At 43.1% G+C, this 57,671-nt stretch carries 51 protein-coding genes (2 of these 51 running past the window's edge); 27 read left to right on the forward strand and 24 right to left on the reverse strand.

Annotated features, from left to right (window positions below; genetic code table 11):
• From glgC to R7F07_RS05825, 4 genes are all read right to left on the reverse strand, one after another.
• Positions 1 to 60: the start of a glucose-1-phosphate adenylyltransferase gene (glgC, locus tag R7F07_RS05810; RefSeq protein ID WP_025767797.1), read on the reverse strand. 1,158 nt of this gene lie to the left of the window's left edge; the window shows 60 of its 1,218 coding nt (coding positions 1–60); the start codon lies at positions 58 to 60; its stop codon lies off the left edge, out of view.
• Positions 61 to 597: 537 nt separating this feature from the next.
• The gene (locus tag R7F07_RS05815; protein ID WP_171342928.1) at positions 598 to 2,346 is read right to left on the reverse strand and encodes a formate--tetrahydrofolate ligase; all 1,749 of its coding nucleotides are present in this window, start codon (positions 2,344 to 2,346) and stop codon (positions 598 to 600) included.
• Between the two features lie 235 nt (positions 2,347 to 2,581).
• Positions 2,582 to 3,886: an inosine/guanosine kinase gene (locus R7F07_RS05820; RefSeq protein ID WP_005376376.1), complete on the reverse strand. Its 1,305-nt coding sequence runs from the start codon at positions 3,884 to 3,886 to the stop codon at positions 2,582 to 2,584.
• Between the two features lie 233 nt (positions 3,887 to 4,119).
• Positions 4,120 to 4,590 carry a CreA family protein gene (locus R7F07_RS05825; protein ID WP_005397614.1) on the reverse strand — a complete coding sequence of 157 codons (471 nt, stop codon included), beginning with the start codon at positions 4,588 to 4,590 and terminating at the stop codon, positions 4,120 to 4,122.
• Between the two features lie 145 nt (positions 4,591 to 4,735).
• Here R7F07_RS05825 and R7F07_RS05830 point away from each other — a divergent pair, with 145 nt between their 5' ends.
• Both R7F07_RS05830 and R7F07_RS05835 read left to right on the forward strand, forming a co-directional pair.
• On the forward strand, positions 4,736 to 5,245 hold the full coding sequence (locus R7F07_RS05830; RefSeq protein WP_017634184.1) for a hypothetical protein: 510 nt from the start codon (positions 4,736 to 4,738) through the stop codon (positions 5,243 to 5,245).
• A gap of 195 nt (positions 5,246 to 5,440) precedes the next feature.
• The gene (locus R7F07_RS05835; RefSeq protein WP_017634183.1) at positions 5,441 to 6,109 is read left to right on the forward strand and encodes an HAD-IA family hydrolase; all 669 of its coding nucleotides are present in this window, start codon (positions 5,441 to 5,443) and stop codon (positions 6,107 to 6,109) included.
• 430 nt (positions 6,110 to 6,539) lie between these two features.
• Here R7F07_RS05835 and R7F07_RS05840 read toward each other — a convergent pair whose 3' ends face one another.
• Positions 6,540 to 7,970: a methyl-accepting chemotaxis protein gene (locus R7F07_RS05840; protein ID WP_005376380.1), complete on the reverse strand. Its 1,431-nt coding sequence runs from the start codon at positions 7,968 to 7,970 to the stop codon at positions 6,540 to 6,542.
• Positions 7,971 to 8,284: 314 nt separating this feature from the next.
• Between R7F07_RS05840 and R7F07_RS05845 the strand changes: the two genes are divergently transcribed.
• The 3 genes from R7F07_RS05845 to R7F07_RS05855 all read left to right on the forward strand — a co-directional run bounded on the left by R7F07_RS05845 (position 8,285) and on the right by R7F07_RS05855 (position 10,469).
• Positions 8,285 to 8,458, forward strand: a complete 174-nt coding sequence (locus tag R7F07_RS05845) for a hypothetical protein (protein ID WP_017820948.1) — start codon at positions 8,285 to 8,287, stop codon at positions 8,456 to 8,458.
• A gap of 81 nt (positions 8,459 to 8,539) precedes the next feature.
• Complete coding sequence (locus R7F07_RS05850; protein WP_053303599.1) at positions 8,540 to 9,142, forward strand: ACP phosphodiesterase; 603 nt, start codon at positions 8,540 to 8,542, stop codon at positions 9,140 to 9,142.
• 67 nt (positions 9,143 to 9,209) lie between these two features.
• Positions 9,210 to 10,469 (forward strand): DEAD/DEAH box helicase, encoded by a 1,260-nt coding sequence (locus R7F07_RS05855; RefSeq protein WP_005376383.1) that lies wholly within the window; start codon positions 9,210 to 9,212, stop codon positions 10,467 to 10,469.
• 27 nt (positions 10,470 to 10,496) lie between these two features.
• Here R7F07_RS05855 and R7F07_RS05860 read toward each other — a convergent pair whose 3' ends face one another.
• Together R7F07_RS05860 and R7F07_RS05865 are read right to left on the reverse strand one after the other, a co-directional pair.
• On the reverse strand, positions 10,497 to 11,285 hold the full coding sequence (locus R7F07_RS05860) for an EAL domain-containing protein (protein WP_017634180.1): 789 nt from the start codon (positions 11,283 to 11,285) through the stop codon (positions 10,497 to 10,499).
• Positions 11,286 to 11,472: 187 nt separating this feature from the next.
• Positions 11,473 to 12,105, reverse strand: a complete 633-nt coding sequence (locus tag R7F07_RS05865; protein ID WP_005376385.1) for a hypothetical protein — start codon at positions 12,103 to 12,105, stop codon at positions 11,473 to 11,475.
• A gap of 183 nt (positions 12,106 to 12,288) precedes the next feature.
• On the opposite strand from R7F07_RS05865, the gene R7F07_RS05870 reads away from it, so the two are divergent.
• From R7F07_RS05870 to R7F07_RS05880, 3 genes are all read left to right on the forward strand, one after another.
• Positions 12,289 to 12,531 carry a DUF2164 domain-containing protein gene (locus R7F07_RS05870; protein ID WP_042520836.1) on the forward strand — a complete coding sequence of 81 codons (243 nt, stop codon included), beginning with the start codon at positions 12,289 to 12,291 and terminating at the stop codon, positions 12,529 to 12,531.
• Positions 12,532 to 12,705: 174 nt separating this feature from the next.
• The gene (locus R7F07_RS05875) at positions 12,706 to 13,245 is read left to right on the forward strand and encodes a cytochrome b (protein WP_005390157.1); all 540 of its coding nucleotides are present in this window, start codon (positions 12,706 to 12,708) and stop codon (positions 13,243 to 13,245) included.
• Positions 13,242 to 13,811, forward strand: coding sequence for a YceI family protein (locus R7F07_RS05880; RefSeq protein ID WP_017634178.1), 570 nt, complete (start codon positions 13,242 to 13,244; stop codon positions 13,809 to 13,811). The genes R7F07_RS05875 and R7F07_RS05880 overlap by 4 nt, the downstream gene beginning before the upstream one ends.
• Positions 13,812 to 13,948: 137 nt before the next feature.
• Here R7F07_RS05880 and focA read toward each other — a convergent pair whose 3' ends face one another.
• Entirely contained in the window at positions 13,949 to 15,400 is a 1,452-nt protein-coding gene (gene focA, locus R7F07_RS05885; protein ID WP_171342929.1) for a formate transporter FocA, read from the reverse strand.
• A 301-nt stretch (positions 15,401 to 15,701) separates the two neighbouring features.
• Between focA and R7F07_RS05890 the strand changes: the two genes are divergently transcribed.
• Positions 15,702 to 16,607 carry a LysR substrate-binding domain-containing protein gene (locus R7F07_RS05890; protein ID WP_005376369.1) on the forward strand — a complete coding sequence of 302 codons (906 nt, stop codon included), beginning with the start codon at positions 15,702 to 15,704 and terminating at the stop codon, positions 16,605 to 16,607.
• Positions 16,608 to 16,834: 227 nt separating this feature from the next.
• Positions 16,835 to 17,317, forward strand: a complete 483-nt coding sequence (locus R7F07_RS05895; RefSeq protein ID WP_017634175.1) for a DUF1097 domain-containing protein — start codon at positions 16,835 to 16,837, stop codon at positions 17,315 to 17,317.
• Between the two features lie 153 nt (positions 17,318 to 17,470).
• Here R7F07_RS05895 and R7F07_RS05900 read toward each other — a convergent pair whose 3' ends face one another.
• Positions 17,471 to 19,105: an ATP-dependent endonuclease gene (locus R7F07_RS05900; RefSeq protein WP_171342930.1), complete on the reverse strand. Its 1,635-nt coding sequence runs from the start codon at positions 19,103 to 19,105 to the stop codon at positions 17,471 to 17,473.
• Positions 19,106 to 19,373: 268 nt separating this feature from the next.
• On the opposite strand from R7F07_RS05900, the gene R7F07_RS05905 reads away from it, so the two are divergent.
• From R7F07_RS05905 to R7F07_RS05915, 3 genes are all read left to right on the forward strand, one after another.
• On the forward strand, positions 19,374 to 21,116 hold the full coding sequence (locus tag R7F07_RS05905) for a bifunctional UDP-sugar hydrolase/5'-nucleotidase (RefSeq protein WP_318110463.1): 1,743 nt from the start codon (positions 19,374 to 19,376) through the stop codon (positions 21,114 to 21,116).
• A 622-nt stretch (positions 21,117 to 21,738) separates the two neighbouring features.
• On the forward strand, positions 21,739 to 22,758 hold the full coding sequence (locus R7F07_RS05910) for a TerC/Alx family metal homeostasis membrane protein (protein ID WP_062730983.1): 1,020 nt from the start codon (positions 21,739 to 21,741) through the stop codon (positions 22,756 to 22,758).
• Between the two features lie 279 nt (positions 22,759 to 23,037).
• Entirely contained in the window at positions 23,038 to 23,229 is a 192-nt protein-coding gene (locus R7F07_RS05915) for a hypothetical protein (RefSeq protein WP_005376351.1), read from the forward strand.
• A 126-nt stretch (positions 23,230 to 23,355) separates the two neighbouring features.
• On the opposite strand, the gene R7F07_RS05920 is transcribed toward R7F07_RS05915, so the two are convergent.
• The 4 genes from R7F07_RS05920 to R7F07_RS05935 form a co-directional block, all read right to left on the reverse strand.
• Positions 23,356 to 23,913 (reverse strand): PhnA domain-containing protein, encoded by a 558-nt coding sequence (locus tag R7F07_RS05920; RefSeq protein WP_005376350.1) that lies wholly within the window; start codon positions 23,911 to 23,913, stop codon positions 23,356 to 23,358.
• Positions 23,914 to 24,202: 289 nt separating this feature from the next.
• Positions 24,203 to 24,412 carry a YgdI/YgdR family lipoprotein gene (locus R7F07_RS05925; protein WP_005376349.1) on the reverse strand — a complete coding sequence of 70 codons (210 nt, stop codon included), beginning with the start codon at positions 24,410 to 24,412 and terminating at the stop codon, positions 24,203 to 24,205.
• 136 nt (positions 24,413 to 24,548) lie between these two features.
• Positions 24,549 to 26,957: a VolA/Pla-1 family phospholipase gene (locus R7F07_RS05930; RefSeq protein ID WP_171342932.1), complete on the reverse strand. Its 2,409-nt coding sequence runs from the start codon at positions 26,955 to 26,957 to the stop codon at positions 24,549 to 24,551.
• Positions 26,958 to 26,977: 20 nt separating this feature from the next.
• A complete protein-coding gene (locus R7F07_RS05935) occupies positions 26,978 to 28,222 on the reverse strand; it encodes an outer membrane protein transport protein (RefSeq protein WP_171342933.1) in 1,245 nt (414 codons plus the stop codon).
• Positions 28,223 to 28,644: 422 nt separating this feature from the next.
• On the opposite strand from R7F07_RS05935, the gene R7F07_RS05940 reads away from it, so the two are divergent.
• Entirely contained in the window at positions 28,645 to 29,673 is a 1,029-nt protein-coding gene (locus R7F07_RS05940) for a site-2 protease family protein (RefSeq protein WP_042520855.1), read from the forward strand.
• Between the two features lie 75 nt (positions 29,674 to 29,748).
• On the opposite strand, the gene R7F07_RS05945 is transcribed toward R7F07_RS05940, so the two are convergent.
• A complete protein-coding gene (locus tag R7F07_RS05945) occupies positions 29,749 to 30,537 on the reverse strand; it encodes a M48 family metallopeptidase (protein WP_149192557.1) in 789 nt (262 codons plus the stop codon).
• A gap of 201 nt (positions 30,538 to 30,738) precedes the next feature.
• Here R7F07_RS05945 and R7F07_RS05950 point away from each other — a divergent pair, with 201 nt between their 5' ends.
• The 5 genes from R7F07_RS05950 to cutA all read left to right on the forward strand — a co-directional run bounded on the left by R7F07_RS05950 (position 30,739) and on the right by cutA (position 33,784).
• On the forward strand, positions 30,739 to 31,173 hold the full coding sequence (locus tag R7F07_RS05950; protein ID WP_042520857.1) for a hotdog fold thioesterase: 435 nt from the start codon (positions 30,739 to 30,741) through the stop codon (positions 31,171 to 31,173).
• Positions 31,174 to 31,179: 6 nt separating this feature from the next.
• Entirely contained in the window at positions 31,180 to 31,413 is a 234-nt protein-coding gene (locus tag R7F07_RS05955; RefSeq protein ID WP_005386281.1) for a DUF3389 domain-containing protein, read from the forward strand.
• Between the two features lie 79 nt (positions 31,414 to 31,492).
• Positions 31,493 to 33,202 (forward strand): SgrR family transcriptional regulator, encoded by a 1,710-nt coding sequence (locus tag R7F07_RS05960; RefSeq protein ID WP_005386283.1) that lies wholly within the window; start codon positions 31,493 to 31,495, stop codon positions 33,200 to 33,202.
• Positions 33,186 to 33,437 carry a hypothetical protein gene (locus tag R7F07_RS05965; protein WP_017634167.1) on the forward strand — a complete coding sequence of 84 codons (252 nt, stop codon included), beginning with the start codon at positions 33,186 to 33,188 and terminating at the stop codon, positions 33,435 to 33,437. Before R7F07_RS05960 ends, R7F07_RS05965 begins: the two co-directional genes overlap by 17 nt.
• 14 nt (positions 33,438 to 33,451) lie before the next feature.
• Positions 33,452 to 33,784, forward strand: coding sequence for a divalent-cation tolerance protein CutA (gene cutA, locus R7F07_RS05970; protein WP_017634166.1), 333 nt, complete (start codon positions 33,452 to 33,454; stop codon positions 33,782 to 33,784).
• Here cutA and R7F07_RS05975 read toward each other — a convergent pair.
• A complete protein-coding gene (locus R7F07_RS05975) occupies positions 33,746 to 34,342 on the reverse strand; it encodes a DUF2238 domain-containing protein (RefSeq protein WP_005376330.1) in 597 nt (198 codons plus the stop codon). The genes cutA and R7F07_RS05975 overlap by 39 nt on opposite strands.
• Before the next feature lie 242 nt (positions 34,343 to 34,584).
• Between R7F07_RS05975 and R7F07_RS05980 the strand changes: the two genes are divergently transcribed.
• Positions 34,585 to 35,424 carry an isopenicillin N synthase family dioxygenase gene (locus R7F07_RS05980; RefSeq protein WP_005376329.1) on the forward strand — a complete coding sequence of 280 codons (840 nt, stop codon included), beginning with the start codon at positions 34,585 to 34,587 and terminating at the stop codon, positions 35,422 to 35,424.
• 128 nt (positions 35,425 to 35,552) lie between these two features.
• On the forward strand, positions 35,553 to 36,173 hold the full coding sequence (locus R7F07_RS05985) for a DNA-J related domain-containing protein (RefSeq protein ID WP_005376328.1): 621 nt from the start codon (positions 35,553 to 35,555) through the stop codon (positions 36,171 to 36,173).
• Positions 36,174 to 36,252: 79 nt separating this feature from the next.
• Here the strand turns inward: R7F07_RS05985 and R7F07_RS05990 are convergent, their stop codons facing one another.
• The 4 genes from R7F07_RS05990 to tesA all read right to left on the reverse strand — a co-directional run bounded on the left by R7F07_RS05990 (position 36,253) and on the right by tesA (position 41,958).
• The gene (locus R7F07_RS05990) at positions 36,253 to 37,908 is read right to left on the reverse strand and encodes an ABC-ATPase domain-containing protein (RefSeq protein ID WP_025767781.1); all 1,656 of its coding nucleotides are present in this window, start codon (positions 37,906 to 37,908) and stop codon (positions 36,253 to 36,255) included.
• 71 nt (positions 37,909 to 37,979) lie between these two features.
• Positions 37,980 to 39,893 (reverse strand): sensor domain-containing phosphodiesterase, encoded by a 1,914-nt coding sequence (locus tag R7F07_RS05995; RefSeq protein WP_017821934.1) that lies wholly within the window; start codon positions 39,891 to 39,893, stop codon positions 37,980 to 37,982.
• 180 nt (positions 39,894 to 40,073) lie between these two features.
• Complete coding sequence (gene fabV / locus R7F07_RS06000) at positions 40,074 to 41,273, reverse strand: enoyl-ACP reductase FabV (protein WP_171342934.1); 1,200 nt, start codon at positions 41,271 to 41,273, stop codon at positions 40,074 to 40,076.
• 82 nt (positions 41,274 to 41,355) lie between these two features.
• The gene (gene tesA / locus R7F07_RS06005; protein WP_171342935.1) at positions 41,356 to 41,958 is read right to left on the reverse strand and encodes a multifunctional acyl-CoA thioesterase I/protease I/lysophospholipase L1; all 603 of its coding nucleotides are present in this window, start codon (positions 41,956 to 41,958) and stop codon (positions 41,356 to 41,358) included.
• On the opposite strand from tesA, the gene R7F07_RS06010 reads away from it, so the two are divergent.
• The 3 genes from R7F07_RS06010 to R7F07_RS06020 all read left to right on the forward strand — a co-directional run bounded on the left by R7F07_RS06010 (position 41,957) and on the right by R7F07_RS06020 (position 46,897).
• A complete protein-coding gene (locus R7F07_RS06010) occupies positions 41,957 to 42,649 on the forward strand; it encodes an ABC transporter ATP-binding protein (RefSeq protein WP_005376323.1) in 693 nt (230 codons plus the stop codon). The genes tesA and R7F07_RS06010 overlap by 2 nt on opposite strands.
• Positions 42,649 to 45,105 (forward strand): ABC transporter permease, encoded by a 2,457-nt coding sequence (locus R7F07_RS06015; protein ID WP_171342936.1) that lies wholly within the window; start codon positions 42,649 to 42,651, stop codon positions 45,103 to 45,105. The genes R7F07_RS06010 and R7F07_RS06015 overlap by 1 nt, the downstream gene beginning before the upstream one ends.
• Positions 45,106 to 45,457: 352 nt before the next feature.
• Positions 45,458 to 46,897, forward strand: a complete 1,440-nt coding sequence (locus R7F07_RS06020) for an FAD-dependent oxidoreductase (protein ID WP_033907074.1) — start codon at positions 45,458 to 45,460, stop codon at positions 46,895 to 46,897.
• Positions 46,898 to 46,925: 28 nt separating this feature from the next.
• On the opposite strand, the gene R7F07_RS06025 is transcribed toward R7F07_RS06020, so the two are convergent.
• The 3 genes from R7F07_RS06025 to R7F07_RS06035 are packed head-to-tail and all read right to left on the reverse strand — an operon-like array spanning position 46,926 to position 49,296.
• Positions 46,926 to 47,861 (reverse strand): biotin-dependent carboxyltransferase family protein, encoded by a 936-nt coding sequence (locus tag R7F07_RS06025; protein ID WP_005376316.1) that lies wholly within the window; start codon positions 47,859 to 47,861, stop codon positions 46,926 to 46,928.
• A complete protein-coding gene (locus R7F07_RS06030; RefSeq protein WP_064354778.1) occupies positions 47,858 to 48,541 on the reverse strand; it encodes a 5-oxoprolinase subunit B family protein in 684 nt (227 codons plus the stop codon). Before R7F07_RS06030 ends, R7F07_RS06025 begins: the two co-directional genes overlap by 4 nt.
• Positions 48,541 to 49,296, reverse strand: coding sequence for a 5-oxoprolinase subunit PxpA (locus R7F07_RS06035; protein ID WP_005386314.1), 756 nt, complete (start codon positions 49,294 to 49,296; stop codon positions 48,541 to 48,543). The genes R7F07_RS06030 and R7F07_RS06035 overlap by 1 nt, the downstream gene beginning before the upstream one ends.
• Before the next feature lie 319 nt (positions 49,297 to 49,615).
• Here R7F07_RS06035 and R7F07_RS06040 point away from each other — a divergent pair, with 319 nt between their 5' ends.
• Positions 49,616 to 51,574 carry a diguanylate cyclase domain-containing protein gene (locus tag R7F07_RS06040; RefSeq protein WP_171342937.1) on the forward strand — a complete coding sequence of 653 codons (1,959 nt, stop codon included), beginning with the start codon at positions 49,616 to 49,618 and terminating at the stop codon, positions 51,572 to 51,574.
• Positions 51,575 to 51,628: 54 nt separating this feature from the next.
• Positions 51,629 to 52,645 (forward strand): UDP-glucose 4-epimerase GalE, encoded by a 1,017-nt coding sequence (gene galE / locus R7F07_RS06045; RefSeq protein ID WP_171342938.1) that lies wholly within the window; start codon positions 51,629 to 51,631, stop codon positions 52,643 to 52,645.
• 334 nt (positions 52,646 to 52,979) lie between these two features.
• Here galE and R7F07_RS06050 read toward each other — a convergent pair whose 3' ends face one another.
• Positions 52,980 to 55,118, reverse strand: a complete 2,139-nt coding sequence (locus R7F07_RS06050) for a TonB-dependent hemoglobin/transferrin/lactoferrin family receptor (protein WP_053303617.1) — start codon at positions 55,116 to 55,118, stop codon at positions 52,980 to 52,982.
• Between the two features lie 231 nt (positions 55,119 to 55,349).
• Between R7F07_RS06050 and R7F07_RS06055 the strand changes: the two genes are divergently transcribed.
• Positions 55,350 to 56,237: a LysR family transcriptional regulator gene (locus R7F07_RS06055; RefSeq protein WP_017634152.1), complete on the forward strand. Its 888-nt coding sequence runs from the start codon at positions 55,350 to 55,352 to the stop codon at positions 56,235 to 56,237.
• Positions 56,238 to 56,314: 77 nt separating this feature from the next.
• Here R7F07_RS06055 and R7F07_RS06060 read toward each other — a convergent pair whose 3' ends face one another.
• On the reverse strand, positions 56,315 to 57,671 hold the 3' portion of the coding sequence (locus tag R7F07_RS06060; RefSeq protein WP_171342939.1) for a bifunctional acetate--CoA ligase family protein/GNAT family N-acetyltransferase. Its footprint extends 1,277 nt past the window's final position; 1,357 of the gene's 2,634 nt are visible here — the last part of the coding sequence; its start codon lies off the right edge, out of view — the gene reads right to left on this strand; it ends in the stop codon at positions 56,315 to 56,317.

The following is a 57,671-nucleotide window of genomic DNA, read 5'->3' on the forward strand; positions in this document are numbered from 1 at the left end:
GAGTGGGCTGAGTCTAGACCCCATCCCTCCTGCTAAAATTACGGCGAGTGCGTCTTCCATAGTATTCCCTTTCCCTTTTCTGACATGCATCAAAACGGTGCTAACCTGAAGGAGGTGGTATGCAACGCAGAGGTTTTGAAAAGCATGTGCTAATGTGCTTATTAGTGAAAAGTCTACTACAAGAATCGAGCCATAGAATATCTCCTTAAAAATCAAGGAGGTTAAAATTTCACTGTAAGACAACTGCACCATATTAGTGAAGTGCTAAATAACCCGTGCATCAAATTGGCGCAAAATTGTAGAAAGGAGAAGTCAACAAGTATGGATTTACAATGTAAAGTGGCGACAAAACAAGAAGATAAATAGGGTTTTCTAGCTTAATAACTATGGCCAAACAAGGCTTAGGGTTAGCGTCTTAACTCTAAAGGTCTAAAACAGGCGCGTTGATGTAAGGCAGGAGAGCTTTGTATCAACGATTCAAGAGTAGAAGGCCTGAGACAACTCTTTTCACAGTTGTTGAGAGTGAGTGGATAGGTAAGTAGACCACTCACTCAATGAATATGCTCACTTCACTGATAGCGATACGTTATCACTGCACTAAGAGAGACCGACGATATTTCCTTCATCATCAAGATCTAAGTTCATAAATGCGGGTTTATCAGGTAAGCCTGGCATCGTCATCACGGTACCAGATAATGCATAAACGAATCCTGCACCCGCACACAAGCGCAGCTCGCGGATTGGGACGGTAAAACCAGTTGGTGCGCCTTTGACTGCGGAGTCTGTGGTTATCGATAGTGGTGTCTTCGCGATGCAAACCGCTAAGTTGTTAAAGCCTAATTGCTCAAAATGTTTGAGCTGTTCAGTCGCGATAGGAGTCATTTCTATATTGGTTGCTCCATAGCCCGCTTCACATACTGCCATGAGCTTTTCGAGTAATGATTGCTCTTTGTTGTATAACGGACAAAACTCTACAGGCGTGGTACACGCATCAATAACATGTTGAGCTAGTTCCGTTGCGCCTTGTCCGCCTTGCGAAAAAGCGGTGCTGATGGCTACTTTAACTTCGGGATTAAATTGGTGAATCAGATCTTCAAGAGCTTTAAGCTCTTTCACACAATCTTGTGGAAACTGGTTAATGGCAACGACAGCAGGTAAACCGTATTTATGAACGTTATTTATGTGCCATTTTAAATTTTCAAACCCAGCCTCCAATGCTGCTTGGTCCGGATTAAAGATGGAATCTGGAATAGCCATACCTGGCCGTAAATCGTAGTGTCCGGAATTCGCTTTGAGGCCGCGTAATGTTGCTACGATCACTACACAGTCTGGAGCTTTGTTAGCGGCAGCAGCTTTAATGTTACACGCTTTCTCAAATCCCATATCCGAACCAAAACCGGCTTCAGTTACCGTGTAACCTGACAGTTTTAGCGCAATATCGTCCGCGATAATGGATGAATTTCCATGGGCGATGTTTGCAAATGGACCTGCATGGATCAACGTAGGAACACCTTCTAGAGTTTGCATCAGTGTTGGTGCAATCGCCTCTTTTAGTGTTACTGCTATTGCTCCTGCAACTTGTAGATCTTCCGTAGTGACGGGGTTTCCGTTCAAATCGTACGCTACGACAATTTTCCCGATACGTTGACGTAAATCTTTTAAATCTTTGGCTAGTGCAATGATAGCCATTAACTCGGAAGCGGCTGAAATATCGAACCCTTCGTCACGCTCGAAACCATTGATGGTTTTTCCTGCATCATTGAGGCCAATTTTGACTTTACGTAGTGCACGATCATTATGGTCCATCACTCGTTTCCAAGTAATACTTGCCGTGTCGATTTTAAGTGCTCTTAACCCGGTGCGTGATTCAAAGGCATCATAACCCTCGCGTTGCTCATGGAACAAGCGAGCGTCAAGAGCGGCTGAAGCAAGGTTGTGCGCCGCTGTCACTGCGTGAATATCACCAGTAAGGTGTAAGTTTAACTCTTCCATTGGAGCTACTTGAGAATAACCGCCGCCCGCTGCGCCACCTTTAATACCGAAGACGGGTCCCATCGAAGGTTGCCTTATACATGCAATAACAGATTGATTAAGCTTTGCTAGACCTTGCGCCAAGCCTATCGTCGTAACGGTTTTTCCTTCGCCAAGAGGAGTCGGCGTGATCGCAGTGACGAGTACAAGTTTACCGTCATCATTTGCTTTGAGTCGTTCCAAACATTTTGGGTGGACTTTGGCTTTGTGCTTCCCGTGAGTGTCATACTCTTCGGGTGATAGTCCTACTTTTTCCGCGATAACATCAATAGAAGAAAGTGGTGTTTTTCGGCAAATTTCGATATCTGACTGCATGGAGAATCCCCAAAGTGGCACTCAGGTAGCGTTGAAAAACTACCTGAGTTATAACGAGTATTATTGTGAGGCAAAGGTCTGCTTGGTGATGGTACTGTTTCGGTTAGGCTTGTAAAGAGTTTACTGCTTCGTATTGTGCGACATACTAACGAAATCTACTCGTTATAGTGCTAGATAAAAACAAAAAGGCCACCAAATGGTGACCTTGATATATTTTAGCTTTAAAGCTGTCGTTTTAACGATCCCAATAAGTCTCTTCTAAGCTATCTTCTCGTTCAGGAAGCGCTCGCGATAGGCGAGGAGAGTGCTGCGTCAACACTTCATAGCTTACTCGGTTTGCGTATTTACAGATCTGAGAAAGCGAGGAGTAGGTTAAGCATCGTACTTCGTGCTTTTCTGAGTTAGGCACTTCTTTTTGGTGGAAAGAGTTTGCTGCCATGTCATGCAGTAAGGCTGAAAGGGCTGCATCACCCGCACCGTTAGTGTTCTTAATCTCTAGTGGTCCACCAAGGTAAGGGCCGATGTGAGAGTAGACCTTCATTGGGTTTTGACAGTCTTCTTTACGCATCGCACGACTAAACTCGTACTGGTTAAAGGCTTCGAGGGAGCTTTCAAGGATGTCGTGTGTGGTTTCTCGTTTTACTTTCTCGTCGGTGTAACCAGCCATGTACAGACCATTTGGTCCTGCTGTACAAAGTACGAGATCAACCCACTCAAGTGCTTTATCAGCAGCTGCTAGTGGCTCTGTTTCACCTGTTAGCGCCGCACCTTCTTCTTCATTCATAGCGACAACAGAAATGTTTTCGCGAATGTATTCTTGCCACCACTGTGCGTTACCTTCGATAACGTACTTCGTCCCTAACGTAAGTACAACAGGGACATCGTGCTTCTTAGCAAAGTCGATCGCTCTTTGTACCGCTTTAGGCATTGGATCTTCTTCTTTACCACGCATTAGGTAAGAAGAAACAACCAGGGCTGATGCTTTCTCAAAGATCTCTTCAGGAATGCTTTCCGGAAGTAGTTGATTCATATGACCTTCGTTGATAGCAAATGTACGCTCACCGTCTTGAGAAATTAGGGTGTAGCAGCGACCAATAGGGCCATCTACCGTTTGTAAATGGTTAAGGTTCATGCGTGAAGACGTACGGCAAAGGTAGCGATAAGCAAAAGAACCGACTTGAATGTTCTTAGACATCACACCGAGCAAAACGGATTTGCTATCGGCTAAAACTGAGTAGTTGTGAAGAGTATTGCCAATCGTGTCACCTGGGTATTGGTGTGTGATCAGGCCTTGCTCAACCAGTTCTTCGTAAAGTGCATCTGCTTTGCTTTCTTCAAGAACGAGCGAATGTCCTTTACTCAGGTTGTATTTCTCTAAAAACGCGTCATCTACACGTGCTTCGATATCTACAATGGTTTGACCGACACCAACAATAGTTGGGCGATATAGCTTAGGTGCCTGTCGGATTTGGTTTACTAATGGATCTCGAGCGTGAGTTGGGAAGTAGTGTTTAGATTTACGCTGACCAGGAAACTTCATGCTTGTTCTTGAGTGAGAAAAAAAAGAGGCGGGATTGTATCACAAAAAAATGAAAATCGTGGCGATTTATTACAAAGAAGTCAGCTCGCTGAAAAAATCAGCGAGCTGAGTAAATAGCAACCAAAGCAGCTGCAATTTATGACGCTTGTCGTATTGCAATGGGTTGTTTTTTAAACTTGTTGCTCAGCAGCGCCCGGAAAGAGCCTGCTCCGCGCTAACTAAATTTACCCGCGTTACTTTTTCACTTCAGTTGGCTCAACGTAAGCCTTGGTACCCCAAAGTGGGACTGTCGAAAGGCTATGCTTAAAACTACCATCGGTCTCTTTTGTTGTATAAGACAAGTAGAGTAAGGTTTGGTTATCGGCATCATAAATACGGCGAACCTTCATTGTTTTGAAGAAAATGCTTTTTGACTTCTTAAATACAATTTCACCGGACTTACTCTTATCTATTTTTGCAATCATTTCCGGTGTGATTTCGCCAGTCTGACGACATGATATTGAGCTATCACTTGGATCCGCTAAGCTGAAATCCGCTTCGATAGAGGCGATGTGACATGTGACACCTGTTACCACTTCGTCTTTCAACTCACCGACTTTGATGTCTTTCAAAGTAAACCAACCGAGCCCCACGTCAGCAACATCGTTATCTGAACAACCAACTAGAGTAGTAGCAAGCAATGCACTTAACAGCATCTTTTTCATTATTTTTGTCCTTAACTAGGAAAGATATTGATGAAATCTATCAGAGGTTTGCACCTAAAACAAAATTTAGCCACGGAAAGGTCTATGTGCGCTAGGTTTGTTGCGGGCTTCATGCTAATGTACTGCTCTAAACGAAGGTATCAAGATGAATGAACAACAGTTAGCCAGTATCGAGCGTAAAAATACATGGCTGTATGATCTGGTCGAAGTTGAATTTCCGACACCAGAGAGTTTGAAAGGGCGCGATGTCTATTTCAAAACGCTAGAAAAAGCAACGTATCAAGTAGTCGACAAAGACACACTACTGGAAAGTGACTCTGAATTTAACCCCGACGACATTTTTCTGGTCGATTTTCATCGACTGACCATTATGTTCTCTATCTTGCAATCTCAGCGCTGGGAACAGCAGCATGATAAAGATATGATCATTGAATATCTGACACAGATTATCCTCACGCCAGATTTTGAATTATATGTTGGTTTTAAATCAGGAGTCCCAATTGGTGCTGCTATTGTTAGCCATCTCGAAGGAAATACACTCATCTCTGATGTTGCTGTTTCTGAATCAAAATACAAAAGCTCGTTTGTGGCTGATCTGGCTAAAAGACTAAGCACCGAGCAAAAACTGTTAGACTCAGTGGTTATCGAAGACTAACTTACACATCAATGTGCATAAAAAGTAAAGCAAGATGACGTTGGGTGATCTTGCTTAGAAAAACTGTAATTGCTCCCTTCTATTTCCATGAAATGCCAAGCTCGTCGTTTCAACAATCCCAAACTCAAATAAGATTAATCCAAACATTCTTAAAATCAGCTTGGGCTTGAGCCTTTAAGACGTCTGGAGATGGCTATGGCAATTACCAATATTAAGTGCGTGATATTTGACTGTGATGGTACGTTGGTCGACAGCGAAAGACTGTGTTGCCAAGCGCTCGTCAATGTATTTAACCAGCATGGGGCTGCGTTAACGATGGAAGAGTGCGTTTCTCACTTTAAAGGAGGAAAGCTCGCTGACATCCTTTTAGATACTAAAGAATTGAAAGATATCAAAGTCCCAATTGATGTTTTAGAGCCGCAATACCGAGAAGAAGTCCAGTCTCTTTTTGTGCGTCACTTACAGCCGATGGATGGCGCAAAACGATTAATTCAGTTTTTGGATTCGCATAATATCGAATATTGTGTGGCGTCTAATGGACCTAAAGATAAAATTGAATACGCTTTGGAGTTAACCGGTTTACTCGATGCTTTCCGAGGGAAAGTGTTCTCGGCATTCGATGCGAATAGTTGGAAGCCTGAGCCCGATTTAATCATGTACAGTGCTATGAGCATGGGCTTTTTACCAAGTGACTGTCTTTATATTGATGACACTCCTAAAGGAGTTGAGGCGGGACTAAACGCCGGTATCAAAACGGTGCAGTTATTTAATGGTGAAGCTATCAATCGTGTTGATGACGAGCGTGTAATTCGCATCCATCATTTAGATGAATTAAAAGAGCAGCTGTGTGGCTGCTCTGTTTGACCTATTAATGGCAAACCGGACTTAAGCTGTGGATGTGCTTAAGTTTAGACTGTAGGTAAGGCGTTTGATGTAGACATTGGATAGATGAGAAGTTTTTTGTATGAAATCCGCAAGCAGCGCATGTGAATTTCTCGCCATCCGATGAAATGAGATATTCATCTCCTTGGCAGAGTGGGCAATTCAGGTTCTCTATGTCTTTTGTGTCTTTGTAATTATTCATATTGTTTTCCAGCAGCAAATTGGAATTGGCAAGATCAAGCATAGCGGAACGCTTTGTTTAAGAACATTATTTCATCCGGTACAGCGAGAACTTGAGATTCACTTCAAATATCCACTTGGATGTCGTAGAAAATATCGAAGGTAATAGTTGAACACGGCTTAAAGAAAAGGGCTCCTTAAGGAGCCCTTGTTGATCATAAGTTCCACAACGTTATGCGGTGCGGTAGCGTTGTAATATCTCACCAAGAGAAACGGAGGCTTGCGTGAGATTAGCGACGCCAGCGGTAGATTGCTCCGCCACTTCTCTGATTGTGCTTGATTGACTACGAATTTCTGAAAGTTCCGATGCAATATCGTTAGCAACTGCGCTTTGTTCTTCAGCAGATGTGGAAATCTGAATGCTCATGTCCATTAATGAGCGTGCTGACTCGGCAATAGAGGTAACATCATGGCCGATTTCATCAATAAGCTGGCTGCTGGTTTGAGCTTGCTGAACGGTTCGGTTGGTGATTGAAGCAATGTTCTGGCTCTCAATTTGAAGCTTCTCAATCATGGCTTGGATCTCTACTGTTGCCTGTTGAGTTCTGCTTGCTAATGTACGTACTTCATCGGCAACCACTGCAAATCCACGACCTTGTTCACCAGCACGGGCTGCTTCGATTGCTGCGTTTAGCGCCAACAGATTAGTTTGTTCTGAAATGGCGTTAATCGTTGTGATCACGTCATTAATCTGCGTCGTATTCTCGTTTAAATTGGTTACTGACGTAGAGGCTTGTTCAATATAGCTAGATAACGTCTCTATCTCGCCAATCACGTTTTGTACACGGCTTCTGCTTAGTTCGATCTTCTGGGCATCTTGGTCTGACTGCGTCGTTGCTTGTTGAGAAATACTTGATACCTCCTTTGCAGAGGCTGTCATTTCTTCCATTGCCGTCGCGACTGAATCAAGCGTTTGATATTGATGAGATATCTGGGTTTCACTCAACTGCATATCTTTTTCGAATGCAGAAGATGTCTCGCTCAACATCGTTGCATTATTTTTAACACTATTAACCAGTTCACTTAAGGTATCCATAGACTTGTCTAGCGCACAGCCGATGGTACCGAATTCATCTCGACCAGGATGGAAACCAAGACGAGAGGTTAAGTCACCGTCACCAATTTTTTCGGTTGTTGTATATAAAACCCACAGAGCTCCTCCGATAAACGTTGCCACCCAGTAAGAGAATAGGGCAAAAGGAATAACCCATAAGAAGCTGAGTAATAGTGACGATAGAGCTGATGATTTTAACGATTCGTATTGTGTGGACACATTTTGAGTCAGCTTAATCACTTCTCCAGAATGCAACTTGGCATAAGCGGTGACAGACCCATCGACAAAAGAACTCTCGCTTACGCGGTTCGATTTCGATACGCCGTCAATTTCTGTAGCGCGGTTTGATTGAGCATCAACGATACCAGAAAGCTTCGCTTCGCTCGCCGAGATGGCTTGCTGCTCAAATTGTTGTATTTCATTGAAGTAGCGGCTTCCAGCCACTGAAGTGAGGGCTACTAAAAACAGTAGGAATATAACCCACATTTTGTCGTTGATAGACATCTTGATAAACAGCCTGTCTATCGTTCTAAACTCAACTTCTCTCATTTAAAGCTCCATTAGAGATAAAAGATATTGACCAAATCTATTGCTATATCGAAACAAAATATGCGAAGTTAATCAGCAAAATATGTAACGAAGACTAAATTTAGTTTAAGAAATGAGATCTAAGGACGCCTATAACAGTATGTTATATCTTTAAATTGACATGAATGTTGATAAAAGAGTCATTTCTCTAAAGTGTTAAGTGGATATGAAACCTAATTGCAATCGTTTACTTTTGATTATGCTCATAGGTTTTTAAATCTTTACTTCTCGCTGTCATGAATGTGTCATATAAAGACTATAAAAAGGAGTTGCTGATGTGGATATGGCAAGAGCCAGGCCGTCAGCAAGTAAAAGCAAGAGAGCTTAAAATAAAGGAGGTCACAATGAGCGACCAATACCAAAACGATGAGAGCCTAGAGCTGCTAGATGCGCTTGAAATTGGCATTATCTTGTCGGAATACGTTGGCTCAGACAACGAAGCCGAATAGCGGAACACTCTCATCTCGTCGTAATTGACGTTATACTAGGTTCATGTCACACCAAGCCCTAGAGGCCAAAACTGGCGTCGAATGAACTTTCTAGCCCACCTGCATATCGCAGAACACAGTAACAGCCATTTATTGGGAAACTTGCTTGGAGACTTCGTAAAAGGAGATCCAAGCAAGCTGTATGATCGCGATATCTCAAATGGCATCAGATTACATAGATTTGTTGACCGTATTACTGACCATCATCCAATCGTCAACGAATGTAAGCCTCATTTCACTGGTGTTGCGAGACGTTTTGCACCTATCGCTTTAGATATGTTTTGGGATCATTGCCTCGCAAAACACTGGAACGACTTTCACTCCGTGTCTCTCGAACACTTTGTAAAAACGGCATACGAGAGAGTAAACCGAGAGGTTCATGAACATTTGCCGCCACGTTTTTTGGTGCTCCACAGCAGAATGTGGCATGGCCGATGGCTTCAATCCTATCAAGATCTAGACAATATAGAATTTGCACTACATCGGATGTCGCAAAGAAGCCCTAGAATGGCAGACTTAACCACAACATTTAAAGTGATTGAAAGTGATTACACCGAATTAGAGGAGAAGTTCTCGTCACTTTATCGAGATGTTTTGCGCCAGTCGTATGATTTTCAGCAACAGCTTAATGACTCAACTCAATGAGATAGAAAAGTAGTATGGCTTTAGGGGCTCTGGTAAACTCTGCGCTCCAAAAATAATGAGGTTACACATGTCAGTTAATTTTGCTGATTTAGGCATCGAACAAAAGCTAATCGAGACGCTAGGCAATCTAAATATCGTGACGCCAACACCAGTGCAAGAAAAGTCAATTCCACACGTCCTTGCAGGAAAAAACTTACTTGCTGCTGCACAAACTGGTACGGGAAAAACGGCTGCGTTTGGTTTACCTATCATACAAACCGTTCAGCAAAAGAAACTTAACGGCACACCTCAAGCATTGATTTTGGTTCCAACACGCGAGCTTGCACAGCAGGTATTTGATAATTTGAATCAGTACTCGGCAGAAACAGAACTTCGCATTGTGTGTGTTTATGGTGGTACAAGCATTGGCGTACAAAAGAGAAAGTTAGAAGAGGGCGCTGATATTTTGATTGCCACGCCAGGCCGCCTTTTGGATCACCTGTTTAATGGTAACGTAAACATCTCTAAAACCGGTATGCTCGTGTTAGACGAAGCCGACCGTATGTTAGATATGGGATTTTGGCCTGACTTGCAGCGCATCTTCCGACGTTTACCTGCAGAGAAACAGATCCTATTGTTCTCTGCGACATTTGAGAAGCGAATCAAAACTATTGCGTATAAACTCATGGAATCGCCAGTTGAAGTCGAAGTTTCACCAGCAAATACGACTGCTGAAACGGTAACACAAATGGTTTATCCAGTGGATAAAAAACGGAAACGTGAATTGCTAGCGTACTTAATTGGCTCGCGGAATTGGCAGCAAGTGCTGGTATTTACAAAAACGAAGCAAGGCAGTGATGAGTTAGCGAAAGAGCTCAAGTTAGATGGCATCAAAGCGGTTTCTATCAACGGCGATAAATCACAAGGTGCCCGCCAAAGAGCTTTGGATGAATTTAAACAAGGTAAGGTACGTGCTTTGATTGCAACCGATGTGGCAGCACGAGGGTTAGATATTCAAGAGCTAGAACAAGTCGTGAACTTTGATATGCCATTCAAAGCAGAAGATTATGTCCATCGAATTGGCCGCACTGGAAGAGCAGGAAAGTCAGGTTTGGCGGTTTCTCTGATGAGTAGAGATGAGGAGTACTTGTTGCAAGCTATCGAGAATCTGCTTGATCAACGCTTACCCCAAGAATGGCTGGCAGGTTTCGAACCAAGTCTTGTAGAAGAAGTTGAGCCTGAACAAAATGGGGGTGGGCGTCGTCGTAGTCGTTCATCTGAGAAGCGTAAGCTAAAAGCAAAATTGGCGATTCATAAGAATCGTGGTAAATCACGTAGCTCTCGCTAAACCGCGCAAACTTTTGCTCTTACATAGTCAGGCTGTTTTTGCCTCTTCATAGGCGTCTAACGTTTGGGGGATAGCAAGTAGGTACCCTTGATACATATCGAAACCGAGCTTTTTCATTAAGCGAAGTTGATGCTCGGTTTCAATTCCTTCGATAACGGTTTTAGAGCATAACGCTTTTGCGAGTGATAATGCATCGTTAAGCGCTTTAAAATCACCGTTTTCATACCTTAGCAATAAAGAGCGATCCATCTTGATTATATCTGGGCAAACGCTTCTCACTCGCTCAGTTGTCGATGCATTGACGCCATAATCGTCAATCGCTAATTTAAATCCTTCAAGACTTAACTCCCGAGCAGCTTGAGACAAAGAGAGTTCATCCTCCACCTTCAATTCAAGTAACTCCATGACGATTTGTTCATTCATCAAATGCGATTCATAAATGGTTTGTTTTAGCAGTCGGTTATACGTGATGTCTTTGACTAGTATCTCTGCCGCTACCGGTAATACATTGAGAAACAATTGTTTTGTGTGAAAACGAGACTGAGAGAAATTTTTGATATGGATTAGACGACTTAAGCGTTCAACATTGAGCAAATCTTGAGTGGGAGTCGCTTTGGATTGGAAAAACTGATCTGGCCTAACCATGTTGCCATTGGCATTGCTAATTCTTACCAGTGCTTCAAGGCCAACGATGGAAATATCGTTCTTATATATGGGTTGAAAGACACTGCGGAGAGTGAAGTTCGCGTATTTCGCAATATACTGCCCGTCGGCTTGTTTCCGGATGCAACTAAGTAGTTGCGAGATGCTCATCATTGTTACCACAACCTAAATCAATGTCTCAACATCAGCGTTATCGCGCTAATTTTTCTATTTCATTGGCAATGAATCTAAGTGTGCTCATTAACTCAAGCAAGAACGATGGTAATGGATGGGTAGGTTTGTCGAGTGACATCAAACAAATTGATGAAATAATTGATAATCTCAGCACTTCAATTTGATGCTACCATTGCAGTACGGCATACAACTGCAAATATTTTCTGACTAACTGCTGTTTGTTCGAACGCCGTAAAGGATGCCCAAACTTAATGTAACAAGGGCTAATACCGAATCGAGTGTCCAACGATTGCGTGAGTTGCGACTCGCTGGTGTACAGTGTGATTCCTTGTTCTGTGTATTCGTTGATCTGATCGGGTAGTTCACCCATCCACCAATGAAGCAATTCTCGGCTCGTTTTGCTGCGACTTATCCAATGATCGCAAACCAAAAAGAGTAGGTCATTAGGCTGTAAGGCATAGCCATATTCACTCTGCCATTCCGTAATTGATGAGAGTAAGTTTTCCCGGCAAGATTTTCCGGCACTGACCATATGGTGACTCAGAACCCAGACAGTGCCAATGTCGGATGAAATTCGATAGTGATGGGGAAGGTCTGGAGAATCCAACACTTCGATTGGCTTTATCACGCAGTTGTATCCAAAGTGACGAAAAGTATGTTCCATCCTTCTTGAAAACGCGAGACCAAGATGATGCTCACTCATGCCTTGGTTATGCACCGCAGGGTAATGCTTTTCACACAGCTTAAGACAGTCGTCTTGAAAATCATTAACACTTTGAATAACTAGGTCGAGTAGCAAAGAATATCCCTTAATAATTACAAAACGAACTGCAAAAGGTTAGCATAGTCTTTTGAGAATAGACTAATTTACTTCGGCAACTTCTTGATCTAAACACCAAATTTCTCACAAATGACCGTGTCTAATCTTTAATAGAGCAACACGAAAGAAGCAGAAGTTGAACAAAAATTTGAAAGGGAAAAAATGATAAAGCTAGAACGCGCACAAAAAGAGGCGTTGGCCACCGCCATTCAAGATTACATGCAAGACGAGCTAGATGTTGAAATTGGCCAGTTCGATAGTGAGTTTCTAATTGATTTTATTACAGAAAAACTAGGACCAATTTATTATAACAAGGGTGTTGAAGATGCTAAGTTACTGGTTGAACGCAGAATGTTAGAAGTTTCCGAAGAGCTGTATGAGATAGAACAAGAAATTAAGCTGTAAGTTTCAGTTTTACAAACGATTTAAAGTTCCTTCAAAAAATTCGAACAACTTGATAGATACGGCACCATTGGCTGGATGTAAATGATGGTAAATAATCTGTTTCATATGACGTAAATAGGTTAATGTAGTGTTTCTTGCTCAGCATTAACTTAGGAATATATCTAGGAACTTGAGATGGATACACTGGTAAAGAATTACAACCTTACTGCACGCGTGATGCATTGGTTATCAGCGCTGTGCATTATTGGTCTATTTGCAGTGGGTTTGTGGATGGTCGATCTTAGCTATTACAGCGAATGGTATCGAACTGCGCCGCATTACCATCGCTCTGTCGGTATTTTACTCGCTATTTTAACTTTGGCACGCATCGTATGGAAACATGTGACGGCGTCACCAAAGGTAGAAGGCAAACGTTACGAAGTGCTTGCTGCTAAAGCAGCGCATGGTGTCATGTACCTACTATTGGTCACCATCTTTGTTTCAGGTTACCTCATTTCAACGTCTGATGGACGCGGCATCGAAGTGTTTAATTGGTTCACCGTGCCAGGAGCGGGAGAGTTATTCCCAGGCCAATCAGATATTGCAGGTGAGATTCACTTCTATGCAGCTTGGGCAGTCATCCTGATTGCAGGTTTACATGCTATTGCTGCACTAAAACACCACTTTATCGATAAAGACAACACATTAAGAAAAATGTTAGGAGCTTCAAAATGAAAAAGTCACTTTTCGCTACAGGATTAGCTATCGCTATGGCACTGCCATTTGGTGCGCAAGCTGCAGATTATGTCATCGATACCAAAGGTGCTCACGCTTCAATCAACTTTAAAGTTAGCCACTTGGGTTACAGTTTCATCAAAGGTCGTTTCAATACATTTTCTGGTGACTTTTCTTTTGATGAAAACAACATTGCTGACTCAAAAGTAAATGTTGTTGTTGATACAACCAGCCTAGATTCAAACCATGCTGAACGTGACAAACACATTCGTAGTGGTGACTTCATCGATGCTGGTAAATACAGTGAAGCAACCTTTACGAGCACAAAAGTGGTTGATAAAGGCAATGGCAAACTAGATGTAACTGGTGATCTAACGCTACACGGTGTTACTAAGCCTATTACTATTGAGGCTGAATTCGTTGGTGCTGGCAGTGACCCATGGGGCGGCGAGCGCGCTGGCTTTGTTGGCAACACTCGCCTAGAGCTTGCTGACTTTGACATCCCAGTAATGGGTGCTTCAAGCTACGTCGATATGGAACTTCATATCGAAGGTATTAAGAAGTAATTAGTTCCTTTTAGATACACTAAAAGCGCTCTTCACTTGAAGAGCGCTTTTTTATTATCTTAATCACATCACTAACATCGATAAACCCGTCAGTGATAGCGATTGAAAGCCAATAGACGTTGTAAATGTTTAGCGAATTACGCTGTTTCTAACTCGCTTTTTTCCACTAGGTTTAAACGCTCACCAAAAATCGGGCGTAGTGCTTTTAATACTTCAGTACGAGTAACCACCCCGACCATCTGCCCATTTTCAAGCACAGGAAGCACTTGTGGCTTACTTACTTTGATACTTTTAGCGCGTTCTTCGAGAGACAAAGACGTCAAGCGAGTGGCAATACCCATACTGCTCGCTGGGTACAACTGCTCTTTATCGATACATAGGAATTCCACAACATCAACGAGGCGATCACCAGCGTCAATTGCAACCACATCTCGGCTCATGATGTCTACGACTTTTTGGTCTTTCACCGGAATGTAGTCCTCACACCATAGTTCTACCATCACATCGTGAGCAGAGAAGAAGCCAACTAATCGATTTTGTACGTCTACAACAGGTGCGCTAGTTACGTTGTTATCAAGTAACACATCCAGCGCGGCTGCAATTGGCGTTTCTGCACGAATGGTGACTGGTTTTTGGTTCATAATGTCTTTAACAAAAGAAGCATTTTTCATGGTGAAATCCTTAACTGACGACAGTGTTGTAGTTGTAGTGATAGAAGAAATATTCGCTGCTTTTAGTTCTGGTCGGCGAAAAATACACCAGTTTGAAAGGCCAACTAATACCGCTCCGCCGACGATGTTGCCAAGCGTGACAGGAATTAAGTTAGCGGTAATAAAGTGGCTAATGTTTAGGTCTGTGTATTGTGACGCGGGCACACCGACAGATGCCCAAAAAGATTCAGGTGCAAAATTCGCGATAACAATACCAAGTGGAACCATAAACATGTTCGCAACACAGTGCTCAAAACCGCTGCTGACAAACATTGCCACAGGCAAAATTGTCATTGCTGCTTTTGTCATTGCATTTGCAGAACTAAATGTCAGCCAAATCGCTAGGCAGACCAACAGGTTACAGAGAATACCGAGTGCAAACGCTTGAATGAGAGTGTGGTGAAGTTTGTGTTGTGCGATGTTAAGCGCATTTAATCCCCATTGACCGCCATCCATCTGATAAAGACCAGCAGCAGTAACCAGCGCAAGTAGGAACATCGCACCAATAAAGTTACCAACGTAAACTTTGCCCCAGATCGAAAGCATCTTACCGAACGAGATTTGTTTATTGGCCCAAGAAATACTGGATAGGACGGAGCTGGTAAATAATTCACCACCGCAGATCACGATGAGGATCAATCCCATGCTAAATGAGAGTCCACCAGCTAGGCGGCTCAAGCCCCAACCAGCGCCCGTACTGCCGGTGGTCACCGTGATGTAAAACAAGAATGCTAACCCGATGAACGCGCCGGCCATAATCGCGAGGCTTAATGTCATACTGCTGGTTTTGTTTGCCTTACTTAACGCAAATTTTTCCGCTTCAACCATCATCTCTTTTGGAGAAAAATACTGGTGATTTTGAGAACTGGTCACCGCCATATTGACTCCTTAATTTGTAATCGCATAAAAAATCCTTGGTTATTAACTCAAAAATGAAATTGTTGTTTTTATTAAGAGCCTCAACGACTTCGGTTTCAAAACCATTGAGGCTTGCGGTGTTCCCGAACCGCGTAATCAGAATAGGGAGAACGGTTAGTAAGGTAAAATTGATAATATTTAGAAACCTCATCAAATTAATTGATAACTTTACGGGGCCAGGTAAAATGAACTCTATTGCTTATTGGGGCATGCTTTAACAATTGTGGGGATTGGGAAATACCCACTAATAATGGAGGACACTTTGCGCTACTCACTTAAGCAATTAGCGGTTTTCGACGCAGTTGCAGATACCGGCAGTGTAAGCCAAGCCGCAGAAAAATTGGCTTTGACACAATCAGCGACGAGTATGTCGCTTGCGCAATTAGAGAAGATGCTTGGCAGGCCGTTGTTTGAGAGGCAAGGCAAGCAAATGGCGTTAACCCATTGGGGGATGTGGTTACGACCAAAAGCAAAACGCTTGCTACAAGACGCATTGCAGATTGAAATGGGCTTCTATGAGCAACATTTATTGAGTGGTGAGATTCGTATGGGAGCGAGTCAAACACCAGCAGAGCACTTAGTTCCCGACCTTATTAGTATCATTGATAATGACTTTCCAGAAATGCGTATTTCCCTCGGTGTACAAAGTACAAAAGGGGTGATTGATGGGGTATTAGATTACAAGTATGACTTAGGGATTATTGAAGGGCGCTGTGATGATAACCGTTTACACCAAGAAGTATGGTGTCGTGATCATCTTACTGTTGTCGCAGCTTCTCATCATCCTTTTGCGCGTAATCAGTCTGTTAGCCTTGCGCAGTTAGAGCAAGCGAAGTGGGTACTAAGAGAGCATGGCTCTGGCACACGAAAAACATTTGATAGTTCTATTCACCACCTTATTGAAGATTTGGATGTGTGGCGCGAGTACGAACACGTTCCGGTGTTACGTAGTTTAGTTGCTAATGGTCAGTACCTTACTTGCTTACCGTATTTAGATGTAGAGCGATATATAGAAGCAGGTCACCTTGTGGCATTAAATGTACCTGAGTTAAAAATGGAAAGGACGCTTTCATTTATATGGCGTTCAGATATGGCAGAAAACCCATTAGTCGACTGCATTAAAAGAGAGGGGCTGCGAATGATGAAAGGGAAGCCTTCAGTTCTTTAAAGGTTGATTAAATATGCCTACGAGATGAGTTGGTTTATTCCCTAAATCTGTTGATTTATCGGTTGCGTCAAACTTTTAATGTAAATTGTGAAAATAATAATATCTTATTGTGATCAATATCACCGATAAGCTGAGCTGATGTATCTAACATGTGTCCTTGATTTCAATGTATGAAGGCAGTTATTGAACCATATAGGTACGATAATAGCCGAGTAGGTATGACTACCATGACGACACTTTTAGCTATTTCTATTACTACTGGAATTTTATCTGGCGTATGGGGTTGGATCGCCATCTCTTTAGGTTTGCTTTCTTGGGCTGGTTTTTTAGGTTGCACGAGCTACTTTGCAGCGCCAACGAGCGGATTGAAAGGACTAGGCATCAGCTTAATCACCAATATGACAGGCGTATTCTGGGCAATGGTAATTATTCACGGTTCCACTTACGTGGGGTTGGAAATTATTGGCTATGTGATTACCGCTATTGTGGCATTCTTCATGTGTATTCAAGCTAAACAGGCTTGGCTCGCGTACATCCCTGGTACTTTTATTGGTTCATGCGCAACATTTGCGGCTGACGGAAACTGGCAACTTGTCATTCCATCGTTGTTGCTAGGTGGTGTGTTTGGCTATCTAATGAAAGCGACAGGGCTATGGTTGCATACGAAATCAACCGCTACTTCTTCTTCGCTTGCTGAGCAAGCACAGTAGTGAACCCCCGATCTTATTGGTATCCACTGTGTATTGAGTTTTATCCCTCTCAATACCCTTAATCAAAATTAATGATGTTTGATACAAGCACACCAAATTGGTGTGCTTTTTTTGTATTACAAGACAATACGCTGAGTGTGAAATACGCCTAACTCATGTATTGCCGTTGGCCATGGTAACAACGCGTTTAAGTGTCCAGCGCAGAAGAACAGGAATACACTCCATGCCTTTCACTTCACAATGAGAAACAATAGCCAAAGCTAAGTCCGGTTTTGCATGTTTTTTCAAAACACGATTTACGACTTTTTTAGCAGGGATAGGGTGGTCATGAGGAACTTTGATGATGTCCTTAAAGAAAAGTTCAAAACCATTGTTGTACAGAAAGTGCTCGATGTCTCGGTCGGGTAACTCCGTAAGTCGATGCCTTTCCTGATCATGGTCGAGCTGTGCTCGCACTGCATGCGCGTACTTTTTCCCTGCTGGGTCGCCATCAGTAACGACATGCCAATCAATACCAAACTCTTTTGCTACTTTGATGAGTGATTTTAGACCTGATTGAGCAAACTCAACGATTTGAACCCCTTCGGCAGCCAAGTCATACCCGCATTGACGAGCCAGTTCATGAAAAAGCCAAACTTCGGTTTCGCCCTCAACAAGTAACCAGCACCGCGCAAATAATGCTCCTGAACGATGAAAACGAATATGGAAACCAATTCGGCGCAACTCATCTCGACCAAACTTTGTTGAGTTTAAACTCTTAGCGATGGTTCTGTCTGATAGCCGAATTAAACGTCGAATTGAATACAGTGGAACAGAACCGAGTAACGTGCCACTGTTGGTGGTTAATATCTTTTGCATTGGCAACAATTGCAATAAGGACCACGCTCTCGCTAGATGAGTTGGATGCAGTCGACCTTCTGGATCTTCAATGATCAGTATTGGTCTCGCACAGCGCCTTAAATCGGTGGGACCCTTAGCTTGAAGATAGGCATTGAGTAACCCCATTAAAAGCAAACGGCTTTGTTTGTCATTGGTTTCTTTCAAGAACTGACTCAAACCTTTATCAGAGGAAGGGCTTGTATAGAAAAGACCATCACGAGGTTTGCGTGGGTTACCTTTACTGACACTTCTGAACGCAAAATAGTGTTCAACAAGCGTTTGCATTGAGTCGAGGCTACTACGAATCTCACCTTTATTCACATGGCCAGGCATAGCCAATAAGCGTCGACAGGTGTTGTTGATTCGTTTTTCAATCCGAGCATTTTTACCATCGCCGTTGACATGGTTTAAATCTGGGAAGCGTCGGGAGTCACGTAGTCGGATTACAGGATGAAGTGTCATTAACTCAATAGCGAGTTTCTCTGAGTGGTGAAGTTTTTTGGGTTTGCCGTTATGATCCAAAAACGCGTACTCTGTATTAATGCCGTGCTCATCGCGAGACGCACTAATACGATAGTAAATGACTTGCTCACCATCTTCGTTGGTGCACCATGTAGGCTTTATGCGTCTGTAGCGTCCCGCTTTTACTTCGTTTTTATCCTGTGCTTTAAAACAAACAATGATCTGTAAGTGTTGTGTTTGTGGATGAGAAATTGAGTAGTCAACGTGAAAATCTTTCAGTTTGAATTGATACAATGAGCCATTGGCAGGTAATGCGATGGAAAGGGCATCGAGTAATGATGATTTGCCCCACGTGTTTTCACCGATAAGCGTGGTGAGTTCGTCAAAAGAGAGTGAAAGGCGTTTGATGCCTCTAAACCCGGAGATTTCGATGCGTTCTAGTCTCATCTCAATCCTCCTTGCAATTATTTGAATTATCGAGAGTTATTTTGCTACTCCTAAGCATATATGAATTCGGAATTTTTGAGTTAAGCTCAGTTCACAAAATTACGAGAGCCTCTTACTGAATAGAGACCGTTACAAGCGAGGCTTGCTTTCAAAGCCAGGGGACAGCATCGTGATCACTTAAACATGAAATCCTAAATCGCAGTTTCATAAAATTCATGATTCTGTCATGATTCACTTCTTATTATTATAAGGAATGAAAAAAGAGAAGATGAAGATGAATAACAATCATAAGCCAGTGAGAATCAAACTGGCACACATCAATGACACACATTCCTACTTTGAACCAACGTCATTACAGTTAAAGCTTAAGATAAACAATGAACTCACGCTAGAACCCTATGTCAGTGCTGGCGGCTTTTCTCGTATCGCAACCAGAGTCGAGCAGTTAAGAGATGATGCTCAGCGCCAAGGTCATGGGATGTTGTTCCTCCATGCCGGAGATTGCTTCCAAGGCACGCTGTATTTCTCACTATTTAAAGGCAAAGCCAATGCCGACTTATTGAACGCATTAAAGATTGATGCAATGGCGTTAGGTAACCATGAATTAGATATGGGGAATGAGCCAGTTGCATTGTTTTGCCAACGTACTCAGTTCCCATTGCTTGCTGGCAACTGGGATTTATCCAATGAATCACTTAAAAAACCTCACCGTATCAGTGATTGCAAGGATGTATATAGTTACCAACCGGATACACAGAGCGCTCAATACATTGTTAAAGAATTCCATGGTGAGCGGGTCGCGATTTTCGGATTATCCATAGATAAAATGAGCGACATCGCAAACCCTGATGCAGACACGCCTTTTCACTCAGCAATTGAAACCGCCAAGGCGACCGTAAAACAAATCCATTCATCAGGTATAAAAAATATTATTCTTCTGAGCCACTTAGGTTATGAAGGTGATTTAGAGTTAGCTGAGCAAGTCGCAGGTATTGGTATAATTGTTGGTGGACACAGCCACCGGTTGCAAGGTGATTTTTCATCAATAGGGTTAGGACAAGACGATCCCTACGGTATCAAAATTAATGATACCTATGTGGTGCAAGCGGGTTTCCATGCTTTGACAATGGGGCACTGCGTCATTGAGTTTGATGAACACGGTAAAGCAACGATGTTGAGTGGACAAAATGAACTGTTGCTTGGTCGACGTATTTTTTGGGACTCGACGCTAAACCAACAGCTCGACCAAGATGTATTCGAAACCGCGTGCGACTTCATCCATGGTCAACCGAATGTCGTGGTTTGTAAGAAACACCCGGAAACTCAAGCGATCCTGAGCGATAAATATATTCCTCAGGTCAGGCAGTTACAGTCACAAGTCATTGCTAGTGTTGACACCAAAAAGCGTCATGTGAGAATTCCCGATGAATTTGGTGAGAGTAAGTTGGCTTCCTCCGTTGCCCGATCATTTCTGCACTGTTTAAACAAACGTGGATATGACGTTCAATTTGCAATTCATAATGCGGGTGGCGTGCGAACCTCTTTGAACCCTGGCAACATCACAGTGGCAGACATTGCCGGACGGCTGTTGCCTTTTGCCGTTCCTATCGGCTTTTACGATGTAAAAGGCAGCGCTATTCGCCGTGCACTTGAAGGCGCGATAAATAATGCACTCAACAATGGCGTAGAAGGCACTGGATCTGGCAGTTATCCGTACACTTACAATTTAAACTTCGAGTACCACGCAGATGCCCCAAAAGGTGAAAGAGTTCAATCATTAGTGATTTTTGATGGTAAACAATGGGTAGGTGTTCAAGATGATGTTTGGTATCGAGGGACTTCTTCTGCCTATACGATGAAAGGGAAAGAGGGGTACGACGCATTGCAGGAGATGAAAGGAGAAGGGCGTGTGACCAGTTTGTCCATGGCTGATTGTTTTATTGAACTCCTGACCGATGAGCCAAACTGTTTGAATCAAAGTCACAAACTTTACACAAAGCGACGTCGATAATAGATACTGGTATTGATTTTGCTGCTCTCCACTTACTACATGGGTTGATGAGGGTGGCAGTATGTGGAATAAAGATTGGGCAGATACGGCAGTCGTGGTTGCCTGGATCGCAATTTGGTCAACACTGGTCTACTTTGTGCCTCTAAGCGGCTTTTGAATTGCTAAGAATGTGGATGTTACAAAAGGGAGCAGTAATGCTCCTTTTTTGTATCTATCTTCCCCGTTAGGGCTCTAACCAATGAAGAGTTTGTCTTGAGCCATTTGCTGCTTTTTGTCTGTTTACTAAAGTTCAGGTGGTTGAATCCATTTCTTTCTTTTTATAGTGCTTCCTGATTTTTGATAAGAATTTTATTTCGATAAGACAAGGCTTTTTTGTTGGAAAGCCTGACGCTCGGCGTTATTATGTCGGCGTTTGGGGAGTAGTTAGCGCAAGTTTACTTATCGTCATCTCGTTAAGCATCAGCTTATCCGGTAAGTAAAGGTGTTACGTGGTTCATTCACGTCAACACTTCAACGAGACCAACGCATTCATTGACTAGCAGCACATAATCGTTATGTGGCTGTTGGTTGTTATTGTCTGCGGAAGGTCACCAAACGAAGTCCTTCCGCCATGGGAGGAAATATGTCTCTTATCGAAAATACCACCCAATTGAGCCAATCGGTGCCTCTTCAAGAATCATTAGCGATGTATGGTGCTTTTGGTTTATTTACCCTTGTTCTTGTTACGCTTGATATCTATCAAACACGTGGTGGCGTTATCACGATGAAAAAAGCCATCGTTTGGAGTGTTTTTTGGTTCTTGCTTGCCTTTGTTTTTGCAGGTTCTATTTATTTATTCTGGGACTTTTACGCGCCACATAGCGCTTATACGAACGACAAAGCAACGATTTCATTCTTAACTGGTTACTTACTAGAGAAGTCGCTAAGCGTGGATAACTTGTTTGTGTTTGCCATCATCTTTGCACAATACAGTGTGCCGGAGCACTTGCGTCCGAGAGCATTGCTTTGGGGGGTGATAGGTGCGCTAGTTTTACGCGCTGTCATGATTGCGGTTGGTGCTCAGTTACTTTCACAGTATCACTGGGTATTGTACTTATTTGCTGCTTTTCTTATTTGGACGGGTGTTAAGCTAGCTCGCGACAAAGGCGAAGCAGAAGAGGTTAATCCATATCCGGAGCAGTTGATTCGAAAGGTATTGCCAGTTACAGATGACTACCAAGGAAATCGCTTAATCTTAAAGCAAGCTGGTAAGTGGGTGGCAACACCGATGCTGATCGTTGTTGGTGTCATTGCAGTAATGGACGTTATGTTTGCGTTGGATTCTATACCAGCTATATTCGCGGTAACGCGAGAGCCATTTTTAGTCTTAGCCGCGAACGTATTTGCATTACTGGGTTTGCGATCGCTGTACTTTGTTCTTCAAGCAATGTTAGACAAGTTTGTATACTTAAAACCAGCATTATCAGTAATCATGATGTTTATCGGGGTAAAAATGCTATTGGTTGGAACAGAATATGAGATTCCGACAGCATGGTCTCTCACATTTTTAGTTGTTGTGATGACATCGGCAGTGGTTGCATCACTCCTAAAAAATAAAGCGAAGCGTCAAACTAGCGTTAATATTACTAATCAAAAAATATAAAGTAAGCACTAAAATCAAAAGAAATAACGAAAAATATTGTTAAATATATGTTGTTGCTTAAGGGGCAATTATGCAGGTAATGTTCAGTTATTCAATGTAATTACAGCAATTGTGATTATTTATGCCGTTATTATTCATTTGTATTTTTGAGCTTTGTAATGAGTTTGTTTTATTAGAAATTCTAATTTGAATGGGTAAAATTTGTCATTTCTTAAACAATAAGAAACTGACTAATATACAACCAACTAAACAGACTACTGCTTTTAAAGAGAGGCAATCATGGCACAAGCAATGCAAATGACAAATGTAGCTTTACCAACCTCTATGGATAAGAAAACCTACGCGGTTAACTTCAAAGGACTGATTGCTCACTTACTGGACATTCTATTTGTAGATAACACTGCGCCACGCAGTTACTACGCAGAAGACTTGTCAGCACATATTCAAAAAGACATCGGTATGTACCGTTGATATGAAATAGTGTAAGAAATACCGGCCTATGAGCCGGTATTTTTTTTATTTGTAAAACATGCCTACTCAACCTACGCCCTAGAAAAGAAACACTCTAGAGGAGGTAGACATGACTGAAGTGCGATATTACTTCTTGCGGCAGTATTCTGCGATCACGTACATCGACTGACCACCATTTGCCTTACCCGAAACTAGCTTTGGATCATCGCCAAGGCTAATACCACGAATCACTGTACCTTGTTTGATTACTTGGTTAGTGCCTTTTACTGGTAGGTCTTTAATTACTGTTACATCGTCACCTTTCTTAAGTTCAGTGCCGTTACAGTCAACCGTTTTATCGTCAGCAGACATCCCTTTCATTGCCCAGTTCATTTGCTCTTCTTCCATGTACATCATGTCAAGAGCATCTTGAGCCCAGCTTTCTGTGTTTAGGCGAGTGAGTTGGCGCCATGCAGTCACTTGTACAGCAGGAACCTGGCTCCACATACTTTCGTTTAGACAACGCCAGTGGTTAATGTCTTTTGGCTCATCGATCTCACCCAGACACTTATCACAAACCATGATGGCAGTATCAACCGTCACATTACCGTGAGGTGGGACAGCGTATGCAGTTAGTTGAGATTCAGAAGAACACAGTTCACATTTTGACTCGCAGCGCGCAAGCAGAGTAGCTTCAATAGACATAAGGACTCACCTTAGTAATGTTATTTTGTGGCGGTATTATCCACTTTATCCTGAGAAATAAAAGGGTGTTAGCGAATTAAAGATTAGATTTTACAATACTCCAACCTGATTAAGGTGAAGATGTAAAATATTCGCTAAATAAATAATACGGAAGTATAAAAGACACTATTAATTGTTTTGGTTTATGAATTGGTTGTGTCAATTTCTACAACGATTACAAACCTAAAAGAGGTAAATGTAGAGAGAGGGTGGCTAGAACATAGCCCTCTAATTTACAGAGGGCCTGTCGTTAACGTTCGACAATCTGGACAATTTGCTCTTTTGAAATACTCATTTCTTTACCATCCATGTCTTCATACTCGTACATACCCGTTTCCTCGTTCAGGTCTGGTTTACCGTAAGAGGTAATAATTTTCCCTTCATTTGTCGACATCAGATATTGGCTACTTCCGCATGCAGCAAGAAGTAATACAGTGGCAATAACAGTCAATACGCGCATAGAGTTTTCCTTTTAAACAAGTGAGTTAGGCAAAGACATCGTTTTAACTATAGCAGAGGAAATATGAGTGGGTTTGAATACAATTGAAATGAAAAAGCCCAGTAGAAACTGGGCTTTGGTAGGAAGGGTGTTGCGATTACTTCAAAACAGAAGTGTTAGTGACACCTGTTAGTGCGTCATCCATTAAGAAGTCAGTGTTTTCCATCTGCATCTCTACATGATGATCAATATCAGACAGAGTGCCATTTGGCGAAGCAAAAGTACTGTGCGATGCAGTAGCATTAAACTGTACAAAGCTCGCAGTTGCATTCACAGTAGTGTCCGTACTGTTCACAGTCTTCAACCCTAGCTTATTAGCAAGCGGTTCAGTACCAGCGAATGGTGCATTTGGAACGATGTTTGGTACTGTGCTATCGCCATCCACTTCTGTCATAAAGAATGGTGTCGTTAGCGAGCCAGATGCCACTAAATCTGAAGCGTTTGTGAACGGATCGACAGTGTCTAGTGTAGTCTGTGCTGCATAGATAAATTGTGAGAAACCTGCTTCTAGCGCTGCTACTTGAGCTTCCGTTGCCGCAGCCTCAAATGCTTCGTAACATGTTTTATCTTCTAGATCCGCACATGATGCATCAGCGTAACTCGCATAGTCTTTAGATGCTGCATAAGCGAGGTTATGTTTGATCTGAGGGCCGTAATTGTCTGAACCCAGTAACAAATTACCAATTTGTCCACCAGAGTTCTGTACTGATGCAGAACTAAAGGTGTACAGTGCATCCGCAGTAGGGCTGCCCAATGTATTGTTTGCTGCTGCGACGGCAGATGTAGCGACAATACCGCCAAGTGAATGACCTAGCATTTTGACTTTTGAACCCGTCAGTGGGTTGAAGCCTTGCAGAGGACCTCCAGCTAAAAGACCGCCTTGAGCAGATACTACCAAGCTAGCGCGCAAACCTAACACATCCAGAACACTTTGACGTAGGTTGTCACGCGCAACGGCTAAGTTGGAAAGATTTAGATAAGCCAGTACATTCGCATTTGCGGAACGTTGTTCATCTAAGCTGCGCGTACCATGAATAGGTAAGTCAATAGCGATAACTGCCACACCTGCTTTTACCATATTGAACGCGAACGCGTACGCATTCTCTTTCGCAGAGGTGATGCCGTGTTGATAAATCACAACGTCTGTCGCGACGCCAGATTTAGGTGTGAAGACCAGTACTTCGACATCTTCAACCGATTTCACTACGGGAACAGGCGAGTAGCGAGTAATAATACGCTCACTATCAAGCTGGGTACCATCGGTAAGAGTAAGCTTAGCTCCAACAAGTTTTAGCTGCTCTGTAGGATCTGTAGCAAGCTTTGTCACATCAACAGGATCATTTGCAAAAATGCCTGTTGATAGCTGCTGAACCATGTTTGCTTGCTCGTTCGGATCCGCTAATGCTGCGCTTAGCTTCGCTAGGCTTGGCATCGCAGATACCATTGGTTGCATGTTCCAGCTTGTGCCTTTTTCCAGATAATGAGGCAGTCTTACCACACCTTGTGTCACGCTTACATCGGCACCTGATTGCATGTAAAGGCCTTTAATTGCCGTTTTAGCTGCGTCTAGATCGCTAATGTATTTACTAAAGTCATCGTCAGAGTCTAGCGCAGTGCTAAAGTCTTGGGTTTCACCGAGCGTTATTGTGTAGGCCGTTGATAAGTCTACTGAACCTTCGTTTGAGTCATTTTTGTAAACGGTATTTAGTGTGTTTGCGCCGGTAGAAAAACCAGTAGCGGTTACTCCTTTGACTGCCGCTAACGTATCACCTACAGACTGGGTACTGAACCATGAGGAGTAAACGATGTCGTTAGGGTTAACTTGAGCTAAACCAAAAATGCCTTCAACCGCTTGTGTCACCGCTTGAACAGAAGCAAGAGCACCAGTTTCATAAACGATTTCTTTCGATTTACCTGTCGCGTAACTGGCTGATGTACCGATTGGCTCACCATTCACGTCAGTAACATCTTGTGTAACCGCAAAAATGTACTCGCTTGACTCATCAAGTGAAGCCAAGAACTGGATGTATAGAGAGTTACCTTTTGCTTGAACTACGTAGTCTTGGTTCTGAACGAGTACCTCTTCGATTGGGTTAGATTTACCGTCCCACTCGGTTAAGCGTTGGTTAATCTTGATGACTTTAACACCAGACGGCAACATGCCCGTTGCAAAACCATCGCCGTTGAAGTTAAGAACGATTGGCATAGACGTTGACCATCCATCCATCGTATTCATCGAGGCTCTAGGGTTGGTTAAAGCATCATCGCCATCAGTTGGCAGACCAAGCGTACCATCGCTTGTGTCCATTAATAAGTAAGATGGTGCCGGTACATCTGCGTTCGCTCCTTGAAGCGTAAAACTGATGGATGTTTCGCGATCAAGCAATGCTTGCACTTCATCTTCAAATTGAACTTTGTCGGAAGTACCAGAGCTGGAAGTATCATCACCACAACCAGCAAGAAGGATTGCAGAACAAAGCATTGATAATTTAAACGTGTGTTTCATTGGTTTACTCCGTAATCCCATTATTTGAAGGTGTAGTTCATCTGTACCGCGCTGATGTAAGCAGTACCTTCTGAGTCAAACTTAATCTCTTCACCCAGAGCATTTGTCTCAGTGAAAGAGCCTGATTTACTCTTAACAAGTGCAAAGCCTGCATCGAAAGTTAAATTCTCATTCATTGCGTAAGTTAGGCCCGCGCTGTACCAAAAACGGTCACTGTCAGGGATACTCAATGTCGCTTCACCTGCTTGTTCGTCGTACGCAAAACCTGCACGGAATGCCCAATCCGCATTGAGGGTGTAAGTTGCACCAATAGAATAACGGTTGTTGTCTTCGTATTTCTCTGGTTTGTAGAAACATTGACCAGCAGTTCCATCATTACATTGAGGACTCGTCGCTTTCAGTTCTTTAAATGTGCTCCAATCGGTCTGTTGCCAGCCGTAATGTACTGCCCATTGTTCATTCAGTTGATGGAAAGCCGATAATTCGATAATTGAAGGGAGAGAGATTTTTAAACGGCCATCCACTTTTGGTGATGGAGCTCGGCCTGAGTCGTAACTACTAAACTCACCGTCGTCAAAATCTAGATCAACTTTAGAACGGTAACCAAAGCCAAAACGGTTGTTTTCATTTAGCTCGTACAAAGCGCCAATATTCCAACCCCAAGCAAAAGTTTCGCCTTCCATGCCGACAAGGTTATCGGACTTATTACCACCTAAAATACGGGCGAGTGCGCCTTTGTGGCGAGTCAGCTCTGCTTCAGCGTAAACTAGGTTGATACCACCACCGACACTGAAAGACTCGTTGATACGGTAAGCGACATTAGGGTTGATGTTTACTGAAAGTAGGGAAGTGTCACCCGCCATATCACCTGCGGAAATATCATTTGGATAGTCAGTGGCAACACCGTATGTTGTGAACATACCGATACCCCAAGCCCAGTTATCATTGATAGGGCTGATGTAATAACCTGCTGGCACGATCTGTAAAGGGGCGACATCTTTCGCGTGTTCATTGTTTACAGTGTCGTACACATCGACTTCAGGGTCGATGATAGATAACGCGCCCGAAAATTGAGCTTCTTTGAAAAGTGTCATTGCTGCAGGGTTACGGGCAAGGACGCTGGCATTATCTGCGACAGCCCCTTCACCTGAAAATGCTCGACCAAGACCAGATGCCGAATGTTCAGCTACCTGGAAGCCCGCTGAGTGGGCATTACACGCAAACAATATTGAAATTGTAAGCAGAGAGCAGTGCTTCTTGTTCATCCTTGACCCTCCTAGGGTGTCATAATGCTGGACCGAAGTCCTTGTAATTGTTGTGTGGTACTTACACCAATTGTTAATACGCGAAATACAACGGTGATGTAAATGTAATGTTAATTGTATGTTTAATAACTTGTCAAAGTTTGAGCGTATTTTGCGTTTTAAATATGATGCATAGGTCAAACGATGGCTTGTAAGGGCATGTATTATCGTTATATTTTTGAAGAGAATGGTACGACCAGAATTGTTTTGCGAGCTTTATAGTTAAATAACGATCAAATCAAGAGATAGCTCGCTTTGCTGTTTCTTCACTTCACAGGCATAATTCGCGCTCGCTATGTAGTTATTCAATAGACGCAATAGGAACCGCATTGGAATTACTGAATGTTGAATTTTTAGGTCGTTCGCTAAGGCTCGAAGGATCAATGGCTGGGTGGCAGCAGTTATATTGGGATAATACGTTGGTGTCTCAAATCGATGCCAGTGACAATACCGCAGAGACTTGTCTACACCAGTTTAAGCTCTCTGCGGGTGAGGAAATCCTGAACTGTCATTTAGAGTGTTCTTTAACATGGCAACCGTTTGAATTGAGTTACAAGGTCACAATTAACGGTGAGCTCGTCAACGAAGGTTGTCGAAATGAAAAAGACATCGAGCGCCAAGTGCCAGAAGTTACGCCACCATCCGAAAAGCGTTTAAGTGTAATAGGCCTCGTATCTCTTGGGATGAAAGCACTTAAAAGTGCGAAAGTTATTAAAGTGGCGTTAGCGTCTGCAAGTCTCGCTGCATATTCTTGGCTATTTTCCATCGAATTCGCGCTAGCGTTGATCGCTTGTTTGGTTTTTCATGAATATGGTCACATTAGAGCGATGAAGTATTTTGGAATGAAGACCAAAGGGATCTATTTGATTCCATTCCTAGGTGGTTTGGCGCTAAGTGACGAAAAGATAAACACGCGCTGGCAGGATGTGGTTATCTCAATCATGGGACCATTTTTCGGTTTAGTACTTAGTGTTGTTTTTACTTTGCTTTATTGGATGACTGGTGAGGTGATCTTCGCTGGGCTTGCTGTGTTTAACGCCTTGCTAAACCTATTTAATCTGCTGCCTATTTTACCATTAGATGGTGGCCATGTGCTCAAAAGTATTACCTTCTCAATGAATACTTGGGTCGGGTTAGTTGGCAGTATTGCGACCGCTTTATTAGGCATTTTTATCAGTTACTATTTCGGTCTGACGTTGCTAGGGTTTTTATTGTTAATGGGAATGTTGGAAGTGGTGATGGAATGGAGAGCTCGACATCAAAGCCATTTATTGCCATTAACCCGTTATGGGCAACTATTTTCACTTGCTTGGTACTTGGTCTCTGTCGGAGGTTTTGTTTCTATCATCTGGTACTTTGCCACTCTCGGAGATAGTTTGTTAAGTTTGCCGCTACAGATATTGGGCACTTGATTAGAATCATTAAAAAGCTCCCTAGGGAGCTTTTTTATTTGGCAAGCTTAAGTAGTAGACGATAGTAGCAATGAATTAGCCACATCTTGGTGCTTTCGCGTTATACGCAGGCAGCTTATTTATGGTTGCTTGTAAATCTTTAATGCGCGTACTGTGCGATGGGTGGGTTGAGAAGAATTCAGGTGGTTGAGAACCACCTGATGCAGCACTCATATTTTTCCATAAATCGACACTTTGACGTGGGTCGAAACCTGCTTTTGCCATGAATTCCAGCCCGACAATATCAGCCTCGGATTCCTGAGTACGACCGTATGGCAAGATAACACCGTATTGAACACCGACACCAAGTGCCGCCATCGTCATTTGTTGATACTGTTTGTACTCGGAAGCGCCAATGGCAACGTTTGCTAGAGACAACCCTGCATTTGCTAACTGACTTTGTGAGAGACGTTCATTACTGTGGTCAGCGAGGACGTGAGCGACTTCGTGACCAATGACTGTTGCCAACTGATCTTGGTTTTTCGCGACATCTAAAAGCCCGGTATACACGCCGATCTTCCCACCTGGTAGAGCAAACGCATTGACTTGTTCACTATCAAAAACAACGACTTCCCAGTCTTTAAATCCAGATTGAGCGGGAATGGTGTCAGTGATGTGTTTGGCAACGCATTGAACGTAGGCATTCGTTTTGCGATCTTTGCTGATTGGGATATCTTTCTTCATTTGTTCGAAAGATTTAGCGCCAAGCGATGACATTTCCTGATCTGAAAACATCAGGATCTGGTTGCGACCCATCGGTGATGCGCTACACGCTGTTAAACCCGCGATAGTTAAAAGAGCAGAGGCTTTCATCCATACCTTCATAACAGGCTCCATTTAATTTTTTGTTTTGAAGCAATAGTATATACCCAAATAGTAACATGATGCATGGATCAAGTTATTCATCTGATTAATAAATAAGGTGAGATGTTACGTCTTGAAGTTATGCCCAGGTAGCGTCTATGCTAGCTTCTTAGCACATCGTTACAACCTAACAAACCAGTTTGTGAAACTAAGAGTAAAACAATGAGTATATGGAAAAAGCCCGTAAGCATAGAGATTCTGAATGCCACGTCAAAAAATACCCTGATCGAGCACCTACAAATTAAATATACAGATTTCACTGACGACTCCCTTACAGCAACCATGCCCGTATGCAGCTTTACTCATCAACCTTTAGGAATGCTTCACGGTGGTGCATCAGTCGTGCTCGCAGAAACATTAGGCTCATTGGCTGCAAACTTCTCTGTCGATGAGGGCAGCTACTGCGTCGGTTTAGATATTAACGCGAACCATGTGCGAGCCATGCGATGTGGTCATGTGATTGGTACGGCAAAACCGCTTCATCTGGGTATTTCAACGCAAGTGTGGCAAATCGATATCACTGATGAGCGAGGCCGTTTAGTGTGTACCAGTCGCTTGACCATCGCTGTGAAACAACACAAAACAAAGTCGGTATAAACTAAGATGGTGATTGAGTTTTCATTAGGAAAAATCATTGCAACCCAGCGTGAAATAGTGATTAAGCTCTCCGGCAGTGCAATGGTAACCTTGCAAGCGCAAACCGATGCAATTCAGCTGCTGGGTAGAGGAGCGAACGTTGTTTTATCTCATGGAGCAGAGTGCAAATGGTCTATCAAGCTGGACAACGAGGTACAACTGGCTGAACTTTCGCGAGAAATTGGTATCGATATTCAATAGTTTATAGTGTGATGTTTGCACTTTTTGGAAAAAATGAGGAAACTTAGCTTATCGACAACAAGATAAGAATTTCCTCTTTATGAGTAGCCCTCGTTTACGTGTTCAGTTCGAAACACTGTTTGAAAAATTTTCCGGTCACGATACGGACGTTCAGCTCGAAGACATCACGGAAGCGTTGTTTTGTACACGTCGTAATGCTCGTATTGTTCTAAATAAACTTGAAGAAGAGGGCTGGATTGAGTGGCATCCGGCAGCGGGTCGAGGAAAACTTTCGAAACTCGTTTTTAAACGTAATCGAAGCGACGTCAGCGAAAACCTCGCCAGGCGTTATCTCGATGAAGGGAAAATCGGTCAGGCTCTAGATGCGCTTGATAACGATGCGGCACGATTGACGCAGGTTATCCAAGGTTATTTAGGGCTTCAGCATCGACAGGGCGAGCAGGTCGTGCGTTTGCCTTATTATCGACCATTGTCGATGTTAAACCCGCAGAAACCGATGCGGCGTTCTGAACAGCACATCGCCAGACAAATTTTTAGCGGACTCACTCGCCTTGATGAAAATGAACAACTTCAACCAGATTTAGCCCACACGTGGGAAGCAATTTCTGATACTCATTGGCGTTTTTATCTTCGTCGTGGAGTACGCTTTCATAATGGTGAACCGTTAACAACCAGTTGTGTTCTTGAAAGTGTGCTTGCGTTAAATGGCTTGAACTTGTTTTCTCACATAAAGCGGGTGTCTTCACCACAAGAGTGGACCGTTGATATTGAGCTCGTCCGTCCTGATCGCTACCTGCCTCTGGCTCTGAGTGAGTCGCAAGCAAAAATTTTGCTACCGAGTGCTTTGCGTTCTGAAAGCTTTGATAGACAACCGATAGGGACAGGGCCGTTCCAAGTTAAAATGAATGATGATAAGCGTCTTATTTTGACTGCTTTTGATGGCTACTTTGGTTTTCGCCCTTTACTTGACCAAGTGGAGGTGTGGGTAATCGATGAAGCCTATTCTTCAATGGTTTATCCAAGCCTGTCAAAGCCGAAGATGGATAAACAAGGTTCATCCGATGAAGTCGAGCTGGACCCTGGCTGTACATTCCTATTACTAAACAAAAACACTGGGATTGCAAAAGATCCACGTTGGGCAGAGTTCCTCTCGCAAACCCTCAACAGTCACCAGATTTACGCGCATGTCCCACAAGATAAAGTGATGGAACTGGGAGTATTGCAAGCCTTTGGCCTTAAGCCCGGTTGGATTGATCTTAGGCCAGCAGAAGCGGGCAGCGTACCACAGGCTAATAAGGTAATTTCCGTAGCGTATCAGAAAAAGCATCCGATGTTTCCAGTAGTTGCCAAGGCCATCAAGACACTCTTAAAACCGCACGGTATAGAGGTTGAGTTTATTCGTTATGATTCTCAACCGCCCGCACCGGAGGAAGTGGATATCTGGGTGAAAGCTATGGGCATTGCAACGAACCGAAATGACGCGTTGGCGGGCTGGCTCCTGGATTACAGTGATATTGAGAAGTTCAGTTCAGGTTACGATTTTAGTGAATGGGCTAAACTTGTCGATCAATGGCGTGCTGGGATGCACACAGACTTTCCTGCGCGTGAGCTAGGACGACAGTTAGTAAAAAGCTGTCAGGTGATTCCTATGTTTCACTGTTGGCTAGGCGTGAATAAAGACCACAGCGGTGCGTTACAAAATGCAAAGTGTAATGCCTTAGGTTGGTTTGATTTTAATAATGTATGGGTCAAACCGGATATAGAAAGTAACCATGGCGAAACCGAATAAGAAGCAGCCGACGAAAACCGTCGATATCTATTGCTCAAAGTGTAAAACTCAACTATTTAAGTACCGTAAAGGCGGGAAAGGCGCACTGGTTAAATGCTTCAAAGAGCGCATTGTTGACGATTTCACACAAACCCCATGTATTTGCCCCGCTTGCGGACAAGAGTTTGCAAGAGATACTTTAGTAAGAGGAACCCCCGCTTACAAAATGATTGGCGGCAAAGTGACAATGAAATAATGAAGGGCTAGAAAATGAGTATGAAACATGACTATTGCATGGTTTTAAGTACAACCAGTAATGAAAAAAATCGAGATCAGATCATTAAAGGTTTGCTAGATGCCCAATTAGCCGCGTGTATTCAAACAATGCCTATTGAAAGCCACTACGTTTGGAAAGGGGAGGTTTGTACTGACAACGAATGGTTGCTAGTCATCAAAACTCGTCGAGAACTTTATGAATTGGTGGAAGAGAAAATAGAAAACCTGCACGAATACGAGGTCGCTCAAATCGTACAGGTTCCAATTGTTGATGGGTTTAACCCTTATTTAGAATGGTTGAGAGAATCGACGTTGAGCCGACATTAAGAATAACGACAACACTGCACCAACGGTATCGCACAACATATCTTTCTGGGCGTCCCATATGTCACCTTGCGAGCCCAGAAAGGCAATTCCCTCATCGCCACCAGCCAACTCCGCATACCACCATTCGATAATCTCATAGCCAGCAGCAAGTGACATGATAGCAAACAAAGCAAACCAGCAAGAGAACGCTTTGTTGAACCGTTTTTTGTTTATCAAGTATTCAGCGATCGGATATGCGTAAAGGCCAATTGAAAAGTGCGCAACGCGATCAAAATTATTTCGCTCTGAACCAATCATGTCGTTAAACCAGTCAAACGGCACTTCGGAGAACGTATATTTCGCACCGATAGTGTGCAAACAGAGCCAGATGAACATTAAAAAGTAAGCCGTATTACTGAACTGATAGCGAATCGAAATCGCCCAAATAGCAACAAGAATACCAATCGCCGGGATAATCTCCGCAAACCAAACTGCACGTGAGTTAGGTTCCAACGCAGAAAATAAAAACACGATGGCATAAAAAATCGTTAATCCTAAGAGTGTCGAGGTGCTTTTCATAGAGTTATTTGATCCTTCAATTTATCTTACAGTGGGACTCCATAGATTGTGTTAATGATTGCACTTAATTGAACGGTGTGCAATTGATATTTTAATGGGTTTTTTGATCACTGAAAATGTTGATTTATTGGCAAACTGCTCAACATTAAAACGTTTGCGCGTGCACTTTTCATTAAAGTTTGATTTACAACATGCCCATCCATAGAATCCATGATTCAGTCTAATAAAAAAGAAGTAAAGCCATGAAACTGGAAACTGTCGATTATCTTGCTGACGATGCTGCTCAACAGTTCGTTACCTCTCTACGAGAAACGGGGTTTGGTGTGTTGAAAAACCACCCGATTCCACAAGAGCTTGTAGAGTCAATTTACAAAAACTGGCATGAGTTTTTCTGTTCAGATCAAAAGAATGATTTTCACTTTAACGTAGACACCCAAGATGGCTACTTCCCACCTTCTGTGTCTGAAGTGGCGAAAGGGCACAAAGTGAAAGACATCAAAGAGTACTTTCATGTTTACCCTTGGGGGCAGATCCCAGAGCAGCTTAAAGCTGAAATCTTAGAGTACTACGAGCGTGCCAATGCATTTGCTCAAGAGCTATTAGGTTGGGTTGAAGCGTACGCACCTAAGGACGTTCAAGAGAAGTTCTCTATCGCGTTGTCAGAAATGATCAATAACAGTGACAAAACATTACTACGCGTGCTTCACTACCCACCGATGACAGGCGAAGAAGAGCCAGGCGCTATTCGTGCTGCTGCGCATGAAGACATTAACCTGTTAACGGTTTTGCCTGCTGCTAATGAACCTGGACTGCAAGTAAAGAGTAAAGAGGGTGATTGGATCGATGTACCATGTGACTTCGGGAACTTAATCATCAACATTGGTGATATGCTTCAAGAAGCGTCAGGTGGTTATTTCCCTTCAACGACTCACCGTGTAATCAACCCTACGGGTGGCCGTCAAGAAAAGTCACGTATCTCATTACCGTTGTTCCTGCATCCAAAGCCGGAAGTGGTGTTATCTGAGCGCTACACTGCACATAGCTACCTTATGGAACGTTTACGTGAGCTAGGGGTTATTTAACCTTTACGTGATCTCCTTACAAAGGCCGATGGTGAATGACTATCGGCCTTTTTGCATTTATGCTACAAAGTGGAAACTATGTTTTTTGTGCCGTGAATGGGGCCCTAAACTCGTGTCAGAGAGGATGAATGGAAGGACAACGTACTGTCAATAGTATTGAGCCTCATGCAATAGAAAATCCGCTGCTTTGGCCAATGTTAGAAATTCTGAGAAAACAGCCCTCTAATTGGAAAGTGCACACCTTGGCAAGCTCGTTGGGTGAACAAGGTTATATTTCAAAGCTGGACGACTCTCCCGATAAGGATTTATTCAAAAGAAACTTCCTGATCATGAATGCATTATATCAACTGCAAGACACTCTGTATCCGGATAGCTGGCTTCAAGTCGAAGCCATGGATATTCAGCTCATGTCTTCGATGGAAGCTTTGAGGCATAAGATCGATATTCATGATCCTTTGCGTGAGTATTACTTAGATTGGCGCAATTACGAAGCGGACGAAGATGAAGTGCGTCGACTGTTGAATGAATTTTGGACAACTTATCAAAAGTTCATCGGTGGTTCGTCAGTAGCCAGCGTAGATAAGACAAAGGCACTGTCACTATTTGAACTTAACACTGACGCTACGCCTGCGGAAATTAGAAAACAATGGCGAAAACTCGCGCTTCGTTGGCATCCTGATCGAGAAAATGGCGATGCAGAAAGATTTAGAGTTCTTTGTGAAGCGTGGAATGTACTGAGAAACGAATGATTCGCTAAGAATAAAGATAAAGGAAGGCAGCTAACTATAGCTGCCTTTTGATTGAACTGTCTCTGTCAGCGTATCAAAACTAGCATGATGACTTAAACTGAGATTTTCGCATGCGGTTGAGGGCAGCCATAACGTCTAGTGTGCGTGGTTTGGCTAAGTCGCCTTGTTTAGGAAGAGCGGCATGCCACTCACCAGACAGCATTTCTTCAATCTCCTTCGCCGGATGATTACACCAACCTGGAAGTTGAGCAATTTGGAACCATAACCAGCCAATTGTGTTGACTTCATCGGCTGACTCTATCTGTTCCAAAGCGCTAAGATCAGTAAACTCTTTACCAAATCGAAGTGACTCTTTGCCTTTCGCATTCACACGGAACTTGCCGTCAGTCAGAATATTCATCAACGCAACGCGGTTCAGTGCTCGAGGTGGGAAGGTCTGTAAACGTTCTTCTGACTCGTTATGGCGTTGAGTAGGGTGCTGAGCGATAACTTCTTTCGCTTTTTCAGTCACATCAACGGCTTGGTAGTCGTGCATTTGAATGACGGTATCGGCAACGTCTAAGTAGTCGCCCGACCCACCCATAACGATAATGGTAGAGATATCAAGATCATCTCGTAATTGACCAATGCGGTCGACGAGAGGAGTAATTGGCTCATCACCTTTTGCCACCAATGCCTGCATACGCTCATCTCTAATCATGAAGTTGGTAGCAGAAGTATCTTCATCAATCAATAATGTGCTTGCACCCGCTTCAATAGACTCTTGAAGCCAAGCGGCTTGCGACGTTGAGCCTGATGCGTCTTGAGTAGAAAAGTCCGCCGTATCTTTACCCATCGGTAAATGGTTGATGTAGTTCGACAGGTTCAAGTGGTGTACGCATCGGCCATCTTCGGCACGAATCTTCATAGCCTTGTTATCGGCAACAATGTATTCGCGGCCATCTCCTGGAATATGATCGTAAATTGAACGCTCTATTGCATTTAATAAGGTAGATTTACCGTGGAAGCCGCCACCTACGATCAGTGTGATACCTTTTGGAATTCCTAATCCTGTGACATGGCCCTTGTTTGGCGCATGTAAAGTGGCTTGTAGAGATTCAGGGGCTTTAAACTCAACGGCTTCTTTCATTGGAAGGTCGCAATTACCTGCAATTCGAGGAAGAATACTGCCGTTTGCGACAAACGCGACTAAGTTATTGGCCTCTAACTGTTCTCGCAGGGCATCTTGGTCTTCAACAACTTGGCAGTGCTTAATTAAAGCGGCTTTGTCGAGTTCACGCTCTAAAGTTGCTCGACGGATAAACTTAGGCAGGTGGAAAGTCAGTATGTTGTTGGCTTTTTTCCCCAATACTGAACGACCTTCAGCCGGTAAGTTAACTCGAAAACGCAGTTCAATACCTTCTTCAGTAAACAACACCGCGGTGCTATCCAGTACAGTTTGGCCTGTCAGTGAAATTGATACTGAGTTTTCTTGTTTAGCAAACTGTTCAAAACTACGCGCAATAAAATCACGTGCACCTCTTTGAAATGCAGGAGACTCGTCTCTTAGCCACTCAAGACCAGTCAAAGACCATGCGCGAGTCGCACGAAAACGTGACGCCGATGCATAAGGGTCACCCTGTACATGATCGATAAACAAAGTGAAATCAGTGAAGTCGTATTGACCTTTGATTTGCTGATAAGCTCGGTAGTTCTGCTTTTCAATTTTCTTAAGCGTGGCAGTCAACTGATCCATGAAGATATTGGCCTTTTAATAGAAGCGGGCGGCGATTATAGAAACCACCGCCCTCATAGTAAAGAGAATGCTTAGGAAGAGTAGGCGTATTGCCCGCCAGAAAGGCGCTGATTAAACAAACTTTGCTCAAATTCATTACAAGGCATAGGTTTACCATAAAGAAAACCTTGTCCGATATCACAACCCTCACCAATAAGAAACTGCTCTTGTTGGTGGGATTCAATGCCCTCGATCACTACTTGGAGTTCCAGTTTTTTTGCAATGTGTATGATTGAACAAATGATCTCGCGATCATCATCTGACTTTTCCATTTGCTGGACGAAGCTTTTATCAATTTTGATGGCATCAAACGGATATTTCTTTAAATAGCTGAACGAGGCATATCCTGTACCAAAATCATCAAGTGACAATGTCACACCTAGTTTATGCAACTTATTTAACGTTGTGCGTGCTACTATTTCATCAGCAATTAGAGCGCTCTCGGTTACTTCGAGTTCGAGAAAGTGTGCTGGCAAATGGAAAGTGTCGAGTAGGTGTTGCACTTGTTCTGCAAAATTTACGTTTTGTAATTGAATGGGAGAAACGTTGACGGCAATTTTGAAGTTATCGATTAACTCAGACCATTGTTTCGCTTTGTCTATCGCGGTACGCAGAACAAAAGAGCCAACTTCAAAGATAAGCCCGTTTTGTTCGGCCATATGTATCAATGCTTCGTTGGAAACGTCGCCAAGTATTGGATGTCTCCAACGAAGCAAGGCTTCTGCGCCAATCCATTTACGTGTTTTGGAGTCTACTTGAGGTTGAAAGTACAACACTAAATCGTCGTTACGCACTGCTTGTAAAAGGTAACTTTCCAGTTCATTGTGACTATTGAGATCCGCCGAATGATTTTCTCTAAAATAACTAAAAGGTTCGCCGGATTCTTTACATAGAAGCATCGCGTAACATGCATGTTGAAGGATACGCTTAGCATTGCTGCAATCTTTGTAAGCTTGAACTATACCGATATACGTGTGCAAATGTATTTCTGTTTTGTTGAAGACAAATCCATCTACGCTAATTTTAGTGATATCATCTAATAGTTGATTTAACCGAGCTTCAATATCCTCTCCCCAAATCAATAAAACCATGTCATTCGAACTTGGTCTACCAGTGATAAATCCGCTAGCACCGTGTCTGGTTAATCTGGAGTGAAATTCTTTTAAAATGTTGTCAAAGACCTCGAACCCGTGCCTGGTCTGAATACTGCGAGCGTTACTAAAACCAATGTTGATGACCACAAGCGATTGCTGATCACTATCAAGGGACTGTAAGGTGTATTGGACAATGTTCTCAAGTGCAGAACGATTTAGAAATCCAGTTCCCTGATCATGTGTTTTTTGGTAGCTCACTTGTTTTTCCGCGGCTTTACGGCGATCAATTTCTTGTGTTAAGGAGTAACTTAACTGGGCTAAATCCGTGGTACGATTTTCAATTCGACTCTTTAGCTCGGTGTTAAGTCGCTGAAGTTTATGTTGTTGGTACACAACTGAAAGCTGTGCTTCGATTGAATCTTTGAAAGTTTCAAGCAACTGACGGTAACTATCGTTGTACTCGTTTCTCTCAGAGTCAAGCATACAGATTGTTCCAAATGACTCCCCATTTGGCCAGAATAGCGGTAAGCCGCAATAAGAAATCATGCCTAGTTTGATGTCTGGGTTATTTTGCCATTCTTCATCTTCAAGCGCATTGGGGATTACAAGCTCGCCTTTCTGTTCTATAACTTGCTCGCAATACAAACCGTTACCAAGCTGCTCTGCATCGCCAGTACGATAAGGATTACCTAGAGTTTCGCTAGATGTATTTACTTCTATGCGATCCGGATGGATACGCATAATTAATGTGGTGGGTACGTGTGTTATTTGAGCCAGTAAGTTGACGATTTCTTGCCAACTTCTTCGCATAGACTCAGGGATTTCGTAGTCTAATGTTTGCAATCTCCCCATATAGGTCATCCTTTACGTGGTTTCACTTCCTGTGAATTAAAAACGCAGACTGCTCTATTTTGTTCTCGCTTTTTAATTAAGTATAGGGTGGCTAGGGCTCGAAACAAAAAAAAGTCCTGAAAAGTGTTCAGGACTAGGAATAGTTGTCACATATCTCATCCTTGAAACAGGTAACAAGCATCAAGGCTTAAGCGACATTAACGATTCAATAGAAATGTCTTGCGAATAGTCGACATCTTCAAAGTTAAAGCCATTGAGCTTCATAAACTCATCTTTAAAACCTTGGTAATCACCAATCTCTCTAAAGTTATCAGCATTCATCTGTTCTAAAAGAGCGTGGACTTCTTGTTGAACTTGCGGTTCAAGTTCCAAGTCATCTATTCGAATCAAGCGTTCACCGTCAACTGGCACTTTCTCTTGATCGTATAACTTCGTAGTAAACAGTCGCTGCATTTGTTCAATACAGCGTTCGTGAGTACCTTTTTCCTTCATCACTCTATAAAGCGCTAACAGGTAGGGACTTAGCGCAGGGATGAATACACTGGCTTTCGTCACCAACGCCTTACACACGGTTGCGTAAGCACCGCCGTCAAAGTTGGCGAGTTTGAGGTTTAATGAATGACTGGTTTGGTGTAAATCGATTTTCGCTCGACCTAACGTACCATCGAGATAAATTGGGTGCGTAATGTCAGGGCCCATGTAAGAAAAGGCGATGGTTTTGCAGCCGTTTGCAATAGAGTCGTTATTGATGAGTGTGTCAATCCAGCTTTCCCAGTCTTCGCCGCCCATTACTTTAATGGTGGCATTGGCTTCCTCTTCTGTTGCAGGCGTTAAGGTGGTTTCTATCCACTTATCGTTCTCCAGCATGATAGAAGCGCCAGTGACAGGTTCACCAATCGGTTTAATGACACTGCGCCAAAACTCATCAGATTCAGGTTTAGGTCGAACACCGGTTGCCAAGCTATAGATGACTAAGTCAACTTCACCCTCAAAGTACGTTTCAATGGCTTCAATCACTTGATTGCGCACCGAACCAGAGAATGCATCGCCAACAATATTTATTGCGGTACGCCCGGCTTGATTTGCTTCCTTCTTAAAAAAGACGTTGTTATACCAACCCGCACTCCCAACCCCTTTCTCTGAAGGGCCACGCTCAAATGAGACGCCAATGGTATCGGCGTTAGCGCCACCGAACGTTAGGGCTATTCGGGCCGCTAGGCCGAAACCAGAGGAGGCACCAATAATCAAAACCCGTTTTGGGCCTTTTTTGATCTGTGGGGCGCGTTTTACGTATTCAATTTGCTCTTTAATAGATGCATGACACCCTTTGGGGTGCGCAGAGCGAGCAACAACACCTTGAATTAACGGTTCTATTCGCATGTTGTTATCTATCCTCGATGAGTGGAATTGAAAATAGATTAACGTAAAGTTACGTAAAACTTATTGAGCTAGACCATTAAAATTAGAGATGTTTAATTAATTCTTGAGCAACGAAATCAGCGATCCAAGGTTGTGCATCTGGTTTTGGGTGAAGGCCATCATCCATCATCCATTCTGGTTTGGTGACAACATGCTCTAAGAAGAATGGCATCAAGGCAACTTGTTGATGCTGTGCAAGCTTAGGGTAGATATCGTAAAACATATCGCTATAGCGCTTACCATAATTAGGTGGAACCCGAATTTGCATCATGACAACGTCCGCACCAGAATCTTTTACCATGGTAATCATTTTTGAAAGATTCGACGTAATAAGTTTAGGAGGGAAACCTCTTAGGCCATCGTTGGCACCTAACTCAATAAGTACCATGTCAGGGCTATGCTGAGTTAGCAACTGAGGTAACCGTTCTAAGCCATTGCCGGTTGTATCGCCAGAAATGCTGGCATTAATAACTGTTACATCTTGACCATGTTCTGACAACGCATCAGGGAGTAAGCTAGGCCAACTCTCTTCGATCGGCATCTGATAGCCTGCACTCAAGCTATCACCCAAGACAAGTAGCTTTTCGCTCGCATGTGCAGTAGCGGAAAAACAAAAAAATAGAACTAAGGAAAGTATACGAATCATGCAAACACCTGTACTTAATGCACCTATTGTTCAAGCCAATTTGGTTTCTAAACAAGTCTCTACTAATCAAGAACAATTAACAATCCTCAAAGACGTAAATGTTGACATCCGAAAAGGAGAAAAAATCGCCATCGTCGGAACTTCCGGTGCAGGTAAGTCAACATTGATGACGTTGCTAGCTGGTCTTGATACGCCGACATCAGGCGAAATTACTTTATTAGGTCATGAATTATCAAAACTGGACGATGAAGCACGTGCGAAAATTCGGGCTGACTCTTTAGGTTTCGTTTTCCAAAGTTTCTTGTTAATCCCGAGTTTGAGTGCATTACGTAATGTCACGCTTCCTTGTCTTTTACGTGGTGAAGCCGAAGATGAAGCAAGAGCAGCGGAATTATTAGCTGCTGTTGGATTGGAAAAACGTGTCGACCATTTACCAAGCCAGTTATCTGGTGGTGAACAACAGCGAGTTGCGCTAGCGCGTGCATTTATGACACAGCCTGAGCTGTTGTTCGCAGACGAGCCTACCGGCAATCTTGACCATCAAACCGCAGACAAAGTGATTGAGCTGCTATTCGATCTTAATGAACAGCACGGGACAACTCTGATTTTAGTAACACACGATGGTCATCTAGCAAGCCGATGTGACCGTATCTATCGTATGGAGGCGGGTGAGCTTAAGGAGGAGATATAATGTCTGCAGTATCATCAAGTGAAGCAACATCCACAGAGCAAAACAGTACAACACAGCACTCGTCGAATAAAAGTTTGATACGTTGGAGTTTCGGCGAAATAAGGCAGGGGAATCTTTGGCCTATTAGCGTTGCTCTTATTCTCGTGATTGCGAGTATCTTTGCGCTTTCTGCATTAGCAGAACGAATGGAGCAGGTGATCGTCAAGCAGGGGAAGGATGCATTAACGGCAGATGCGGTGTTTGTGTCTGCTAATCCCATTCCGGACACGTTGTTAACCTCGACTGAAAACCTTGAACGTTCGATGATGACGCGATTTGCCACTATGGCATTTAGCGATAATGGTATGCAGCTTATTTCTGTAAGGGCGGTGGATGATAATTACCCTTTAATGGGAGAGCTCGTTCTTGAAAATAATCCGGCCGGTCGCGTTAAAGAGAACCAACTCTGGCTTGATGAGCGGATTATGACTCAACTAAACGTAAACTCAGGTGACAGCGTCACGATAGGCGATGCCGAGTTTACTGTATCAGGCGCAGTATTGATGGAACCTGGCTTGAGCTTTAATCCATTTCAGCAAATGCCTTCTGCATACATTCATCAAAGTGACGTAGATAAAACAGGAGCAATTCAAGTTGGGAGCCGAGTTCAATACCGTCTGTTTTTACAAGCCGATGATAAAACACTAAAGAGCTTACAAGATGATACGCAGCTTTCTCCGAGCGATCGCTGGCGCACGCAAGATACTGCCAGTCGTAGTAATGAGGTTTTTGAACGCACGACGCAGTATCTGTCGTTGACCGTAGCGATTGTCATCATTATGGCAGCGACAACATTGGTTCTTACTTGTCAAAATTACGTGAACAGCCGGACACAAACTATCGCGATGTTGAAAAGTCTTGGTGCGAGCCGCCGATGGATTGAAAAGTGGTTATTTATTCAAGTCACAATCCTTCTCATTAGTGCCAGTGTCGTCGGTATATTGTTAGGGAGCGGGCTGGAATATTTATTACGTATTCCACTCAAAGACTTATTACCCGACCCACTCCCTAGTTACGGCGTCACACCATTTTTGGTGGCATTTATCTCAGCAGTCTTGATTACGGTGCCTGCTCTCGGTATACCACTTTTAGGCTTGATTAAAACTCCCGCGTTAGAAGTGCTACAGCAGGGTAAAGCGCAACGTTCTTGGAAGCGAATGTTACTTGTTCTAGTGCCCGTTATTCCATTACTTTTACTGTATGCTGATAACACCTTAGTTTGGATCGTGCTCACTGGTATAGCGGTACTGTTTGTGGTACTCGCAGCAGTTAGCGTCACACTCACAAAGCTGTTTGCACGTATGTCAACCCATTCTGCAATGAAGCTTGCGTTGAGTCGTATCAACCGGACGCCAGTAACCAGCGGTCTACAGTTTGGTGCTTTGGCATTATCTTTGATGTTGCTGTCTATCATTTGGCTTGTGCGCAGCGATATTCTCGCTGATTGGGAGAGAACCTTACCTGCAGACGCGCCAAATGTGTTCGCTTTAAACATTGGTGATTATGAGCTCGATAACTACCTAGAAACCCTAGATAAAAATGGAGTTACGCGGTCCCAAGCTTATCCAATAATTCGTGGACGACTAACAGAGATCAACGGTCAAAACGTCAAAGAGGTTGAGTACGAAGGAGAAGGTTCTGACGCGATACGTCGAGAGCTAAACCTGACATGGGGAGACAGCCTACCAGAATATAATGATGTGCTTTCGGGTGAATGGACAAACAAAGGGAGTGTATCTGTAGAAGCGGATGTAGCAAATGACTTAGGCATCAAACTCGGTGATACGCTGCGCTTTGTAATAAACAGTCAGAATTACGATGCAGTAGTAGATACCATCCGTTATGTCGAATGGCGTGACATGAAGCCTAACTTTTATTTTATTTTCTCATCTGACGTGATGGCTAATTTACCTGGTTCTTACCTCATCAGTTATAGGATTGAAGAAGGAAATGAAGCGTTGTTGACGTCAATGTCACGTGCTCACCCAACGGTCTCTGTTTTAGATATCCGAACTATGGGCGAGAAAATTCAGGCTTTGATTCAGCAAATCGTATCAGCAATCACCATCCTTGCTCTTTTAGGCGTTGTTGCTGGTCTGCTGCTCATCTTTACTCTACTGAGGTTAAGCTTGTCCCAACGTCAACAAGAGATTCGTTTGTATCGTACATTAGGTTCAAGTAAGAAACGGATCAACACAACCCTGTGGGCCGAGTACGGAATTATGGCGTTGATTGCTAGTGGTGTTGCGGTATTCGCTGCGGAAGTTTGTGTGGCCGCAGTCATGACATATGGATTCGATCTCAATGTACAAATTCACCCCGAATTGTGGATAGCTTTACCGCTTGCAACATTTGTTACGTTGGCACTTGTAGTGATGAGTTTGTTGAAAAGATTGTTAACGCCAGTAAACACTTAATCGCAGCGAGTGTTATCAAGTTTGGAACACTCCATGACACTTTTATTTTAGTTATCCACAAAAACAGTGGATAACTTTTGGGATAACTAAATGGGGTAAAAAGTGGGGTGTTTCTGCAGGCTTTGCGCCATGGGTCTTACAGTGAAATTCTTATTCACATAGACACAAAAAAGTGTCTTCTTAACCATGTAGTCAAGTACTTTTTCGCAAATTTTTTCCACTTTAATGCACTTTACAGGCGCTGTTGGATATTTCGCAAACCCATGAACTTTTTGTGATTTTAATCAAGTCCAAACACGAGTAGAATTCACCGTTAGTAAAGAATTTTCCTTATAAAATTTTTAGTGAAGCAATGAAGTCTGAGTTTCCAAGTTATAAAGATAAGCATATCGCTGTTGTTGGTGGCGGTGTAGCAGGTGCAACAGCAGCAATTCATTTTGCGGAGCTGGGTTTTAAAGTTTCCGTAATAGAGAAGGGCGTATCACTAGTAAATGGTCCACCCATTTGTCATTTGCATGCTGGTGGTAATTTATATCGAGAGATTTCCGAGCAACAGTGCTTAGACTTGTTAGCACAATCTATTGATACTGTTCGCCTGTATCCGCTTTCACTGAATATTCGTCCGACAATCATCGCGGTTCCTCATTCCGATGGTGGAGACCCATCCACACTAATTCCGCGATTAGAGGTTGTGAAAAGTGCTTATCAGACGCTCGTTGATAAAGATGAGAGTAATAAAGTGCTCGGCGAGCCAAGCGAATACTACAAACTGTATTCAAAAGCGGAGCTAGAAGCTCTCGCGCAACGTACTCAACCAAGTCATCCTACAAACTTCGATGAGTGGTGCATTCCTTTTGCTCAACATGCTGATCTTGAAGCGCTAAAGTATCCTGTTGTCGCAGTTCAAGAATATGGTTGGAGTGTTTTTCGCCTCGCCGCAATTGCCAACTTAACACTAGATACGCTTCCTAATGCTTCAGTCTTCACACAAGCAACGTTTAAGCAAGCCGATTGGATGGGGGAACACTGGCAACTTGGCTATGAACGTGAAGGTATCGATTACCTGATGACATGCGACTACTTGGTTAACGCGTGTGGCTTTGAAACAGGCTCAATTGACAACACAGTTGGTGCCAAGCGAGACAGGTTGGTGGAGTTTAAAGCCGCTTACGTTACGAGGTGGGCAGACTGTCAACAACAATGGCCAGAAGTTATTTTTCATGGCCCGCGTGGAACCGATAAAGGAATGGCTCAATTGACGCCTTATGGCGATGGTTACTTTCAACTTCATGGTATGACAAAAGGAATCACGCTGTTTGAAGATGGTTTAGTGGAGAGCACGAACTCATCTGCTCAACCTGAACTGCCTATGCCTTTACTCTCGAAGATCCGTTACGGCTGGAGAGAAGAAGTGTTAGAAGAGCGAACGAACAACGCCATCAAACACATGGCGCAGTTTATTCCCGACTATCACTCTGCTGTAAAAGGAGGAAAAGCATTATTTGGCGCTCAGCAAATTCCCGGAACAGATCCAGTACTCAGAGCGGCAGATGTGACTTTTGAAGATAACCACTACGCGAGAATAGAGGTGGTAAAAGCGTCATCGACACTACTCGCAGCGCAAAAAATGCTTCAATTCTGGTTTGACATCGATCCTAACCAAAATGTGGAAACACAGCATCCGGTCGCTGTGAAGTGGTCTGAACAAGAGGTCGAGCAGTACGCGATTAAACTCACTCAAGAGCGAGGCTATCCACAAGCTTTAGCAGTGCGTTATGGTATGCCTGCATAATCGGCTGTGTTTGGGCTCAGTGGTTGTATTAATACCCAAAAAACTGAGCCCATTGGCACCATACTTCTTGCAAACCTAGTCTATCTCCTTTCACAAAATTGACTTTTTGTCCGGGTTTCGCCTGTGCCAGTCTAGGTAAGTCAATACGAGCTACGCAGCCAAATTTAGGATACCCGCCAATAGTCTGGTGATCGTTGAGCAGCACAATAGGGTTACCATCGCTAGGTACTTGAATTGAACCTAATGCAATTCCCTCTGATAGGACGCCTTCGTAAGGTGGACGAATGTTATTGCCCTCAAGACGGTAGCCCATGCGATTCGAATTGGGGGAGATGATGAATGCTTTGTTGTAAAATGCTTGGCGAGCGTCTTCATCAAAGTCCTCGTTCTGATAGCCTTCAATCACTCTCAGCTTAATGGGTAAGTTGTAATCTGGCTTAAAGCGAAACGTCATTTGCCTTGGTTTACGTTTCGGTAAGTTATGAGGGACAAAGGGAAGAATATCACCAGCTTTCAAAGCGCCACCATTTGAATCATAACCACCTAGAGATTCTCGCAAGACGGTCGATGCGCTTCCTAAGTGCTGAGCAACATTGAATCCACCTTTAACCGCTAGGTAGGAGCGAAGTCCATTCCTTGCGACTCCGAACTGAAGCTTCTGTCCTTTTTTCAACGTAAAGTCAGACCAATTTGAAATAGGTTCACCATCTATTTTTGCATTTAAATCACCGCCACATATAGCAAGGTGGCAGTTATGCAAGGCAATAAAACAAGCGTTACCCAAAGTAATTTCAATCGCAACGCAATTGACTACGTTACCAAGCAAATGGTTGGCCCAACTGTAAGCATAGTCGTCGACCGGGCCACCTTGAGTCACACCGACATGCGCCAAGCCAAAACGACCAAAGTCTTGAACTAAAGAGAGCGGTCCTGGCTTTTCCACCAGTAATCCACCGTAACTCATAGTACGCCTCCTAAATCGATAAACTCTTGTTTTGAAATAGCATTAAAGGTGACCTTGTCACCCACTTCAAACGGTATAAAAGGAGGAGAGTCGGAGAAGAGCGCAAGCGGGCTTTTACCAATAATGTTCCATCCGCCAGGACTATCTGATGGATAGACGGCCGTTTTAGAGTCTGCGATTCCGACACTTCCGGCCGGCACGTGAGTTCTTGGTGTGGCAAGCCTTGCCATGTGCAATTGAGTATCAACGTCAGAGAGAAATGCAAAGCCTGGAGCAAAGCCAATTGCAGAAACCGCGTACTCGGTTTTCGTATGCAGGGTAATAAGATCGTCTAATGACAGACCTCGCTTTTTAAAACGAGATAGATCTAACGCGGTTTCTTCAGAGTAATATACAGGGATAGTAATGTGATTCGGCTGGGAAAGCTTAAGTGATTGAGTATCAAACTGGCTCACGATTTGTTGCAGCTCATTGACTAAGTTCTTTTCGTTGATTCGAAAAGGTAAGTAATCAATGAGAATAGTTTGATAGGAGGGGACAACGTTCATAACAATTGAAGCGAAAGTTTCTCTTATGCTGCGAGCAAGCTCTCCGACTGCATTTTCAGAAATACTCTCATCAAACTTAATGAAAATACTGCACTCGGAGATCAAAGAGATATTAAATTTCTCTTTATGCATTAATTTCCTCCAGCGTATAGGCTTTGGCGGATCTTTTGGATCAGCGCGATCGACTCTTCATTGTCACCATGAACACAAATTGTATCGGCTTCCAATAATATGTAACCGCCTGAAGCGGTTTTGACACGCCCAGAGTCAGCTAAGGTCCGGACTTGCTCAAGTATCGCGTGCTCGCTTTTTAACACGGCATTGGGCTGTGTTCTAGGAGTCAGTAAGCCGTCATCTTGGTATAAACGATCTGCAAATGCTTCAAATAGCAAGGGAACATCATAATCGTCTGCGATTTCTAAGTATTTTTCGTTTTCCTGTGAAGCTAGGATCATTAACGGTACTTTGAACAGTGCTGCCGCCTTTACTACCGCTCTAAATATCGCATCACTTTTCATCATGTCGTTGTATAGAGCACCATGAGGCTTTATGTAACTGATGTCTGTGTATTGCGCCCGGCATAATGCTTGTAAAGCACCAACCTGATATATAACCATGTTCGTAATTTCATCACCCGTCATGCTTATGCTTCGTCTGCCAAAGCCTTGTAGGTCGGCGTAACCTGGGTGTGCGCCAATATCAACATCGTTGTCATTCGCTAGGGTGATGGTGTCGTGCATGACATTAGGGTCGGAGGCATGAAAACCACACGCGATGTTCGCCATATCAACATGGGGCATCACGTCTTCATCTGCGCCCATACTCCAAGAGCCAAAGCTCTCGCCCATATCACAGTTCAATGTAAGTTGCTGTTTATTCAATGTCATACGTTTTATTTCTACACAAGCAATGGGTTTACGATGCAGGAAAATGCATCTAGGTTCAGTGACTCACTTCATTCTTCTATCATGAAAACGAGGCTTTTTGAGCAGATAGGTGACGAAAAAGATCACGTTAGTCCATAAAGATGTTGCCGTTATTTGAGTTGATCCGAATTTTGAGGTATTTCGTTTCTTTTCCATCCAATTTTTGAGAATTTAAGGTTATTTTGCATTAGCATCGTGTTAATCTTGTCGCCCTTCATGGGTGATAGATTGCATAATGGTTCTTCTGTCATTTTTGTAGTTGTCTGCGACAGGAATATATATGTCATTACGAGCGAAGCTTATTTGGCCTCTTCTGGTCTTTTTAACGGCTATCTTTGTTATCTCAAAAGGTTACACCTCGTATACTATGTACCAATCGTCTAAGCATGAACTGGTCGAGCAGACAAGAAAGCTGATTAACAATGTTTCTTTCTCAATTAAAGATGCGCTGACGACAAAGGACAAGCAAAAAGCTCAAACTATTCTCGCCAACTTTTTAAACCAGCCAAATGTAACGCGGGTCAAACTTTATGACCAAGATGACCAACCATTCGCTGTTATGGAGATAAGTGGGGCACTGGCACCCGTTCCAAGTCAAACCGAAAGAAGTAGGTTGCACGCTCTAGGGTATGCCTTATCAACCAAATTTCTTTATGTTCTAGAGCCGATTATCCATGATGGCTATGTCATTGGTAGCATGAGAGTTACGCTTTCTCATCGCCCAATTGTAGAAGCCATACAATCTTTACTTCAAGATGGCGCTTTACTTCTTCTGTTTCTGATCGCTGGTGGCACTGTTTTTTACATAAGTATCGAGAGGCTTGTTCTCAAGCCCGTGATGGAACTCAACCGCGTAATAGAGAATGTGACACACGGACGAAACACGGAAAATCAAGCTCGCTATTACGCCAAGGATGAAATTGGAGACCTCGCGAGCTCTTTCAATCAAATGATGAATAGGTTAACAGTACGTGAGAAGCAGCGGCAACATTCGCTAGACACACTAGAACAAAAGCGCGCATTTTCAGAAGAGGTTATCGAATCTGTTCAGCATGCATTAGTTATTACAGACAATTCCGGACGTGTTATTCATTGTAATACGGCGACCCAGCAAATATTTCAAAAAAAATTAGATGAACTTAAATATGCCAATATTCGTGATCTAATTAAAACCAAAACACCGAATGAGCTGAGTCAGATCCTGAGTCGAGGCCTAGAGTGCGATGATATTCACCTCAAAAATGCAGATAACGAACAGCAGTTGAGCCTAACCAGTCGTCGCCTCTCGACACATGAATACTTACTGTTTTCGATTCAAGATATCACCGAAATTGAAGAAGCCATAAACCGGCAACGTGTTGCGGGACGTGTTTTTGAAAGCAGCCAAGATGGTCTCATTGTTCTTAATCATCGCGGTGTCATTACGATGGTAAACCCTGCCGTCACTAAGTTAGTCGGCTTAGAGGTGGATCAGCTTATTGGGAAGTCATTCATCCAAACGCTAAAGTGGCGCAAGTTACAGGAAATGATGCCTAGTATCATCGAGTCGATAGAAAATTATGGCGTTTGGCAAGGTGAAGTTATCGAGAAGAACCATATTGGTCAGTTTGTACCGATGTTTGCTCGAGTCAATCGTATCGTTAAGTGTGAAGACTATGGTTTCTATGATCTGGTTATTGTTCTTACCGACCTTTCCGGCGCAAAAGAGATGGAACGATTAGAGCATTTAGCTCATCACGATGCTTTAACGGGGTTAGCCAATCGATCTAAGTTCCATTTAGAGTTGGAACAACTAGTACAACGCTCTGGATACTTGCGTGACGAATTTGCAGTTTTGTACCTCGATCTGGATGGATTTAAAGAAGTTAACGATACCTACGGTCATGATGCAGGTGATGAAGTTTTGAAAAAAGTTTCCGAGCGTCTAACATCTGCGACGAGACATAGTGATTTAATCGCAAGACTTTCTGGTGATGAATTTGTCATGTTGGTAAATCCCGCCAATCAAAAAGTGGTCACCCGAATAGCAGAACAGTTGCTCGAGAGCATATGTGCTCCAATTGAGTACAAAGGTCACTTACTCAAAGTTGGCGTTAGTATCGGCGTAAAATTAGTCGGCGTAAATGAGCGCGATGCTACTCGAGTTTTAAAAAGTGCGGATACGGCAATGTATCAAGCAAAGAAAGCCGGAAAAGGCCAAGCAATATTAATGGGATGCGAATTACAAGAGACAGTTTAAATCGTAACGTCAAAGCTTTAAACTAACCCAATTCGCGTCAGAAGGAATAATAAAATGAAAGTACTCGTTACGGGTGGTATGGGCTATATCGGTAGTCATACGTGTATTCAAATGATCGAAGCTGGCATGACGCCAGTGATTCTAGACAACCTGTACAACAGTAAATCTACGGTATTAGATCGAATTGAAAAGGTATGTGGTGTAAAGCCAACCTTCATTCAAGCCGATATCAGAGATAAATTGGCGATGGTAGAAGCACTAAAGTCACACAATATTGAAGCTGTTATCCATTTTGCAGGTTTAAAGGCCGTCGGTGAGTCTGTAGCAAAACCCCTAGAGTATTACGACAATAACGTTAATGGCACTTTAGTATTGGTTGATGCAATGCGTGAAGCCGGAGTTAAATCGTTGGTATTTAGTTCATCAGCGACTGTATACGGTGATCCTGCTTCTGTACCCATCACAGAGGACTTTCCAACTAGCGCAACTAACCCATATGGTCGCAGCAAATTAATGGTAGAAGAGTGTTTAACCGACTTCCAAAATGCGAACCCTGACTGGAGCATTACACTTCTTCGTTACTTTAACCCGGTAGGTTCACATCCAACAGGCGAGCTAGGTGAAGATCCTCAAGGTATTCCCAACAACTTAATGCCGTTTGTTTCTCAAGTTGCGGTAGGGCGCAGAGAGTTCCTTTCTGTGTTTGGTAGTGATTATCCGACCAAAGATGGCACAGGCGTACGTGATTATATTCATGTAATGGACTTATCCGATGGTCACGTTGCTGCATTAGAAAAAGTAGGTAGCAAAGCTGGCCTTCATATCTATAACCTCGGTACTGGTAACGGCTACAGTGTACTGGACATGGTGAAAGCATTTGAAGCCGCAAGTGGTAAAGATGTCCCATACCAACTTGTTGAGCGTCGTTCAGGTGATATTGCAGAGTGTTGGGCGGATCCATCAAAAGCGATGAATGAGTTAGGTTGGAAAGCAACTCGCACTCTAGAAGAAATGACTGGCGATACATGGCGCTGGCAGTCTACTAACCCTCAAGGTTATCCAGATGCCTAATCTTTAATTTACATAATAGTAACAAAAAGGCGCATAATTGCGTCTTTTTTGATCCAAATCGGAAAAAATCGTAAATTACTGGTTAAAAGGTAGCAAGTATATATAGAGCTGTTAAACTATGCCCGACTCTTAATTTGGGTTATAAATTTTCTCATAGCTATTGGGGTAGTTCATGGAACTCGGTCTGATCATCACTTTCATCATTGCAGCAGCAGTAATGGTGAAAAAAGAGATGGCAAAACAGTAAACTTTCATTTTTCATACTTTTCTTTACATTTTTGAAATGAAAGCCATAAAAAAGCCAGCATTACGCTGGCTTTTGTGTTTTTAAGGTTTAGAACTCGTATTTAACACTAATGTTGTAATTACGCTCAGCTTGCGTTTTGTCTCGACTTAACTCAGTCTTACCGCGAACATCGTTCCAAAGATGGTATTCTTCATTCGTTAGATTCATAACACCAGCACGAATGGTTATATCTTTCATTGGTTTGTAGTACGCCGTTAAGTCAACGACTGTCGCAGACGGCAAAGCAACTTGGTCTTTGATTCCGCCTTTATCACCATCAGAGTTGATATCACTGTTCGATTTCTTAGCCGTGTAGTTTACTTTTAGGCTTGTCCCCCAAAGTGCATTTGGTGAATCGTAATTTACAGCAGCTACGGCATTCCATGGGTTTACACTGTTCAAAGGATTACCATCACCATCTTCACCTTCTGTGTATGCTGCAACAAAGCGAGTTGTCACGCCTGATGGAAGACCAGCAATGGCATGCCAATCAAGACGGTTAGAGAGCTCAACCCCTTTAATGTTTGCTTCACTAATATTGATATTTGTGAATTCAGTTAAACCACCATTGTTTGATGACGTTTGCTCAATAAAGTCACTGTAATCACTGTAGTAGAACGCTACTTCAGTTGCAGACGCTGCAGTGTTATGACGGTAACCAAGCTCATAAGACAAACTCTTTTCAGATCCCAAATTTGGGTTAGGGCGATTGGTATAGCCATGAGCCGGATTATCGTAGGTGTAGTAAAGCTCGTCGAACGATGGCGCTCGGAACCCTTGGCTCACTTGCGCGAAGATCGTGCCAGGTTGCGATACAGAGTAAGTTGCTCCTAAACGACCAGTTAATGCAGAGTCGCTAAACTTCTCGAATGACTCTTCAGAAGTATTTGAAGGATTAGTAGAGAAGTAATCGTAACGCACACCTGGAGTCAGAATTAGCTTGTCATTAAGAAGCGAAATTTCATCTTGCAAGAATAAACCAAAGCTTTCTTCTTTTGCATCCGGTGTGTAAACGTAAACAGTATCTGGCGTGCCAGGATCGGAATTAAACTCGCGATTGGTATTACTGATGTCACTATGTTTGTACGATATTCCGTAAACAATATAGTGATTTTGAATCTCTTTATCTAACTGAGTTTCGAATTCAAATTTGTCTTCAGTATATTCGTAATCTTTTTTCTGTTGGTTGTCACCACTAGGCGGTACGTAAGGTGGGTAACCAGGGCTAGCTTCGATAAAGCGATTAGAGACGCCGTTTTCTTCTTTACCAATCCATGTAAGCTTGGACGTGATCGTATCCGAGATAGCTGCATCTGCAAACCAAATGTGCTTGAGCCCAATGCGATTTTGCTTGGTTGTGTCTTCAGCGTTGAAGTTTTTGTAACTTTTATGTGCGATCTCTGAGTCAGTCTCGTTGTAAATAACTTCTCCCAAAAACTCCAAGCGATGAGCGTCATTCAATTGAGATTGAAGTTTTACCAATAGATCGTTTTTGTAATAATCTTGGTTGTCCACAGAATAGTTATCGTAAGGCGCCTTAGAGAAATTTTGTAGCTCTGCACCATCACGGCGTGTAAAGGCTATAAGTGCTTCTGTATTACCGAAACGCTTTGCTAAAGCTACATGCTCACTAAAAGAGTTATCTTCCGATGAATAAGAGAGTTTAGCTTGACCACCAAAGTCTTTACCATCTTTGAGGAAATCCTTCGGATCTTTTGTTTCGAATGCGACAACACCGCCAATTGCATCACTACCATGGAGGCTAGAAGCTGCTCCTTTAACAATTTCGACACTCTTTAGCATATCGGGGTCGACAGTAACGGCACTAGAATTGATAAACGAATATGGTCCACCGCTGAATACACCTGGTTGAGATGCACCGTCTACTAAGATTTTAACTCGTTTACCTTCCATCCCGCGAATGTTAATACTTTGGACGCCTTGGCGTTGAGTGCCATTAACAGTAACACCTGGCGTATACTCGAATAGATCATTCAAGTCCTTTACCATGTTTTCTTCGATGTCTTTCTCTGATACAACAGCAACAGAAGCAGCAACAGTGTTTATGGTTTGGTTGGTACGGGTGGCCGACACAACGACTTCTTCAAACTTAGAAGCTTCTTCCGCATAAGCAGTATGGGAAAGGGCAACTAAAATGGAGGCTGACAAAATTGATTTTTTATACATTGGCTTCAATACCTTAGATCCATAATAGGTAACAACACGCGGATATTAATGGATCTAAATGGTAATTACTATCATTACCATTGTCATTTATTGGTTTGTATTGAATCTTCTTCTTTGGCTATGAGCATTCCTAGTCTTTAGTTATCAATGTGTTATATTATTTGTCGTTAGTTCTTGATAAGTTCATCCAAACACAACGAATGTGATGGATATCACATTAAGAGAGGCCGTGTGCAGAGTCCAATTACGTTAGAAGCACTCCATATTCTAGATGCTATTGATCGAAGAGGGAGTTTTGCTGCTGCTGCGAATGAGTTAGACAGAGCCCCGTCATCGCTGAGCTATCAAATCCAGAAACTCGAGCAAGATTTAGACATTATTATCTTCGATCGCTCTGGTCACAAAGCCCATTTTACTGAAGCAGGTAAGCTTATTCTTGAAAGAGGAAGAGCCATTTTACAAGCCAGTGAAAAGTTAGTGAACGATGCAACGTTATTGGCGAATGGTTGGGAACTGGATATTACCATTGCCTTTGATGGCATTATTCCTATATCCAATTTTTTCCCGATGGTTGATGCGCTGGCCGAGGTCAGCTCAACTCGAGTCAGGCTGCAAGAGGAGATTCTGGCTGGTAGCTGGGAGTCGTTGAATACGGGGAGAGCTGATTTACTGATTTGCCCATCACTGGATACGCTTCCTCAAGAAGTTAAGTCAGAAAAAATTGGTAAAATGAGTATGTATTGGGTAGCTTCCGCTGATCACTATGTTCACAAGCGTAGTGGTAAGTTTGATGAAGCAGCGCGAGAAAAGTATCGGATTATTGCTATTGCAGATACCGCACGTGAGCAACCAGCGCTCTCAATTAATATCATTCAAAAACAGCCTCGCTTGACCGTCACCAACTTTACGGCAAAAGTAGAAGCGCTCACTGCAGGTTTAGGTATTGGTACATTACCAAGCCAAATTGCGCAACCTCTTATTGATAGTGGTGTATTGAAACGAATCGAAGGCACTGAAGAACAGCCGATGGATATTATTTTGGCATGGCGCCGGAACACTATGGGTGAAGCAAAATCCTGGTGTATTCAGTACCTAAAAAAGAATTGGAAACTAAAGTAACAACGTAACTTTTACTTCTTAAATTCCCATTGATTATCGAATGTAAGAAGTAAAAGTCATCGCTAATGCTGAGCTTTTCAATTTAAAGGGAGCACCATATCTGCCGTACCGTCTGCAAACTGGACATCGATCTCAAACCCCAAGTTCTGAGCCAACATCAACATTCCTCTATTTGTTGGCATGGTCATTCCAGACATTTGCTTTGTGCCTTTAACTTTGCAATAGCTGATTATTTTCTGCATCAGCACTTTGCCTAAACCTTTTCCTTTCAAATCTGAACGAACCAAAATAGCAAACTCAGCGTCACTATTGTCTGGTGTAATCAATGCGCGGGCTACCCCTATGATAGACGGTCCGTCAGTATTAAACGCTACCGCAACAAACGCCATTTCGCGGTCGTAGTCGATTTGAGTAAAGTTTGCCAAAGCCTCATGGTTGAACTCTCCAACTTCAGAAAAGAAACGTTTATAGAGATCTTCTTTCGATACGCTATTAATGAATTGAGCATGCAGCGGTTCATCCTCAGGCAAGATAGGGCGAAGCAGGATAGGTTGGCCATCTCGAAGCGTTACAGTTTCGACAAACTCTGCCGGGAAAGGGCGAATCGCTAGCCGTTTTTGGGCGTCTCCTTCGTATTTACACAGTGTGACATCTGCATCAAGGATAGTTAAATCGCTTCCGGACACCAACACTGGATGGATATCCAGCCTTTGTATTTCTGGTAACTCAACTGCCATTTGGGAGATACGAACCAAGAACTTCGACAACTCAGTAATATCGAGCGCATCTTTGTGTTTCTGCAGGCGAATCTTTCCAGACTTTAGGGCAACAACGACAAGGTAGCGCGCAAGCGTCATGTTCAAAGGAGGAAGTGCAGCGACGGCATCTTGGGCGATATTCCACTCAGAGCCGCCTTGACCAAGCAAGATCACTGGTCCAAAGACTTTATCTACTGCAATACTAATCCGTAGCTCTTCAGCGCTGCCGAGCTTTGCCATCCCTTGTACCAACAGCCCATGTACATTGGCGGAAGGGTAGCTGAGCTTTACGGTATCTAAAATGGATAGCGCTGCGTTGGAAACTTCTCGACTGTTTCTTAAATTTAGAGCGACACCGTGAACATCCGATTTATGAGGAATGTCTGGAGAACGCAATTTAACCGCAACAGGATATCCAATATTTTCTGCCATATGAACGGCTTCAATGTCGTCAGATGCAATCCACGTAGGCAAAACGTTAAACCCGAACAGCTTAAATAATGGGCTGGTTTGATGCGTATCCAAGGTAACTGTGTTTTTATCCAGTAGTCGTTCGTTTACCCATTCTTTTGCTGAACTCACACTTCCAGAATGTAATGGCTCTGCCGTCGTTGGCGTTTCCATTAGTTGTTTCTGGTTTCGTCTGTATTCGACCAAGTGCATGTATGCTACAACC

Source organism: Vibrio sp. YT-16, assembly GCF_033337405.1.
Taxonomy (GTDB): domain Bacteria; phylum Pseudomonadota; class Gammaproteobacteria; order Enterobacterales; family Vibrionaceae; genus Vibrio; species Vibrio alginolyticus.

What these genes read in the sequence shown, in the direction of transcription:
- focA (WP_171342929.1), bottom strand. Translation starts at nt 15,400, where the DNA reads ATGGCGGTGACCAGTTCTCAAAATCACCAGTATTTTTCTCCAAAAGAG.
- R7F07_RS05935 (WP_171342933.1), bottom strand. Translation starts at nt 28,222, where the DNA reads ATGAACAAGAAGCACTGCTCTCTGCTTACAATTTCAATATTGTTTGCG.
- R7F07_RS05900 (WP_171342930.1), bottom strand. Translation starts at nt 19,105, where the DNA reads ATGAGACTAGAACGCATCGAAATCTCCGGGTTTAGAGGCATCAAACGC.
- R7F07_RS05895 (WP_017634175.1), top strand. Translation starts at nt 16,835, where the DNA reads ATGACGACACTTTTAGCTATTTCTATTACTACTGGAATTTTATCTGGC.
- R7F07_RS05960 (WP_005386283.1), top strand. Translation starts at nt 31,493, where the DNA reads ATGAGTAGCCCTCGTTTACGTGTTCAGTTCGAAACACTGTTTGAAAAA.
- R7F07_RS05815 (WP_171342928.1), bottom strand. Translation starts at nt 2,346, where the DNA reads ATGCAGTCAGATATCGAAATTTGCCGAAAAACACCACTTTCTTCTATT.
- R7F07_RS06010 (WP_005376323.1), top strand. Translation starts at nt 41,957, where the DNA reads ATGCAAACACCTGTACTTAATGCACCTATTGTTCAAGCCAATTTGGTT.
- R7F07_RS05870 (WP_042520836.1), top strand. Translation starts at nt 12,289, where the DNA reads ATGATAAAGCTAGAACGCGCACAAAAAGAGGCGTTGGCCACCGCCATT.
- R7F07_RS05830 (WP_017634184.1), top strand. Translation starts at nt 4,736, where the DNA reads ATGAATGAACAACAGTTAGCCAGTATCGAGCGTAAAAATACATGGCTG.
- R7F07_RS05940 (WP_042520855.1), top strand. Translation starts at nt 28,645, where the DNA reads ATGGCTGGGTGGCAGCAGTTATATTGGGATAATACGTTGGTGTCTCAA.
- tesA (WP_171342935.1), bottom strand. Translation starts at nt 41,958, where the DNA reads ATGATTCGTATACTTTCCTTAGTTCTATTTTTTTGTTTTTCCGCTACT.
- R7F07_RS05990 (WP_025767781.1), bottom strand. Translation starts at nt 37,908, where the DNA reads ATGGATCAGTTGACTGCCACGCTTAAGAAAATTGAAAAGCAGAACTAC.
- R7F07_RS05965 (WP_017634167.1), top strand. Translation starts at nt 33,186, where the DNA reads ATGGCGAAACCGAATAAGAAGCAGCCGACGAAAACCGTCGATATCTAT.
- R7F07_RS05995 (WP_017821934.1), bottom strand. Translation starts at nt 39,893, where the DNA reads ATGGGGAGATTGCAAACATTAGACTACGAAATCCCTGAGTCTATGCGA.
- R7F07_RS05925 (WP_005376349.1), bottom strand. Translation starts at nt 24,412, where the DNA reads ATGCGCGTATTGACTGTTATTGCCACTGTATTACTTCTTGCTGCATGC.
- R7F07_RS05845 (WP_017820948.1), top strand. Translation starts at nt 8,285, where the DNA reads ATGTGGATATGGCAAGAGCCAGGCCGTCAGCAAGTAAAAGCAAGAGAG.
- R7F07_RS05950 (WP_042520857.1), top strand. Translation starts at nt 30,739, where the DNA reads ATGAGTATATGGAAAAAGCCCGTAAGCATAGAGATTCTGAATGCCACG.
- R7F07_RS06030 (WP_064354778.1), bottom strand. Translation starts at nt 48,541, where the DNA reads ATGCATAAAGAGAAATTTAATATCTCTTTGATCTCCGAGTGCAGTATT.
- R7F07_RS05985 (WP_005376328.1), top strand. Translation starts at nt 35,553, where the DNA reads ATGGAAGGACAACGTACTGTCAATAGTATTGAGCCTCATGCAATAGAA.
- R7F07_RS05860 (WP_017634180.1), bottom strand. Translation starts at nt 11,285, where the DNA reads ATGATGAGCATCTCGCAACTACTTAGTTGCATCCGGAAACAAGCCGAC.
- fabV (WP_171342934.1), bottom strand. Translation starts at nt 41,273, where the DNA reads ATGCGAATAGAACCGTTAATTCAAGGTGTTGTTGCTCGCTCTGCGCAC.
- cutA (WP_017634166.1), top strand. Translation starts at nt 33,452, where the DNA reads ATGAGTATGAAACATGACTATTGCATGGTTTTAAGTACAACCAGTAAT.
- R7F07_RS05820 (WP_005376376.1), bottom strand. Translation starts at nt 3,886, where the DNA reads ATGAAGTTTCCTGGTCAGCGTAAATCTAAACACTACTTCCCAACTCAC.
- R7F07_RS05930 (WP_171342932.1), bottom strand. Translation starts at nt 26,957, where the DNA reads ATGAAACACACGTTTAAATTATCAATGCTTTGTTCTGCAATCCTTCTT.
- R7F07_RS06025 (WP_005376316.1), bottom strand. Translation starts at nt 47,861, where the DNA reads ATGAGTTACGGTGGATTACTGGTGGAAAAGCCAGGACCGCTCTCTTTA.
- R7F07_RS05835 (WP_017634183.1), top strand. Translation starts at nt 5,441, where the DNA reads ATGGCAATTACCAATATTAAGTGCGTGATATTTGACTGTGATGGTACG.
- R7F07_RS05980 (WP_005376329.1), top strand. Translation starts at nt 34,585, where the DNA reads ATGAAACTGGAAACTGTCGATTATCTTGCTGACGATGCTGCTCAACAG.
- R7F07_RS05905 (WP_318110463.1), top strand. Translation starts at nt 19,374, where the DNA reads ATGAAGATGAATAACAATCATAAGCCAGTGAGAATCAAACTGGCACAC.
- R7F07_RS05945 (WP_149192557.1), bottom strand. Translation starts at nt 30,537, where the DNA reads ATGAAGGTATGGATGAAAGCCTCTGCTCTTTTAACTATCGCGGGTTTA.
- R7F07_RS05880 (WP_017634178.1), top strand. Translation starts at nt 13,242, where the DNA reads ATGAAAAAGTCACTTTTCGCTACAGGATTAGCTATCGCTATGGCACTG.
- R7F07_RS05910 (WP_062730983.1), top strand. Translation starts at nt 21,739, where the DNA reads ATGTCTCTTATCGAAAATACCACCCAATTGAGCCAATCGGTGCCTCTT.
- R7F07_RS05840 (WP_005376380.1), bottom strand. Translation starts at nt 7,970, where the DNA reads ATGAGAGAAGTTGAGTTTAGAACGATAGACAGGCTGTTTATCAAGATG.
- R7F07_RS05850 (WP_053303599.1), top strand. Translation starts at nt 8,540, where the DNA reads ATGAACTTTCTAGCCCACCTGCATATCGCAGAACACAGTAACAGCCAT.
- R7F07_RS06050 (WP_053303617.1), bottom strand. Translation starts at nt 55,118, where the DNA reads ATGTATAAAAAATCAATTTTGTCAGCCTCCATTTTAGTTGCCCTTTCC.
- galE (WP_171342938.1), top strand. Translation starts at nt 51,629, where the DNA reads ATGAAAGTACTCGTTACGGGTGGTATGGGCTATATCGGTAGTCATACG.
- R7F07_RS05915 (WP_005376351.1), top strand. Translation starts at nt 23,038, where the DNA reads ATGGCACAAGCAATGCAAATGACAAATGTAGCTTTACCAACCTCTATG.
- R7F07_RS06040 (WP_171342937.1), top strand. Translation starts at nt 49,616, where the DNA reads ATGTCATTACGAGCGAAGCTTATTTGGCCTCTTCTGGTCTTTTTAACG.
- R7F07_RS06015 (WP_171342936.1), top strand. Translation starts at nt 42,649, where the DNA reads ATGTCTGCAGTATCATCAAGTGAAGCAACATCCACAGAGCAAAACAGT.
- R7F07_RS06035 (WP_005386314.1), bottom strand. Translation starts at nt 49,296, where the DNA reads ATGACATTGAATAAACAGCAACTTACATTGAACTGTGATATGGGCGAG.
- R7F07_RS05825 (WP_005397614.1), bottom strand. Translation starts at nt 4,590, where the DNA reads ATGAAAAAGATGCTGTTAAGTGCATTGCTTGCTACTACTCTAGTTGGT.
- R7F07_RS05975 (WP_005376330.1), bottom strand. Translation starts at nt 34,342, where the DNA reads ATGAAAAGCACCTCGACACTCTTAGGATTAACGATTTTTTATGCCATC.
- R7F07_RS05875 (WP_005390157.1), top strand. Translation starts at nt 12,706, where the DNA reads ATGGATACACTGGTAAAGAATTACAACCTTACTGCACGCGTGATGCAT.
- R7F07_RS05855 (WP_005376383.1), top strand. Translation starts at nt 9,210, where the DNA reads ATGTCAGTTAATTTTGCTGATTTAGGCATCGAACAAAAGCTAATCGAG.
- R7F07_RS05920 (WP_005376350.1), bottom strand. Translation starts at nt 23,913, where the DNA reads ATGTCTATTGAAGCTACTCTGCTTGCGCGCTGCGAGTCAAAATGTGAA.
- R7F07_RS06020 (WP_033907074.1), top strand. Translation starts at nt 45,458, where the DNA reads ATGAAGTCTGAGTTTCCAAGTTATAAAGATAAGCATATCGCTGTTGTT.
- R7F07_RS05955 (WP_005386281.1), top strand. Translation starts at nt 31,180, where the DNA reads ATGGTGATTGAGTTTTCATTAGGAAAAATCATTGCAACCCAGCGTGAA.